The 57,671-nt window shown below is 43.3% G+C and carries 46 protein-coding genes and 2 pseudogenes; 39 read left to right on the top strand and 9 right to left on the bottom strand.

The genetic code is table 11. The features are described from left to right. The first annotated feature begins 16 nt into the window (after window positions 1-16). Together tpiA and D8797_RS05700 are read left to right on the top strand one after the other, a co-directional pair. Window positions 17-775, top strand: a complete 759-nt coding sequence (gene tpiA, locus D8797_RS05705) for a triose-phosphate isomerase (RefSeq protein WP_048763789.1) — start codon at window positions 17-19, stop codon at window positions 773-775. Between the two features lie 64 nt (window positions 776-839). Then, window positions 840-4,973, top strand: a complete 4,134-nt coding sequence (locus D8797_RS05700) for a GBS Bsp-like repeat-containing protein (protein ID WP_185780847.1) — start codon at window positions 840-842, stop codon at window positions 4,971-4,973. 31 nt (window positions 4,974-5,004) lie between these two features. On the opposite strand, the gene D8797_RS05695 is transcribed toward D8797_RS05700, so the two are convergent. The 4 genes from D8797_RS05695 to D8797_RS05680 are packed head-to-tail and all read right to left on the bottom strand — an operon-like array spanning window position 5,005 to window position 9,582. Beyond that, the gene (locus D8797_RS05695; protein WP_125379605.1) at window positions 5,005-6,240 is read right to left on the bottom strand and encodes an aminoacyltransferase; all 1,236 of its coding nucleotides are present in this window, start codon (window positions 6,238-6,240) and stop codon (window positions 5,005-5,007) included. A 14-nt stretch (window positions 6,241-6,254) separates the two neighbouring features. Further along, a complete protein-coding gene (locus D8797_RS05690; protein ID WP_185780846.1) occupies window positions 6,255-7,469 on the bottom strand; it encodes an aminoacyltransferase in 1,215 nt (404 codons plus the stop codon). Then, complete coding sequence (gene yidA / locus D8797_RS05685; protein WP_125379603.1) at window positions 7,469-8,278, bottom strand: sugar-phosphatase; 810 nt, start codon at window positions 8,276-8,278, stop codon at window positions 7,469-7,471. The genes D8797_RS05690 and yidA overlap by 1 nt, the downstream gene beginning before the upstream one ends. A gap of 2 nt (window positions 8,279-8,280) precedes the next feature. After that, window positions 8,281-9,582: an HD domain-containing protein gene (locus tag D8797_RS05680; RefSeq protein WP_125379677.1), complete on the bottom strand. Its 1,302-nt coding sequence runs from the start codon at window positions 9,580-9,582 to the stop codon at window positions 8,281-8,283. Between the two features lie 117 nt (window positions 9,583-9,699). Between D8797_RS05680 and D8797_RS05675 the strand changes: the two genes are divergently transcribed. From D8797_RS05675 to ftsX, 5 genes are all read left to right on the top strand, one after another. Beyond that, window positions 9,700-10,104, top strand: a complete 405-nt coding sequence (locus D8797_RS05675) for a YwiB family protein (protein WP_185780845.1) — start codon at window positions 9,700-9,702, stop codon at window positions 10,102-10,104. Between the two features lie 191 nt (window positions 10,105-10,295). Next, window positions 10,296-12,992, top strand: coding sequence for a cation-translocating P-type ATPase (locus D8797_RS05670; protein WP_125379601.1), 2,697 nt, complete (start codon window positions 10,296-10,298; stop codon window positions 12,990-12,992). 284 nt (window positions 12,993-13,276) lie between these two features. Next, a protein-coding gene (prfB, locus tag D8797_RS05665) for a peptide chain release factor 2 (RefSeq protein WP_111705360.1) occupies window positions 13,277-14,372 on the top strand; the annotation gives its coding sequence in 2 pieces (ribosomal slippage) (window positions 13,277-13,348 and window positions 13,350-14,372; 1,095 coding nt in all). Between the two features lie 54 nt (window positions 14,373-14,426). After that, a complete protein-coding gene (ftsE, locus tag D8797_RS05660; protein WP_125379600.1) occupies window positions 14,427-15,119 on the top strand; it encodes a cell division ATP-binding protein FtsE in 693 nt (230 codons plus the stop codon). Next, window positions 15,112-16,038, top strand: a complete 927-nt coding sequence (gene ftsX, locus D8797_RS05655) for a permease-like cell division protein FtsX (protein ID WP_005589699.1) — start codon at window positions 15,112-15,114, stop codon at window positions 16,036-16,038. The genes ftsE and ftsX overlap by 8 nt, the downstream gene beginning before the upstream one ends. 468 nt (window positions 16,039-16,506) lie before the next feature. Here ftsX and D8797_RS05645 read toward each other — a convergent pair whose 3' ends face one another. Continuing rightward, on the bottom strand, window positions 16,507-17,139 hold the full coding sequence (locus D8797_RS05645; RefSeq protein ID WP_125379598.1) for an MBL fold metallo-hydrolase: 633 nt from the start codon (window positions 17,137-17,139) through the stop codon (window positions 16,507-16,509). A 132-nt stretch (window positions 17,140-17,271) separates the two neighbouring features. On the opposite strand from D8797_RS05645, the gene D8797_RS05640 reads away from it, so the two are divergent. From D8797_RS05640 to D8797_RS05600, 9 genes are all read left to right on the top strand, one after another. After that, entirely contained in the window at window positions 17,272-19,716 is a 2,445-nt protein-coding gene (locus D8797_RS05640; protein ID WP_125379597.1) for a bifunctional DnaQ family exonuclease/ATP-dependent helicase, read from the top strand. Between the two features lie 114 nt (window positions 19,717-19,830). After that, on the top strand, window positions 19,831-20,805 hold the full coding sequence (locus D8797_RS05635) for a YeiH family protein (RefSeq protein ID WP_125379596.1): 975 nt from the start codon (window positions 19,831-19,833) through the stop codon (window positions 20,803-20,805). Window positions 20,806-20,817: 12 nt separating this feature from the next. Then, on the top strand, window positions 20,818-22,050 hold the full coding sequence (locus D8797_RS05630) for an FtsW/RodA/SpoVE family cell cycle protein (RefSeq protein WP_125379595.1): 1,233 nt from the start codon (window positions 20,818-20,820) through the stop codon (window positions 22,048-22,050). A 36-nt stretch (window positions 22,051-22,086) separates the two neighbouring features. Next, window positions 22,087-22,635, top strand: a complete 549-nt coding sequence (locus D8797_RS05625) for a DJ-1 family glyoxalase III (protein ID WP_125379594.1) — start codon at window positions 22,087-22,089, stop codon at window positions 22,633-22,635. A 122-nt stretch (window positions 22,636-22,757) separates the two neighbouring features. After that, complete coding sequence (locus D8797_RS05620) at window positions 22,758-23,336, top strand: HAD-IA family hydrolase (RefSeq protein WP_185780844.1); 579 nt, start codon at window positions 22,758-22,760, stop codon at window positions 23,334-23,336. A 1-nt stretch (window position 23,337) separates the two neighbouring features. Beyond that, complete coding sequence (gene gyrB, locus D8797_RS05615) at window positions 23,338-25,287, top strand: DNA topoisomerase (ATP-hydrolyzing) subunit B (protein WP_125379592.1); 1,950 nt, start codon at window positions 23,338-23,340, stop codon at window positions 25,285-25,287. Window positions 25,288-25,372: 85 nt separating this feature from the next. After that, window positions 25,373-27,097 carry a septation ring formation regulator EzrA gene (gene ezrA / locus D8797_RS05610; RefSeq protein ID WP_125379591.1) on the top strand — a complete coding sequence of 575 codons (1,725 nt, stop codon included), beginning with the start codon at window positions 25,373-25,375 and terminating at the stop codon, window positions 27,095-27,097. A 100-nt stretch (window positions 27,098-27,197) separates the two neighbouring features. Further along, window positions 27,198-27,845: a phosphoserine phosphatase SerB gene (gene serB / locus D8797_RS05605; protein ID WP_125379590.1), complete on the top strand. Its 648-nt coding sequence runs from the start codon at window positions 27,198-27,200 to the stop codon at window positions 27,843-27,845. Between the two features lie 8 nt (window positions 27,846-27,853). Beyond that, window positions 27,854-28,987 carry a glycerate kinase gene (locus tag D8797_RS05600; RefSeq protein WP_125379589.1) on the top strand — a complete coding sequence of 378 codons (1,134 nt, stop codon included), beginning with the start codon at window positions 27,854-27,856 and terminating at the stop codon, window positions 28,985-28,987. A gap of 130 nt (window positions 28,988-29,117) precedes the next feature. On the opposite strand, the gene D8797_RS05590 is transcribed toward D8797_RS05600, so the two are convergent. Together D8797_RS05590 and D8797_RS05585 are read right to left on the bottom strand one after the other, a co-directional pair. Further along, the gene (locus tag D8797_RS05590) at window positions 29,118-29,468 is read right to left on the bottom strand and encodes a nuclear transport factor 2-like protein (protein ID WP_125379588.1); all 351 of its coding nucleotides are present in this window, start codon (window positions 29,466-29,468) and stop codon (window positions 29,118-29,120) included. Then, window positions 29,465-29,923, bottom strand: a complete 459-nt coding sequence (locus D8797_RS05585; RefSeq protein ID WP_045496765.1) for a DUF1694 domain-containing protein — start codon at window positions 29,921-29,923, stop codon at window positions 29,465-29,467. Before D8797_RS05585 ends, D8797_RS05590 begins: the two co-directional genes overlap by 4 nt. Window positions 29,924-30,107: 184 nt before the next feature. On the opposite strand from D8797_RS05585, the gene eno reads away from it, so the two are divergent. Then, on the top strand, window positions 30,108-31,412 hold the full coding sequence (gene eno, locus D8797_RS05580; RefSeq protein ID WP_015604660.1) for a surface-displayed alpha-enolase: 1,305 nt from the start codon (window positions 30,108-30,110) through the stop codon (window positions 31,410-31,412). Between the two features lie 76 nt (window positions 31,413-31,488). Continuing rightward, window positions 31,489-32,073 (top strand): hypothetical protein, encoded by a 585-nt coding sequence (locus tag D8797_RS05575; protein ID WP_125379587.1) that lies wholly within the window; start codon window positions 31,489-31,491, stop codon window positions 32,071-32,073. Between the two features lie 58 nt (window positions 32,074-32,131). On the opposite strand, the gene D8797_RS05570 is transcribed toward D8797_RS05575, so the two are convergent. Beyond that, window positions 32,132-32,317 carry a hypothetical protein gene (locus tag D8797_RS05570; protein ID WP_005589722.1) on the bottom strand — a complete coding sequence of 62 codons (186 nt, stop codon included), beginning with the start codon at window positions 32,315-32,317 and terminating at the stop codon, window positions 32,132-32,134. 31 nt (window positions 32,318-32,348) lie between these two features. Further along, window positions 32,349-33,359 carry a lactonase family protein gene (locus D8797_RS05565; protein WP_125379586.1) on the bottom strand — a complete coding sequence of 337 codons (1,011 nt, stop codon included), beginning with the start codon at window positions 33,357-33,359 and terminating at the stop codon, window positions 32,349-32,351. Between the two features lie 236 nt (window positions 33,360-33,595). Between D8797_RS05565 and D8797_RS05555 the strand changes: the two genes are divergently transcribed. From D8797_RS05555 to D8797_RS10535, 21 genes and pseudogenes are all read left to right on the top strand, one after another. Continuing rightward, window positions 33,596-33,862, top strand: a complete 267-nt coding sequence (locus D8797_RS05555; RefSeq protein ID WP_005592220.1) for a hypothetical protein — start codon at window positions 33,596-33,598, stop codon at window positions 33,860-33,862. Window positions 33,863-33,890: 28 nt separating this feature from the next. Next, a complete protein-coding gene (locus D8797_RS05550) occupies window positions 33,891-35,156 on the top strand; it encodes an efflux RND transporter periplasmic adaptor subunit (protein WP_125379585.1) in 1,266 nt (421 codons plus the stop codon). Beyond that, a complete protein-coding gene (locus D8797_RS05545) occupies window positions 35,143-35,817 on the top strand; it encodes an ABC transporter ATP-binding protein (RefSeq protein WP_125379584.1) in 675 nt (224 codons plus the stop codon). Before D8797_RS05550 ends, D8797_RS05545 begins: the two co-directional genes overlap by 14 nt. A gap of 11 nt (window positions 35,818-35,828) precedes the next feature. After that, window positions 35,829-37,046 (top strand): ABC transporter permease, encoded by a 1,218-nt coding sequence (locus tag D8797_RS05540; protein WP_048764025.1) that lies wholly within the window; start codon window positions 35,829-35,831, stop codon window positions 37,044-37,046. Between the two features lie 21 nt (window positions 37,047-37,067). Then, entirely contained in the window at window positions 37,068-37,724 is a 657-nt protein-coding gene (locus D8797_RS05535) for a response regulator transcription factor (protein ID WP_045496783.1), read from the top strand. Beyond that, window positions 37,721-39,097 (top strand): sensor histidine kinase, encoded by a 1,377-nt coding sequence (locus tag D8797_RS05530; protein ID WP_125379583.1) that lies wholly within the window; start codon window positions 37,721-37,723, stop codon window positions 39,095-39,097. Before D8797_RS05535 ends, D8797_RS05530 begins: the two co-directional genes overlap by 4 nt. 350 nt (window positions 39,098-39,447) lie before the next feature. Continuing rightward, window positions 39,448-39,648, top strand: coding sequence for a F0F1 ATP synthase subunit C (locus D8797_RS05520; RefSeq protein ID WP_005589732.1), 201 nt, complete (start codon window positions 39,448-39,450; stop codon window positions 39,646-39,648). 33 nt (window positions 39,649-39,681) lie between these two features. Further along, window positions 39,682-40,395, top strand: a complete 714-nt coding sequence (gene atpB, locus D8797_RS05515) for a F0F1 ATP synthase subunit A (protein WP_005589734.1) — start codon at window positions 39,682-39,684, stop codon at window positions 40,393-40,395. Between the two features lie 22 nt (window positions 40,396-40,417). Next, entirely contained in the window at window positions 40,418-40,912 is a 495-nt protein-coding gene (gene atpF / locus D8797_RS05510) for a F0F1 ATP synthase subunit B (protein ID WP_005589735.1), read from the top strand. Beyond that, window positions 40,912-41,448: a F0F1 ATP synthase subunit delta gene (locus D8797_RS05505; protein ID WP_125379582.1), complete on the top strand. Its 537-nt coding sequence runs from the start codon at window positions 40,912-40,914 to the stop codon at window positions 41,446-41,448. The genes atpF and D8797_RS05505 overlap by 1 nt, the downstream gene beginning before the upstream one ends. 15 nt (window positions 41,449-41,463) lie before the next feature. Further along, window positions 41,464-42,969 carry a F0F1 ATP synthase subunit alpha gene (atpA, locus tag D8797_RS05500; protein WP_125379581.1) on the top strand — a complete coding sequence of 502 codons (1,506 nt, stop codon included), beginning with the start codon at window positions 41,464-41,466 and terminating at the stop codon, window positions 42,967-42,969. Window positions 42,970-42,984: 15 nt separating this feature from the next. Next, window positions 42,985-43,863, top strand: a complete 879-nt coding sequence (locus D8797_RS05495) for a F0F1 ATP synthase subunit gamma (RefSeq protein WP_125379580.1) — start codon at window positions 42,985-42,987, stop codon at window positions 43,861-43,863. Between the two features lie 37 nt (window positions 43,864-43,900). After that, window positions 43,901-45,307 (top strand): F0F1 ATP synthase subunit beta, encoded by a 1,407-nt coding sequence (atpD, locus tag D8797_RS05490; protein ID WP_005589740.1) that lies wholly within the window; start codon window positions 43,901-43,903, stop codon window positions 45,305-45,307. A gap of 7 nt (window positions 45,308-45,314) precedes the next feature. Continuing rightward, the gene (locus D8797_RS05485; protein ID WP_005589741.1) at window positions 45,315-45,737 is read left to right on the top strand and encodes a F0F1 ATP synthase subunit epsilon; all 423 of its coding nucleotides are present in this window, start codon (window positions 45,315-45,317) and stop codon (window positions 45,735-45,737) included. Between the two features lie 87 nt (window positions 45,738-45,824). Continuing rightward, entirely contained in the window at window positions 45,825-46,055 is a 231-nt protein-coding gene (locus D8797_RS05480) for a DUF1146 family protein (protein WP_125379579.1), read from the top strand. Between the two features lie 68 nt (window positions 46,056-46,123). Continuing rightward, window positions 46,124-47,404, top strand: coding sequence for a UDP-N-acetylglucosamine 1-carboxyvinyltransferase (gene murA / locus D8797_RS05475; protein WP_125379578.1), 1,281 nt, complete (start codon window positions 46,124-46,126; stop codon window positions 47,402-47,404). Further along, a complete protein-coding gene (locus tag D8797_RS05470; RefSeq protein WP_125379577.1) occupies window positions 47,397-47,585 on the top strand; it encodes a DNA-directed RNA polymerase subunit beta in 189 nt (62 codons plus the stop codon). Before murA ends, D8797_RS05470 begins: the two co-directional genes overlap by 8 nt. Window positions 47,586-47,657: 72 nt before the next feature. Next, a complete protein-coding gene (locus D8797_RS05465) occupies window positions 47,658-48,506 on the top strand; it encodes a DNA/RNA non-specific endonuclease (RefSeq protein ID WP_125379576.1) in 849 nt (282 codons plus the stop codon). 249 nt (window positions 48,507-48,755) lie between these two features. Beyond that, window positions 48,756-51,080, top strand: a pseudogene (locus D8797_RS10545) (sialidase domain-containing protein); the annotation flags it as partial. Window positions 51,081-51,251: 171 nt separating this feature from the next. Then, a pseudogene (locus D8797_RS10540) lies at window positions 51,252-56,564 on the top strand (SpGH101 family endo-alpha-N-acetylgalactosaminidase); the annotation flags it as partial. After that, window positions 56,565-57,671 (top strand): G5 domain-containing protein (locus D8797_RS10535; protein ID WP_376739410.1); only part of this gene is annotated, 1,107 nt, incomplete at its 3' end.

The following is a 57,671-nucleotide window of genomic DNA, read 5'->3' as shown; positions in this document are numbered from 1 at the left end:
AGAAGAGGTATGTGAAATGTCACGTAAACCATTTATCGCTGGTAACTGGAAAATGAACAAAAATCCAGAAGAAGCAAAAGCATTCGTTGAAGCCGTAGCATCAAAACTTCCTTCGTCAGACCTTGTTGAAGCAGGTATCGCAGCTCCTGCAGTTGATTTGACAACTGTTCTTGCTGCTGCAAAAGGTTCAAACCTTAAAGTTGCTGCTCAAAACTGCTACTTTGAAAATGCAGGTGCTTTCACTGGTGAAACAAGCCCACAAGTTTTGAAAGAAATCGGTACTGACTACGTTGTTATCGGTCACTCAGAACGCCGTGACTACTTCCATGAAACTGACGAAGACATCAACAAAAAAGCAAAAGCAATCTTTGCAAACGGTATGCTTCCAATCATCTGTTGTGGTGAGTCACTTGAAACTTACGAAGCTGGTAAAGCTGCTGAATTCGTAGGCGCTCAAGTATCTGCTGCTCTTGCTGGATTGACAGCTGAACAAGTTGCCGCAACTGTTATCGCTTATGAGCCAATCTGGGCTATCGGTACTGGTAAATCAGCTTCACAAGACGACGCACAAAAAATGTGTAAAGTTGTTCGTGACGTTGTAGCTGCTGACTTTGGTCAAGAAGTTGCTGACAAAGTTCGCGTTCAATATGGTGGTTCAGTTAAACCTGAAAACGTTGCTTCATACATGGCTTGCCCAGACGTTGATGGTGCCCTTGTTGGTGGTGCATCACTTGAAGCTGAAAGTTTCTTAGCTCTTCTTGATTTTGTGAAATAAGAATAACAATAAATGGCTTGTCGCCTTAAAGGTGGCAAGCTTTTTAAAAGTTTGGAGATAAAAGGTGAAATCAAAGGAACTTATCTATTTAGCCAGTACAGCTATATTGCTAGCAGCAACGGCTAACGTAGTACAGGCAGAAGAAAATACGCCGACAACCACAGACCCTGAAGTAGCTAAGGCAGAACTTCAAGTAGAAAAGGATCATCAACATCAGCAGGTAGCCTTACCAGAAGCGGTGTCTACTGACCGTCAAGTCAAACAAGAAAGCTCGGTCGCAAAAGCTGAAGCTAGTACAGTATACAAGGCACCAGAAAATCTGGCACCTGCTGCTAGTTTGGTCAAGGAGAATGTACCAGAAAATAAAGCGAGTGAACAAGCAAAATCAGCTGCTTCTGAAGCGATTCAGAATCCAGTAAAGGCTGAGCAGACTTCCCAAGCGATCAGCGCCAGTCCTGCATTTAAAAAAGGAAACACTTCTTTTTATAATGCGGCTTCTTCATCTGGACAAACAGCGCGTAGCAATTCACAAGCAGAAATCAAGGGCTCTACCTTTGTGGATGTGAGTAGTCATAACGGCCATATCAGTGTAGAAGACTATCGCCAATTAGCATCCAAAGGTGTCGGCGGTGTCGTTGTCAAACTGACAGAAGGAACCTACTATACAAATCCTTATGCTGAGTCTCAGGTTCGAAATGCGCAAGTAGCTGGTTTGCAAGTATCAACCTATGCCTTCTCGCATTATACAAATGATGCAGAAGCCAGAGCAGAGGCTCGTTACTATGCTGCTTTTGCTAATAAACTGTCCTTGCCTAAAAATACAGTCATGGTCAATGACATGGAAGACCCTAAAATGCAAACGGGGATCAACCAGCATACTCAGGCTTGGGCAGATGAAATGCGCAAGCAGGGATATGCAAATCTGATGTATTACACAAGTGCTAGCTGGGTTGACCAGAACAACCTACGCCACAAGGGTTCAATCAATACATCTCTCTTTGGTCTTGATAATTTTTGGATTGCTCAGTATCCAGCACCGAAGCTAAGTGCAAATGATGCTAAAAGTTTGAAGTACAATAGCAGAGCAGGAGCTTGGCAATTTACTTCTCAAGCGCAGCTGCTTTCTGGTAAGCATGTTTTCGATCAAAGTATTGACTACTCTGGTAGATTTACTGCTAGAGCTACTTTGGTTAAACAACCGCTGACAGGTAAGATTAGTATTCAAAATAATAATCCAAAAACTGGCACATTTGATGTTGTTGTTTCCGAAGTTTCCGCACCATATGGAGTTCAGGAAGTTAAACTTCCGACTTGGTCCAGTGAGCGTGGGCAAGATGATATTGTTTGGTACACTGCAACGAAGCAAGCTAACGGGACTTATAAGCTGACAGTGAATGCTGCCAACCATAAAGGCTCTACGGGCGAATACAATGTTCATTTGTATTACGTTCAAGGTGATGGCAAGTTGGTCGGCGTCGGTGGTACGACGACTAAGGTTTCAGTTGCGAAACCAGAAGGTAAGCTGACTATTGCCAACAACAATCCCAAGACCGGTATATTCGATGTGATCGTGTCCGAGGTTTCCAGCCCGCAAGGCGTTCGTGAAGTACTGCTTCCAACTTGGTCAAATGAGAATGGCCAAGATGACATCATCTGGCACAAGGCGCAGAAACAGTCAGACGGTACATATAAATTCACGGTTCGTGCTAGTGAGCATAAGAACTCTGTCGGCGACTACAGTGTCCACTTGTACTATATCCAAAATGACGGCAAGATGGTCGGCGTTGGTGGTACAACGACTAAGGTATCCGTTGCGAAACCAGAAGGCAAGCTGACTATTGCCAACAACAATCCCAAGACCGGCACATTTGATGTGATCGTGTCCGAGGTTTCTAGCCCGCAAGGTGTTCGTGAAGTCTTGCTTCCAACTTGGTCTAATGATCAAGGTCAGGATGATATTATCTGGCACAAGGCACAGAAACAGTCAGACGGTACATATAAATTCACCGTCCGTTCTAGCGAGCATAAGAACTCTGTCGGCGACTATAGCGTACACTTGTACTATGTCCAAAACGACGGCAAGATGGTCGGCGTTGGTGGTACAACAACCAAAGTCACTCGAGCTTCAGCTGCTAAACCAGAAGGCAAGCTGACTATTGCCAACAATAATCCCAAGATCGGTACATTCGATGTGATCGTGTCCGAGGTTTCTAGCCCCCAAGGCGTTCGTGAAGTCTTGCTTCCGACTTGGTCAAATGAGAATGGTCAGGATGATATTATTTGGCACAAGGCACAGAAACAGTCAGATGGTACATATAAATTTACGGTTCGTGCTAGTGAGCATAAGAACTCTGTTGGAGACTACAGTGTCCACTTGTACTATGTCCAAAATGACGGTAAGTTAGTCGGTGTCGGTGGCACAACGACTAAGGTTTCAGTTGCGAAGCCAGAAGGCAAGCTGACTATTGCCAACAACAATCCCAAGACGGGTACATTCGATGTGATCGTGTCCGAGGTTTCTAGCCCGCAAGGTGTTCGTGAAGTCTTGCTTCCAACTTGGTCAAATGAGAATGATCAGGATGATTTGATTTGGCACAAGGCTCAAAGACAGTCAGACGGTACATATAAATTCACCGTTCGTGCCAGCGAGCATAAGAATTCTGTCGGCGACTACAGTGTTCACTTGTACTATGTCCAAAACGATGGCAAGATGGTTGGCGTTAGTGGTACGACGACTAAGGTTTCAGTTGCGAAACCAGAAGGCAAGCTGACTATTGCCAACAACAATCCCAAGACGGGTACATTCGATGTGATCGTGTCCGAGGTTTCTAGCCCGCAAGGNGTTCGTGAAGTCTTNCTTCCAACTTGGTCAAATGAGAATGNTCAGGATGATTTGATTTGGCACAAGGCACAGAAACAGTCAGACGGTACATATAAATTCACGGTTCGTGCTAGTGAGCACAAGAATTCTGTCGGCGACTACAGTGTCCACTTGTACTATATTCAAAATGACGGCAAGTTGGTTGGTGTCGGTGGTACAACGACTAAGGTTAATCTTGCTTCAGCTGCGAAACCAGAAGGCAAGCTGACTATTGCCAACAACGATCCTAAGACCGGTACATTCGATGTGATCGTGTCCGAGGTTTCTAGCCCACAAGGCGTTCGTGAAGTCTTACTTCCAACTTGGTCAAATGAGAATGGTCAGGATGATTTGATTTGGCACAAGGCACAGAAACAGTCAGACGGTACATATAAATTCACGGTTCGTGCTAGTGAGCACAAGAANTCTGTCGGNGACTACAGTGTCCACTTGTACTATGTCCAAAACGACGGCAAGATGGTCGGTGTTGGTGGTACAACAACCAAAGTTTCCATTGCGACAGGGGAGAAACCACAGGGAAAAATCAGTATCCAAAATAAAAACAATGAAACTGGTGAATTTGATATCGTCGTTTCTGGTGTTGTAGCTCCAGAAGGTGTCAAAACTGTCTATTTGCCAACTTGGTCCAGTCAAAATGGACAAGATGATATTCAGTGGTATACGGCGGAACGCCAAGCTGATGGTACTTATCGCAAGCATGTTTATGCAAGAGACCATAAAAATAGCCAAGGCGAGTACAATGTTCACCTATATTACTTGAACAATCGCAATCAGCTGCAAGGAGCTGGTGGAGAGAAGACCACGATTTCTATTAAGCATCCTCAATCGCCTAGCAGTCAGCGTGATCGTGTTCTTGCAGCAGCAGCAGCGATGGTTGGCGTCAAGGGAGGCAGTGCTGAGCACCACCGTCTGGTCAATGACTATAATAGTGTTAGACCGCTACCAGTCGGTTATGCTGTGAAGAATTCAGATGACTGGTGCGATATTTTCACGACAGTTATTTTCCAAAGAGAAGGCTTGAGCGATCTTATTGGTCGTGAATGCGGTGTTGAGCGCCATATTCATATCTTTAAACGTCTAGGTATCTGGAATGAAGATGGTAATTCTACCCCTAAAGTAGGCGATATCATCACCTTTAACTGGGATCAAAATAGCCAGCAAAATGATGGCTGGGCTGATCATATCGGTATTGTCGAAAAAGTTGAAAATGGTATCATTCATACGATTGAAGGTAACAGTAACGATGAAGTTAAACGCAATACTTACCGTATTGGTCACGGAAATATCCGTGGTTTCGCGTCACCTCGGTATAGATAAACACAAAAAAACCAAGGGAAACCTTGGTTTTTTAACGTCTTAGAATTTTCTTTATGAACTGAAGCAGCTTAAATTTGAGTGGGTTAGGATAATAACGGAAAGTCCCCATTTTTCGGACGATGAAGCCGTTGAAGTTCTGTTTGAAGCGCAGAACACCGTCAGAACCGTCAAAAATTCCCATAATACCGAGGAAATTGTAAAATGGAATGCCTCTCTTGATGCTTTCGGTCATAACGTATTCCTGCAGCAGGGCAGGGGCGTAGAATTTGTTAAACTCAGGATAGGAGCCACTGAAAAGATAGGTCGCTTCCTGAGGGGTGTAGATAAAGAGACTGGCAGCCAGGACTTGGTCTTGGTCGCCGTACTTGTCGATTAGCTCTTGAGCCTCTACCTTGCGGGTTTCAAAGCTGTCAAACTGGCTGGAAAGCTCCCGCAGCTGATTTTGCTTCTTTTCAGATTGAGGATTTTTCTCCAAGTCAGCCTGCAATTTCTGAATTTTTTGGCCTAGTTTCTCTTGGTCCTTTTGTAAGTTCTGAAGATAGTCCTTAAAGTTGAGACTGGCTGTCATAAAGTCAGCCTGTTGACCAAAGCTATCATAAAAATCTTGATAGTAGTCTAGTGGCTTGTCATCATATTCCCGCCGGTCAGAAGTGGCAGCTGTGATGTCTTTGAAAACGCTGAGTTGGTCACGTTCCAGGCTTTTTAGCTTGATACCAAAGGTATTCGCCTTTTTGACGGTCGCCTTGCCATTTTTACTGAAGGATTTGAGTAGGTCTTTCTCCGTCAGACCAGCTAAATCTTTGACATAATGCCAATCAGGCTCCCCGCCTGGATAGCCCGTCTGTAAGCCGTCAAAGTCAAAGCCCAAGTCAGTCAGTTGCTGGATAAGCTCGACTTTTTCATCAGATATGGGTTGGCCATTGCTGTCAAAGGTCTGATAAGTCTCGTAGGGCTTGATGATGAGCTCAAGAGCGCCTTCTTTTTTAGCGTAAGCCTGCAAAGCTTGATAGAAGGGGGGCAGGTATTGAGCATCAGTAGAGACAGGACCGCAGTTGATTTCCATATGAAGGCCGCCAGTCATCGGCATACTATAGAGGACAGCAGACACCACGAGTTGTCCCTGCGGGTCGGTGTAGCCGACATACTGGATACTGAAGCCCCGCTTGCTCAGCAGCTCTGCCATTTCCACGGTCTGCATAAAAGAGCGTTGGGAGCTAGCTGAGGTATGATGTATGAATTCTTCTTGGCTGAGAAGTTTAAAGGTCATAGGCTTCCTTTCTTTTAATGCTTGCTACGCAGTTTCTTTCTGAGAGTGTAGGCCAGATTGGAGAGGTGGTAGAGGGGATTAGTTGGCAGGTTAAATTCACCAGCGAATTCTTCAATGGTCGGATTGAACTTGGATTTAAAGCTATAGAGACCACCCTTGAGGTCGTTTTCGATTCCGCCCATATTTTGCCAATCTGCTCCGCGCTCAAAAGCATGTTTGGCTGTTTCGTACCAAGTGATGATGGCTGGCTGGTAACGGCGGTACTCCTCGTCCATTCCGGCATAGATATTTTCAGAGGTCTTGCCATATTCTAAGACCAAGGTGCCAGACAGGGGAACGACAGCAGCACCTTGGCTGATTTTGTCCTGCAGAAAGTCAATCTCTTCTTGGAGACGTTTTTGTTCTTGCTGGTTATTCTCAATCTTGCCCGGCTTGGTTTTCTCGGTAAATTTCTCTGCTTCCTTGAGTGTCTTGGTCAGCTGAGCCTGCAAGTCTTCCAAGCGTGCCTTTAGATCAATGCTGGACAAGGTGATGTAGGAGTGCTCAGGATAAGTATCCAAGAGTTTTTGGTAATAGTCTTTGCCACGTAGGTGGATATTTTTTCTATTTTCCGTTTTCTTCATCAGGGCTGAAAAGTCATCCAGTAATTCTGCTCCGCCAAATTGGATTTGGATGCCTTTGTTACGGGCTGTACGAATAGCCTGGCGAGTACTTTTAGAAAGTAGCTCCTCGCTGAAATCTTCTTTATGGATATTGGCCTGCAAGCGAGGCTGGATGGTTTCGTCCAGAGACTCAGTCCGTCCGACCCAGACAGCGCCTGCTTCCTGTAACTGTTGAATCAGCTCAACCGTCTCGGCTTTGTCTTGCAATTCGCCACCCATCTTGCTTTCTGCCAGAAAGAGGCTAGGGTCAAACTTTACAAATAGTGCTTTTTTCTCCTTGGCAAATTTCTTGAGCGACGCCAAAACAAAGGTCAGCAGCTCCTTGTCACTATAGTCCATGATGGGACCGCGTGGGATATAAAGCATGGTCATCCCCAAGGGCAGTGGTTTAATCAGGACACTGGCTGCAGCAACCAAGTGGCCGTCTTTGTAGAAGCCCAAGCGTTCATTTCCCCAGTTGTCCTTGATTTGAGCCCAAGCAGAGCTCTGCAGGAGATTGGCCTGCGGATGAGCCGTGACAAAATCATCGTGTTCCTGAGCTGAAATTCCAATTTTGTAGCTAAACATTATTTTAAAACCCACTCTCTAATAGCGTGTGCTACGCCGGATTCTTCGTTCGACTTGGTGATGTATTTGGCGATTTTCTTGAGTTCTTCTCTGCCGTTTTCCATGACAACAGGAGATCCGACTGCTTCCAGCATGGCGCGGTCATTTTCTTCATCACCAATAGCCATGGTCTGCTCCTTGCTCAAGCCAAGTTTTTCAGCTAGATGGAGGATAGCAGACCCTTTATTGACAGTCTTTTTGACAATTTCCAGATAGAAAGGAGCTGATTTAACTAGTGTATATTTTTCGGTTAATTCCGGTGGAAGCTTGGCAATGGCTGCGTCCAAAATTTCTGGCTCATCGACATACATGCACTTGACGATTTCTTTATCAGCCATTTCTTCAGGCGTACGATAGAAGATAGGCATGTTGACCAGATTGGACTCGTAAACAGTGTACTTGCCAATGTTGCGATTGGCCGTATAAATGCCGTCCTTGGTGATGGCATGCATGTGGACGCCTAATTTTCGCCCGAGCAGTTCGATATCCAGATAATCGTCGTAAGTCAGTGTTTCTTTGATTAATTCTTCGCCAGTAACAGTATCCTGCACCAGTCCGCCATTGAAGGTCACGACATAGTTGCCTGGCTGATTAAGATCTAGCTCCTCGAGAAGCTTTTGAACACCAGCAATAGGACGGCCGGTTGCAATGACGATCTTGACACCAGCAGCCTTGGCATCCTGAACAGCGCTGAAGACTTCAGGGGTGATTTCTTTTTGGTTATTTACAAGGGTGCCGTCAATGTCAACGGCAACTAATTTGATAGACATATTTATTCTCCGTAGGTAAATTGGTCGTTTTTGATATAGTGCATAAAGGCCTGGTTTTTTTCGCTGAAAAGTCCGGTCTCTGCCAGCATTTCCTTAGGGAAGTAAAAGCGATTATCGCCTTGTCTGGTCCCAGCTAGCGAATGAACGATAGGAGACAAGGTGGACAGTTCTGCTAAGCTACCATCTTTTTGCAGGATTTCAATCTGGGTTCGAGGTTTTTCAACGTCAGGCCGGTAGAAATCATAAGGTAAATCAAAATTACGATGGATAGCAGTATAGTAATCAGGGTCAAAGCCAACCTGTCCAACTAGGTCTCGCATGATATCCAAATGTGTTTCGTTTTCCTGAGAGAAGACGATAGACTTAAAGACCTTGCGGTTGATAAAACGCTGAGCCAAGTCAGATAAAATCTTGTCGGGACTCGTCATCCAAACTTGGAAATAGGTATTCATAACACCATCATCCAAGGCCAGATAATCCTGCAGGGTCACTCTGTTTTCAAAGAATGGAATGAGATTGGGCGATGACAGCGCAAAATAATCCTTCTGAGCCGGATAGAGAAACTTGGCCCGCTTGAGCAGATTTTGCAGCAAAACTTCCATAGCCCTGCTGGCTGGGTGAAAATAAACCTGCATGTACATCTGGTAGCGGCTGACAACGTAATCTTCCACCGCATGCATGCCATTGCGCTTGAAGGCGATGCCGTTCTCTACAGGACAAATCACTCGTAAAATTCTGGTTAAGTCAAATTGTCCATAGGAAGCGCCAGTAAAGAAGGAATCTCGTAAGAGGTAGTCCATCCGATCCACATCAATCTGGCTGGAAATCAGCTGAACCACCTGCTTATTAGGGTAAGTATGATTGATGACGCTAGCTACCTTTTCAGGAAAATCTGGCGAAACCTGCACCAAGGCCTGATGAATCTCTGTCTCAGGACTGGTAATGATTTGCCGCGTAATGTCCTCATGGTCGGTATCAAAGAGGCGTTCAAAAGTATGTGAATAAGCGCCATGTCCCAAGTCATGCAAAAGAGCAGCCGTCATGGTCAGCAGACTTTCGTGACTGTCCCAGACCTTGCTGTATTTTTCATTGAAAATCTTGGTGATGCGTCGGGCAATCTCGTAAGCTCCCAGACAATGCGAAAAACGGCTGTGCTCCCCGCCGTGAAAAGTATAGCCAGAAGTGCCCAGCTGTTTGATGCGACGCAGCCGTTGAAATTCTTTGGTATTGATTAAATCATAAATGACCTGATGATCCACATGCACATAATTATGGACGGGATCTCGAAATACTTTTTCAATCATAGTCATATTATATCATAAATGCTCAGTGGGCGAAATTCAAAGCCTGAAGTAGAAGGGAAGAATTCTCAAGAAATTTTTGATAAAATAGAAGAAAGAAACAAGGAATGTGAGAAAATCATGAAAATTAGAATGAGAAATCAAATCAAATTAGATGAGCAAATGGAGTTGATTGACCAGGTCTACGATGTAGAGTGGACACAAAAAGGGGACTATCACTATTTAGTTTATCAGAGTGAGGAGCAAGAAAAGGTCGTTCTGAAATTTAATGAAGACAAGCTGACCATGACCCGCTTTTCTGAGCCGAAAACCATTCTTCATTTTATTAAGAATGCTCAGCATTTAGTTTCTATCCCGACTCCGCTGGGGGCTCAACAGTTTGTGACAGATACTCAGCACTATCACTTAGATGCAGAAAATCAGGCTTTGGAACTTCACTATGATTTGAAAAGAGCCGACGATGATCAGCTTTTTGCTTCCTATCAGATGAAAATCGAATGGACGGAAGAAAAGTTTGAAAAATAACAGCTCTGCCTTGAAAAATACAAAAATTTTGGTATAATAAATACACTCAAGGGAGTAGCTAACGGTTTTACCGTTACAAGGTCGTCAATACGAAAGAAATTTCCGGCCTTGTATGAAATAGCGAGACTTGTTAATAAACAGGTCTCTTTTTTGTTTATTTTGAAAGAGGCCCATCAAAAGGAGGAGACATTTTGTCAAAAGAACAAAAGCGCCAAGCTTTTTATACGCAAAGTCCTGAGGAAGTTTTGCAAGCAATGGAAGCTTCCGAACAAGGGTTGACCAGCAGCCAAGCCCAGCAACGTTTGGCGGACTACGGTCGCAATGAATTGGAAGAAGGAGAGAAAAAGACTCTCTTGATGAAATTCATCGAGCAGTTCAAGGATTTGATGATTATCATCTTGTTGGTAGCGGCGGTCTTGTCTGTCGTGACGTCAGGTGGTGAGGATATTGCGGATGCTGTGATTATCCTAGCCGTTGTCATCATCAATGCTATCTTTGGTGTTTATCAAGAAGGCAAAGCTGAAGAAGCCATTGCAGCTCTCAAATCTATGTCCAGCCCAGCTGCGCGTGTCCTACGTGATGGTCATGTCACAGAAGTGGATTCTAAGGACTTGGTACCTGGTGATATCGTCAGACTGGAAGCCGGTGATGTTGTCCCAGCAGATATGCGACTTTTGGAAGCTAATTCCCTGAAAATTGAAGAAGCCGCTCTGACAGGTGAGTCTGTGCCAGTTGAGAAAGATTTGACTGTCGACGTAGCTGCAGATGCTGGTATTGGCGACCGGGTCAATATGGCCTTCCAAAACTCCAATGTCACTTATGGACGAGGAGTGGGGGTTGTTGTCAATACAGGGATGTACACTGAAGTCGGTCATATCGCAGGTATGTTGCAAGATGCAGATGAGACTGATACGCCACTTAAGCAAAATCTCAATAACTTGTCTAAGGTTCTGACCTATGCGATCTTAGTGATTGCTGCGGTGACCTTTGTAGTCGGTGTTTTCATTCAAGGAAAAGATCCGCTTGGTGAATTGATGACATCTGTAGCCTTGGCAGTGGCAGCTATTCCAGAAGGTCTGCCTGCTATCGTTACTATCGTCTTGGCTTTGGGAACACAGGTTCTGGCTAAGCGTAATTCGATTGTCCGTAAATTGCCAGCAGTAGAAACGCTTGGCTCAACTGAAATTATCGCTTCAGATAAGACCGGTACCCTGACCATGAATAAGATGACGGTCGAAAAAGTTTTTTACGACGGAGTCCTGAATGAAGCTGGCCAAGATATTGAACTTGGACTGGAGCTGCCGCTCTTACGTTCTGTTGTCTTAGCCAATGATACCAAGATTGACCAAGAAGGCAAGCTGATCGGTGACCCAACGGAAACAGCCTTCATCCAGTATGCTTTGGACAAGGGTTATGATGTCAAAGGATTTTTAGAGAAATATCCTCGTGTAGCTGAGCTGCCATTTGACTCAGACCGTAAGCTCATGTCTACCGTTCACCCATTGCCAGACGGGAAATTCCTCGTGGCAGTCAAGGGAGCTCCTGATCAACTCTTGAAACGTTGTGTTGCGCGTGATAGGGCTGGAGATATTGCAGCGATTGATGATGCTACTTCACAGTTGATCAAGTCTAATAACTCAGAAATGGCTCACCAAGCTCTGCGTGTCTTGGCTGGTGCTTACAATATTATTAATGCAGTTCCGACTGACCTGACGTCTGAAAATCTAGAAAATGATTTAATCTTTACTGGTTTAATCGGTATGATTGACCCAGAACGTGCCGAAGCAACAGAAGCGGTTCGCGTAGCTAAGGAAGCTGGTATCCGTCCGATTATGATTACCGGTGATCATCAAGACACAGCAGAAGCCATTGCTAAGCGCCTAGGAATCATTGAGGCAGGAGATACGGAAGACCATGTTCTGACAGGTGCTGAGCTCAACGAACTTTCTGATGCGGAATTCGAAAAGGTTGTTGGTCAATACTCTGTCTATGCCCGGGTTTCTCCTGAGCATAAGGTTCGTATCGTGAAAGCATGGCAAAACCAAGGTAAGGTCGTTGCCATGACAGGTGACGGTGTTAATGACGCGCCAGCTTTGAAGACAGCTGATATCGGTATCGGTATGGGAATTACAGGTACAGAAGTTTCTAAAGGAGCTTCTGACATGATTCTGGCGGATGATAACTTTGCGACAATTATCGTTGCAGTCGAAGAAGGACGGAAGGTCTTCTCAAACATCCAAAAGACCATTCAATACCTTCTTTCTGCTAATACAGCTGAAGTGCTGACTATTTTCTTGGCAACCCTCTTTGGTTGGGATGTCTTGCAACCAGTTCATCTGCTTTGGATCAACTTGGTAACGGATACTTTCCCAGCTATTGCTCTGGGAGTTGAGCCTGCTGAGCCAGGTGTCATGACTCACAAGCCTCGTGGCCGTAAGTCTAGCTTCTTCTCTGGTGGTGTCATGAGTTCCATCATCTATCAAGGACTGCTGCAAGGTGCTCTAGTGTTGGCAGTTTATGGCTATGCTATTGCTAATCCTGTACATATTGGTGATGTAAAAGCGATCCATGCGGACGCTCTTACCATGGCTTTTGCGACCCTTGGACTTATTCAGCTCTTCCATGCTTACAATGTAAAATCTGTTTACCAGTCTATCTTTACAGTTGGTCCATTCAAGTCTAAGACCTTCAACTGGTCTATTCTGGTTTCTTTCATCCTCTTGATTTCAACCATTGTGATTGATCCACTTGAAAAGATTTTCCATGTGACCAAGTTAGATTTGACCCAATGGGCTGTTGTCCTGATCGGCAGTTTCTCTATGATTATCATTGTTGAAATTGTTAAGTTCATCCAACGTAAATTAGGTATGGACAAGAATGCTATTTAAGAGCAAAAAGTCATCTTCGGATGGCTTTTTTGCGTAAATATGGCTTTGGTGGCGGTTATGGATCTGACCAAAAAACAGCTCATTTTCGTGGATAAAGGCTGGGAAGTCTCGAAAAAATCCTAGCAACCCATGTCATTATATTACTTTTTTAACAATTCCGTAACAAGCAGCTCCCATTCTTGCCTATCCATTAAAAATTGTATAAAATGAAGGTGCTTCATTATCTGATTAGGCAAATGTCTGAAAATGTGTTATAATAAAACGATATATGAAAAGAGGTATTTATGGACATTTCAGAAATTCGTCAAAAGATTGACGCAAATCGTGAAAAATTAGCTTCTTTCAGGGGGTCTCTTTGACTTAGAAGGTCTGGAAGAAGAAATTGCCATCTTAGAAAATAAGATGACAGAACCTGACTTTTGGGACGACAACATTGCAGCCCAGAAGACATCTCAAGAGCTCAATGAACTCAAGCAAACCTATGAAAATTTCCATCAGATGACCGAGCTTTTTGATGAATCGGAAATCTTGCTTGATTTTCTGGCTGAGGACGACTCGGTTCAGGAAGAGCTGGAAGAAAAGTTGACCGAGCTTGAGAAGATGATGACTAGCTATGAGATGACTCTCTTGCTGTCAGAGCCTTATGATAATAACAACGCCATTCTTGAAATTCACCCAGGTTCTGGTGGAACAGAGGCTCAGGATTGGGGCGATATGCTGCTGCGAATGTACACGCGCTTCGGCAATGCCAAGGGCTTCAAAGTAGAAGTCTTGGACTATCAGGCTGGTGATGAGGCTGGGATTAAGTCAGTAACCCTTTCATTTGAAGGGCCGCATGCTTATGGTCTACTCAAGTCAGAGATGGGCGTTCATCGCTTGGTTCGGATTTCGCCATTTGATTCAGCGAAACGTCGTCATACTTCCTTTACCTCAGTAGAGGTTATGCCAGAGTTGGACGATACTATTGAAGTAGAAGTCCGTGATGATGACATTAAGATGGATACTTTCCGTTCAGGCGGAGCCGGCGGACAAAACGTCAATAAGGTATCAACTGGTGTGCGATTGACCCATATTCCGACAGGAATTGTCGTACAGTCTACCGTTGACCGGACCCAGTATGGCAACCGTGACCGGGCTATGAAAATGCTGCAGGCTAAGCTCTATCAGCTGGAGCAAGAGAAAAAAGCAGCAGAAGTCGACTCGCTCAAGGGAGATAAAAAAGAGATTTCTTGGGGCAGTCAGATTCGTTCTTATGTCTTCACTCCTTATACCATGGTCAAAGATCATCGAACCAGCTATGAAGTAGCTCAGGTAGATAAGGTTATGGACGGAGACTTAGACGGATTTATTGATGCCTATTTAAAATGGAGACTCAACTAAAAACAGAGTGAAATCGCTAGATAAAAACTCTGATGAAAGGAATTGTACTAATTCATGTCAATGATTGAAATGAAAGACGTTGTTAAAAAATATGACAACGGGACAACTGCTCTACGTGGTGTATCTATACGTATCGAACCAGGTGAATTTGCCTATATTGTAGGACCATCAGGAGCAGGTAAATCAACCTTTATTAGACTCCTCTATCGTGAAATTAAAATCGATAAAGGAAACCTTGCTGTAGCAGGTTTTAACTTGGGAAAAATCAAGAAACGGGATATTCCAATGCTACGCCGTAGAGTCGGTGTGGTTTTCCAAGACTATAAACTACTTCCTAAAAAGACCGTTTATGAGAATATTGCCTATGCTATGGAAGTTATCGGTGAGCATCGTAGAAATATTAAGAAACGCGTCATGGAAGTTTTGGATCTGGTTGGCCTTAAGCACAAGGTTCGTTCCTTCCCTAATGAGTTATCAGGGGGAGAACAGCAACGGATTGCGATTGCGCGTGCCATTGTTAACAATCCCCAGGTCTTGATTGCTGACGAGCCGACTGGTAACTTGGACCCAGATAATTCATGGGAAATTATGAATTTGCTGGAGCGCATTAACCTGCAAGGAACTACAGTCCTGATGGCGACTCACAATAGTCAGATTGTAAATACCCTACGTCACCGCGTCATTGCTATCGAAAATGGTCGTGTGGTGCGTGATGAGGCGGAAGGAGAATACGGATACGATGATTAGAAGGTTTTTCCGTCATTTGATTGAATCGCTTAAGAGCCTTAAGCGGAATGGTTGGATGACAGTCGCAGCTGTGAGTTCAGTTACGATTACTCTCAGTTTAGTTGCTATCTTTGCCTCTGTTATTTTAAATACCGCAAAGCTAGCGTCTGATATTTCAAACAACGTTCGTATTGTTGTCTATATGCGTAAAGACATTGCTGACAACAGCAAAACAATCGTTAAAGAAGGTCAGACCGTTAAAAATAATGATTACCATAAGATTTATGACGCCCTAACTTCTATGGATCATGTCTCAAAGGTTACTTACTCAAGTAAAGAAGAACAGTACGAAAAGCTGACAGAGACGATGGGAAGTGAATGGAAGGTCTTTGAGGGAGATTCAAACCCACTTTATGATGCTTACATTGTCGACACGACAGAGCATAAATACGTAGATTCCGTTGCGGCAGAAGCCAAGAAGCTGGAAGGCGTTTCGGAAGTGCAGGATGGTGGCGCTAATACGCAAAAACTCTTTGCCTTATCTGATTTTATCCGAGTATGGGGACTGGTAGGGGCAGGCTTGCTCATCTTTATTGCAGTCTTCCTGATTTCCAATACCATTCGGATTACTATTATTTCACGGAGTCGTGAGATTCAGATTATGCGCTTAGTGGGTGCAAAAAATAGCTATATCCGCGGTCCATTCCTATTTGAAGGCGCTTGGATCGGTTTGCTAGGTTCAGTTTTACCAGTAGTCTTAGTTTATTTTGGTTATAATATGGCCTATCAAACCATGAATAAAAATCTCGTTGCGCAAAATCTTTCCATGATTGAGCCACACTTATTTGTCCCTGCTATGATTGGGGCTGTATCAGTCCTAGGAATCTTTATCGGTTCACTTGGTTCATCCATTTCTATGAGACGCTTCTTGAAGATTTAATAAAAAAACAGCCTACAAGGGCTGTTCGGATTGAAAACAAACATCATTTGGTGTTTGTTTTTTTATTGTATTAAAAATATAAATTACTACTATCGCTTTGTTTTCGATAGGCCGAGGCTGATTATAATGAGGGTAAAAAAGAATGCAGACAAAAGGCCTTTTGTGGTACTGTTTAGAAAAGGCTTGTCAAAAACATAAAAATTATAAGCAGAAAAACCTAATCCAAGGAGAGTTATTATAGCTGAAATAGCCAGCAGAATTAACAAAATTTTTCTTTTATCCATCATGAAGACCATCCTTTGTTTTCTATGGACTAAGTATATCATAATAAGCAAAAAGCGAAAAGACATGGGAGTCATAGAGGCAATTTCCTAACTTTTCATTCTAATTTCATCTGCAGATGTAGAAATAGTCATTTACTAGATAAAAAAATGAGGCAGTCTTGATTTCTACCTCATTATTAGTTTATTAGAAAAATGGATTGAAATTCTTTTCGTGGCCAATCGTTGTGTCATTTCCATGACCGGGATAGACGCGATAGTCTTTGGGCAAGACAAATAATTCTTCGCGGATGCCAGCAAGGAGCTGGTCCATGCTACCAGTCGGTAGATCTGTACGGCCGATGGTTTCACGGAAGAGAGCATCGCCAGTCAGAACGACCTGATCTTCTGGAAAAATAATGGAAACTCCGCCGATAGAATGACCAGGTGTCTGCACAGCATAGAAATGAAAGTCGTCCAGCTGGTAGTCTTGGTGATAGGTGAAATAATGTTCGGCAGGTCTGAGAATGACGTCTTCCAAATCTGCATGGCGGTCAAGCCCAGATAGATTATCAGTAGGAGTATAGAGCCAGCTTGCTTCGCTCTCCGCTACATAGACGGGCGGATTGGCAAAGTTATCTCGGACCTTATCCAGACTCATGATATGATCGTAGTGCGTGTGAGTCAGCAAAATAGCAGTGATGGGTTTAGCGATTTCTTCTAGCTTGCGTTGGATTTTCCGCCAGTCGCTGCCGGGGTCAACTACGATGACATGACGGTCATTTTCAAGGATATAAGTATTTTCAAAAGCGATGAGATTGACAATTTTGTGAACTTTCATTGGGCTTCCTCTGTGTATGTTTTCTCAATAAAGAGTGTAACAAAAAAGCAGAAATTTTGCACAAAATTTATTTTGAGGCTCAGCTTATTTTCAGATGTATCAGGCTGGCATTTGTGATATAATCATAGCAGTATGACACAATCGAACTATAAATATGCTGTCATCGACTTGGAGGCTACAAGTGCGAACAGCAATGCAAAAATTATTCAAATCGGCATTGTCATCATTGAAAACGGGGTGATTTGCCAAACGTATGAAACAGATGTGAATCCGCATGAGGATCTGGATGAGCATATTAAACAGCTGACAGGATTGGATGATCAGCGCTTGCGTCAAGCTCCGGATTTCTCACAGGTTGCCCGTGAAGTTTACGAGCTGATTGAGGATGCGATTTTTGTCGCCCATAATGTCAAGTTTGATGCCAATCTTTTGGCGGAAGCTCTCTTTTGGGAAGGCTTTGACCTGCTGACTCCAAGAGTAGATACGGTGGAACTAGCTCAGGTTTTTTACCCGACCTTTGATAAATATGCCTTAGGCAATCTGTGCGAACTTCTGGAGATTCCTCTGGAAAATGCTCATACCGCTTTAGCAGATGCTCAGGCAACAGCTCAGCTATTTCTAAAAATCCAAAAAAAGATGGCAGGACTGCCAAAAGCTTTGCTGGAGAAGGTGCTGGAATTTTCCGATAGTCTCATCTATGAGTCACGGCTAGCGATCGAAGAGATTTTTCAGTCGATGCCAGATGATTCTGGTCAGGCTTTGCAGGAGACGCATGGCATCTTTTTGAAAAAGCCGAGAATTCTGCCGCCAGAAAAGAAACTTTCGCAGGATTTTCTGACCAACCTTTATCTGCTGGGGCTGGACGAGCGTCCTGAGCAGCTGAGATTTGCGCAGTATGTTAGTGAGGCGCTTAGTCAGAATGCGGCTAGCTTTTTGGAGGCCCAGACAGGGCTTGGCAAGACTTTTGGTTATTTATTGCCTATTTTGGCTCATGGTCAGGAGAGAGTCTTGGTGACCGTTCCGACGAAGATTTTACAGGATCAGCTGATGCAAAAGGAAGGCCGACTCTTAGAGGAAGTCTTTCATATCTCCTTTCATAATCTCAAAAGTCCCGAAAATTATCTGAAATTAGATTATTTTTATCAAAGTCTCTCGGTCTTGGATGATAATCGACTTGTTAATCGTTGCAAAATGCAGCTTTTGGTTTGGCTGACAGAAACGGAGACAGGTGATTTAAATGAAATCGGCCAGGCTTATCGTTTTGAGTCTTATTTTAGCCAGATACGCCATGATGGGAAATTAAGCAAGCATTCGCTCTTTTATGAAGAGGATTTTTGGCGACTGGGGCAGGTCAAGGCAGCTAGCAGTCGTGTCGTGATTACCAATCATGCTTATCTTTTGACGCGCCTAGAAGATGACCAGACTTTGCTGGACAATCGGATGCTGGTGGTGGACGAGGCTCAGAAAATGTTTTTTGCCTTGGAAAGTTTCTCGCAGGCCAGTATCAATTTGACCAAGCAATTGCAAACTATCATCCAGGCTCTGCAGACAGAAAAACAGATTTTACAAGAACGTCTCCTGCAAAGCATCCAATTTGAATTGGCGGATGCTGCTGAAAAGCAGCGGGGTAAGACCAGTGAATTGGATTCACAGAAGATAGCCAAGTTGCGTCAGGATGTGTCTGAGCTGGATGAAAGCTTGCTACCAGAGCTCAGGGAATTGTTTTCAACCAAGTACCAATACTACTGGCTAACGGAAGAACAATTTGCAGATCATCGTGTGACAAGGCTTCATGCTGGGCGCTCAGAACTCATGAGATTTAAGGATTTCCTGCCTGAGACAGTTAAGGTTATCTTAGTCTCCTCTACTTTAGAGATTAGTTCCAAGGTGAATTTGCCTCAATTACTAGGTTTTGAGGATTATCATTTTTATAAACTTCCTCAGCAAAAGAAGCCCCTGCAGAAACTTTTCTTAGATCTAGGTTTTCCAGATGTGGTGGAATTATCAATGCAGGAATATGCTGAGAGGATTGTCGCAAGTTTGGAGAGCTTAGCTCCACTGAATCTGCCGATGGTGGTTCTCTTTACCTCCAAGGATTTATTGCTGGCCACTTCAGACCAGCTGACCATGCCGCATTTGGCCCAGTATAAGAACGGCGAGCCAGCCAATATCAAGCGGCGCTTTGACAAGGGAGAGGCGCCTATCTTGCTAGGAGCGGGCAGTTTCTGGGAAGGAGCGGATTTTGCACAGCAAGAGCAAATCATTCAGCTCATCACGCGGATTCCTTTTGATAATCCCAAAGATTTCTTTGTTCAAAAAATCAATCATCATCTGAAGGCAGAAGGCAAAAATCCTTTTTACGATTATCAGTTGCCGTCAGCTATTTTACGATTGAAGCAGGCCATGGGGCGAACCCGTCGCAATGAACATCAGAAGTCGGCGGTTATTCTTCTGGACAATCGTATTTCAACCAAGCGCTACGGTCGGCAGATCCAGCAAAATCTGAATCAATTGGCATCTCTAGAAATGCTGTCGCAGCGGGATATTGTAAAGGAATTAAGAGAATTTTTCGGCTAAAACTGCTTTAAAACAGTCAATTTATCTGGCTGTTTTTCTAAATGATTGCAAATTTTCTCGGCTACTGATGCCAAAAATCTGCTATAATGAAAAGGATAGGAAGAAGGTTATGACGTGAAAAAGAATCTACCAGGAATTGCTCTATCATTTGCGATAGCGGCTGTTTCCATTTGTTTAGGAAATTGGTTTCCGCTGATTGGATCCAGTGTGTTTGCCATTGTATTAGGAATTTTGCTCAATAATTTATGGAAACTACCAGATGCCTTTCAGCCGGGCTTGACCTATGCAGGAAAGAAACTGCTTCAATATTCTATTATCTTTTTAGGTTTTTCTATGTCCATCGGCAAGGTTTCTGCGACGGGTTTATCTTCTTTGAAGATTAGTCTTTTAACCATTTTGATTGCTTTTTTAGCGGCTTATGCCGCTGGAAAGTTCTTCAATATGAGACGTGTTTTAACCATTTTGATTGGCTTTGGAACGGCAATCTGTGGTGGTTCAGCTATTGCAGCAGCTTCGCCCATTTTAGAAGCAGAAGAAGAGGAGATTGCACTTTCTATTTCAACCATCTTCTTTTTCAATATTTTAGCTGTTTTCATCTTTCCTTTTTTGGGTCATCTCATGCAGATGTCTGATGTCTATTTTGGGACTTGGGCAGGAACGGCCATCAATGATACTTCGTCAGTCGTCGCGGCAGGTTATACTTACAGTCAAGCGGCGGGCGATTTGGCAACCATTGTCAAACTAAGCCGAGCCTTGATGATTGTACCCGCCTGCCTCATCTTTGCAGGTTATCGCTATGTCCGAGATAAGCGGTCAGCTCAAAAAGTAGACTTGAAGAAAATTTTTCCCTGGTTTATTTTGTGGTTTGTCTTGGCTTCTGTGGTGAGCAGCTTGGGAATTTTTCCATCAAATCTAGTTCCTTACACAAAGCTGTTATCCCAATGGCTGATGGCTATGGCCTTAGCCGGGATTGGAGCCAAGGTTTCATTCAAACAGTTCAAGGAAGCTGGAGCGGGACCGTTATTAACCGGAGCTTTTGCTTGGTTCTGCGTCGCAGTTTCTAGCTTGATTATCCAATATTTTTTGTAAGAAAGGAAAATTATGCCTTCAAAGCAAAGAACATTTGAGTCTCGGATTGATTACAGCTTGCTTTTACCTGTCTTGCTCTTACTATCAATCGGAGTTACGGCTATTTATATAGCGGTTAGCCATGATTATCCAAATAATGTCTTGCAGATTGTTGGTCAGCAAGTAGTTTGGATTTTATTAGGCTTTCTGATTAGCTTTATCGTTATGTTTTTTAACACTAAGTTTCTTTGGAAGATGACGCCTTTTCTGTATCTTTTAGGCTTAGGACTTATGGTTCTTCCGCTTGTATTTTATAGTGAGAGCTTAGTGGCTTCTACAGGGGCGAAAAACTGGGTATCTATTCTCGGTGTTACTCTCTTTCAGCCATCTGAATTTATGAAAATTTCATATATTTTGATGCTGTCGAGAGTTGTAGTGAAGTTTCTGCAGCAAAATAAGAACTATGAGCGGACCATTGCTTTAGATCTCTTTTTGATTGTAAAATTAGCCTTATATACCTTGCCGGTTTTGTTACTTTTGGCCTTGCAGAGTGATTTGGGGACAGCTCTAGTATTTGCTGCAATTTACTGCGGCATTGTTCTCTTATCTGGTGTTTCGTGGAAGATTATCCTGCCAGTTTTCTTGACAGTATCCCTTCTTTTTACTGTCTTTATGTTGATCTTTATTTCAAATGGTGGCCGTGCTTTTCTCCATGATTTAGGGATGCCGACTTACCAGATCAATCGAATCTCAGCCTGGCTCCATCCTTTTGAATATGCTCAGACAGTAACCTATCAGCAGGCACAAGGACAGATTGCTATCGGAAGTGGTGGTTTGCTAGGTCAAGGATTTAATGTCTCAAATCTTCTAGTACCTGTCCGTGAGAGTGATATGATTTTCACCGTGATTGCGGAGGATTTTGGTTTTCTTGGTTCGAGTTTGGTGATTGTTATTTATCTGTTCTTGATTCATCGTATGCTTCAGATTACTATTAAGTCCAACAATCAGTTCTACACCTATATCTCGACCGGTCTCATTATGATGCTGCTCTTTCATATTTTTGAAAATATTGGTGCTGTGACAGGGATTTTGCCTTTGACAGGGATTCCACTCCCCTTCATTTCCCAAGGTGGCTCCTCCATCGTTAGCAATCTCATCGGAATCGGCCTCCTACTGTCTGTCTCTTATCAAAATAGCCTAGAAGAGGAGAAGCATGCCGTGACTCCGTCTGTTCGTAAAAAAATTGTACTTAGAAAAATAAAATAAGAAGTGGATACCTTGTATCCTAGAAAGGTGTTGTACATGAAAAAAGTAGCTCTCATGTTAGCCAATGGCTTTGAAGAAATTGAAGCCCTCACTGTTGTCGATGTCTTGCGTCGTGCAGGCTTTATCTGTGATATGATTGGTTTTGAGGAGGCTGTGACAGGCTCTCACCAGATTACTGTCAAAGCCGATCAAGTCTGGAATGGGAATCTATCTGCTTATGATATGGTCGTTCTTCCAGGCGGTATGCCAGGATCAACAAATCTGCGAGATGATGACCGCTTGATGGAAGTTCTACAGGAATTTCAAGCAGAAGATAAATTTGTCGCAGCGATTTGTGCGGCTCCGATTGCTCTTGATCGCGCAGGCCTGCTGAATGGCAAGAACTTCACTTGCTACGATGGAGAGGAAGCCAACATTGAGAACGGTAGCTATCAGAAGCAGACCGTTGTCGTAGATGGAAAGCTAATCACCAGCCGTGGTCCATCTACAGCCCTGCCTTTTGCCTATGAGTTGGTTCACCAGCTAGGCGGAGATGCGGACCAATTAGCAAGTTCCATGCTTTTTAAAGACGTTTTTGAGAACTAAAAGATTCACTCGATTTTCGAGTGAATTTTTTCTGTCTAAGTTGGATGAAAAATCAATGAAAATATGCTATTTCATCATAAATAAAAGCCCTTTTTTTCAAAAAATATGATATAATAAAGGGTATGAATTATCAAGATTACATCTGGGATTTGGGTGGGACTCTCTTGGATAATTATGAGACTTCAACCGCAGCTTTTGTCCATACCTTGCAGGATTTTGCTCTGACTAGGAGTCATGATGAAGTTTATAAGGCTCTCAAGGTCTCAACAGATTATGCGGTCCGCCAGTTTGCCCCTGGAAATAAGGAATTTTTAAAGTTTTATAAGGCGAATGAAGCCAAGGAATTAGAACATCCGATCTTGTTTGAGGGAGCTTCAGAATTATTAGCACAAATTATCCAGCAGGGTGGCAGAAATTTTTTGATTTCTCACCGAGATGATCAAGTATTAGAGATTTTGCAGAAGACGCAGATTGCTCTTTATTTTACAGAAGTAGTGACGGCTGCTAATGGTTTTAAACGTAAGCCAGATCCTGAGTCTATGCTGTATTTAAAAGATAAATACCAGATTGAGTCTGGATTGGTTATAGGAGATCGGCTGATTGATATCGAAGCTGGTCAGGCGGCAGGCTTTAGCTGCTATCTCTTTGATAATATGAAAAATCTTGAAGAATTTGTAGATATTGAACTAGAAAAGGAATAACATGACAGAAGAAAAGCAACAAGACATACTAGCGCAAGAATATGACGCCAGTCAGATTCAGGTCTTGGAGGGCTTAGAAGCCGTTCGGATGCGCCCTGGTATGTATATCGGTTCGACCTCCAAGGAAGGTTTGCACCACTTAGTATGGGAAATTGTTGACAATTCGATTGATGAGGCGCTGGCTGGCTTTGCCACTCACATTCAAGTTTTTATTGAAAAAGATAATTCGATTACAGTTGTTGACGATGGTCGAGGCATTCCGGTTGATATTCAGGAGAAAACAGGCCGTCCGGCTGTGGAAACCGTCTTTACTGTCCTTCACGCAGGAGGAAAATTCGGCGGTGGTGGCTACAAGGTCTCAGGAGGTCTGCACGGTGTAGGCTCTTCCGTTGTAAATGCCCTGTCCACTCAGCTGGATGTCCGCGTTTATAAAAACGGCCAGATTCATTACCAAGAATACCGTCGTGGTCATGTAGTCGCGGATCTAGAAGTCCTTGGCGAGACAGATCGTACAGGTACGACCGTTCACTTTACACCAGATCCAGAGATTTTCACTGAAACAGTAGAATTTGACTTTGAGAAGCTTAATAAACGGGTGCAGGAATTAGCTTTCCTCAATCGTGGTCTCAGAATTTCCATCACTGATAAGCGAGATGGAATGGAACAGGCCAAGGATTACCACTATGAGGGCGGGATTGCCAGCTATGTTCAATACATCAATGAAAATAAGGATGCAATCTTTGATACGCCGATTTACACTGATGGCGAAATGGACGATATTACGGTTGAAGTGGCCATGCAGTATACGACCGGCTACCATGAAACAGTCATGAGCTTTGCCAATAATATCCATACCCACGAGGGTGGAACGCATGAGCAAGGTTTTCGAACAGCCCTAACTCGGGTTATCAATGACTATGCCAAGAAAAATAAGCTTCTCAAAGAAAATGAGGACAATCTGACTGGGGAAGATGTGCGTGAGGGACTGACAGCAGTTATCTCTGTTAAGCATCCCAACCCACAGTTTGAAGGTCAGACCAAGACCAAGCTGGGTAATAGCGAAGTGGTCAAGATTACCAATCGCCTCTTCAGTGAAGCCTTCTCTGATTTCCTTTTGGAAAATCCTGCGGTGGCTCGAAAAATCGTTGAAAAGGGAATTTTGGCTTCTAAGGCTAGAATTGCTGCTAAGCGAGCTCGGGAAGTAACCCGCAAGAAGTCTGGCTTGGAAATTTCCAATCTGCCAGGAAAATTGGCCGACTGTTCGTCCAACAACCCACAGGAAACAGAACTCTTCATCGTGGAGGGAGACTCAGCGGGTGGTTCAGCTAAATCTGGGCGTAACCGTGAATTTCAGGCTATTTTGCCGATTCGCGGTAAGATTCTCAACGTTGAAAAAGCCAGCATGGATAAGATTCTGGCTAATGAAGAAATCCGCAGTCTCTTTACTGCTATGGGAACTGGTTTTGGGGCTGACTTTGATGTCAGCAAGGCTCGCTATCATAAATTAGTCATCATGACCGATGCGGACGTGGACGGAGCTCACATTCGGACTTTGCTCCTAACTTTGATTTACCGCTACATGAAGCCAGTTTTGGAAGCAGGCTATGTCTACATCGCCCAACCACCCATCTACGGTGTCAAGGTCGGCAGCGAGGTAAAAGAATACATCCAGCCAGGTGCTAATCAAGAAGAAGAACTGCAAGCTGCTCTCGAGCGCTATAGCGAAGGTCGCTCTAAGCCGACGATTCAGCGCTACAAAGGTTTGGGAGAAATGGATGACCATCAGTTGTGGGAAACGACCATGAACCCAGAACACCGTCTAATGGCGCGAGTTTCTGTCGATGACGCAGCGGAAGCTGATAAGATTTTTGATATGCTGATGGGAGATCGTGTAGAACCTCGTCGTGACTTTATCGAAAAAAATGCAGTATATAGCACACTTGATGTCTAAAAAGTTAGAAAAAACAACCATTACAAATGAATTTGTGATATAATCAATATGTTTGCTTTTTAGTAAAAGAATGAAGGAGTTTTATATGTCTAATGGACTGATTATTCTCATTATTGTAGTAGCAGCACTATTAATTTTAGGCTATTTTACTGCTATCTATATGAGAAAACGAAATGAAGCGAAGCTTCGAAGTTTGGAGGAGAAAAAAGAGGAACTTTACAATCTTCCCGTGAATGATGAAGTGGAAGAAGTTAAAAATTTACATTTGATTGGGCAAAGTCAAGTGACTTTCCGTGAATGGAATCAAAAATGGGTAGACCTCTCTTTAAATTCATTTGCTGATATTGAGAACAATCTCTTTGAGGCAGAGGGCTACAATAATTCTTTCCGTTTCCTCAAAGCCAAGCATGCGATCGAAAACATTGAAAGCCAAATTGATTTAATCAGTGAGGATATTCATGCGATTCGTCAAGCTTTAGAAGATCTGAAGAAACAAGAATCTAAAAATAGCGGACGAGTTTTACACGCCCTAGATCTATTTGAAAATTTGCAGCATACTGTAGCTAGCAATCCTGACGCTTATGGACGAGCTCTTGCAGAAATTCAGAAGCAAATGGAAAATATTGAGTCTGATTTCTCTCAATTTGTAACTCTCAATTCTTCAGGGGATCCTGTGGAAGCGGCAGAAATCTTAGACAAAACAGAAGATCGTATCTTAGCATTGACACAGATCGTTGAAAAAGTTCCAGCAATTGTAGAAGACTTGACTGAGAAATTACCAGATCAGTTAGAAGATTTGGAGTCTGGCTACCGTAAATTATTGGAAACCAATTATCATTTTATTGAGACTGACTTAGAGGCGCGTTTCCAACAACTTCGTGCTAGTTTGAAACGAAATGAAGAAAATCTTGCGGCTTTGGAGTTGGATAATGCCTTGTATGAGAATGAACAAATTCAAGAGGAAATCGATGCTCTGTATGCCATCTTTACTCGAGAGATTGAGGCTCATAAAGTCGTTGAGAAATTGGTGAACTACCTTCCTGACTATCTAGAACACACTAAAGAGAATAACCAACAGCTTCAAAGCGAAATGGAACGTTTATCACATTCCTTCTTGTTGCCAGAGCCTGAAATAAATCATATCAAGGATTTGAAATCTGAATTATCTGCTCAAGAAGCAGTCGTTCACTCTTCACTTGAAGATACAGCTGAAATGAAGAAACCTTTCTCATTGGTTAGAGAAGAGTTGGAAGCTATTCAAGACCGATTGAAAGAAATCGAAGATGAACAGATTGAACTTGGTGAGCAGCTAGAAAAGATCGAAAAAGACGATGTCAATGCCCGTCAAAAGGTTACGATTTACGCCAATAAATTGCATACGATTAAGCGATTTATGGAAAAACGTAATTTACCGGGTATTCCAGAGTCCTTCTTAACAATTTTCTTTGGAGCAAGCGACTATATTGAGGAGCTGGCAAGAGAGTTGGAGGCAACTCGTGTGAATATCGAATCTGTTAACCGCTGGTTAGAGATTCTGGCAAATACAATGAGTGAATTGGAAGAAGAGACATATCGAATCGTTCGAAATTCTACCTTAACAGAGCAGTTGCTACAATACTCTAACCGTTATCGTTCCTTCGATGATAATGTGCAGGCAGCTTTCAATGAATCCCTTCATGCCTTTGAAGTTGAATTTGATTATGCAAAATCTTTGGAAATTATTTCAAAAGCCTTGGATATTGTTGAGCCCGGAGTTTCAGCTCGTTTCATCAACTCATATGAAAAAACACGCGAAAATATTCGCTTCTAAGAAAGTTCCTTCGGGAACTTTTTTTCTTTGCAATCTAGCTTGTTTTGCTATTAAAAATCCTGTATAATACAACAAATCACAGAAAATATGAGGTGAGTAGATGAGTCAGGTCAATGGTTTATTGGTTATGGATGTAGATAGCACTCTTATTATGGAAGAGGGCATTGATTTGCTAGGCGAGGAAGCTGGAGTTGGGCAGCAAGTCGCTGCTATCACTGAGCGAGCCATGCGCGGAGAATTGGATTTCGAGGCTGCCTTACGGGAGAGGGTTTCACTTTTGGCGGGACTTCCGGAAACTATCTTTTCTCGGATAGCTAACAAGATTCATTTCACGCCTGGCGCCAAAAAATTAGTAGATGAGCTGCATGCGCGGGACTACAAGGTTGGCTTGGTTTCAGGTGGCTTTCATGAAACGGTGGATAGACTGGCTGAGCAGCTAGGAATTGACTATGTAAAGGCTAATCGCTTAGAAATCAAGAACGGCTTGCTTACAGGTCGTGTGTTGGGAGAGATTGTTAGCAAAGATACCAAAGTTCAGATGCTGAAAGAATGGGCTCAAGAAAACAATTTGGAATTAAATAAAACCATTGCCATGGGGGATGGCGCCAATGATTTGCCTATGATTCAAACAGCAGGCATTGGAATTGCTTTTAACGCCAAGCCAATTGTAAGAGAGCAAGCGCCCTATCAAATCAATGTTTATGATCTCTATCAAGTAATGGATATTTTAGATGGGAAAGAAAAATAGGAGGCACGATGCATATCTTGTTAGCACCAGATTCTTTTAAGGAAAGTTTGTCTGCTGTTCAAGTAGCAGAAGCCTTGAAAGAAGGCTTTTCCCAAGCCTTGCCAGAGGCGACTTTTGACTTGCTGCCTATTGGAGATGGCGGCGAGGGAACTGTAGCTGCCTTGATTTCTGCTATGAAGCTAAAAGAGTTTCGCCATTGGGTAACCGGACCTTTCGGCCAGCCAGTCGAAATGAAATATGCAAGACAAGAGCAGCTAGCGCTTTTTGAAATGGCAGATTTAGTGGGACTGGCTTTAATTCCTAAGGAAAAACGTAATCCCTTAAGTTTAGAAACCAGAGGTCTGGGGGAGCTGATCCTTCATTTGGTCGAACATGGAGTCAAAAAGATTTTAGTCGGTGTTGGAGGCTCGGCGACGAATGATGGAGGCATCGGTATGGCAGCCGGTCTGGGCTATGAATTTTTTGATGAAAACAATCATCGACTGCGACCTATCGGTTCCTCTCTAGGGAGAGTTGCCCGAATTTCTGCGGAACGTGTTCCAACTTTCCTGAATGATATAGAAATCGAAATTTTGACAGATGTGTCCAATCCTTTATGTGGGCAGCAGGGAGCGACTCAGGTATTTGGACGACAGAAAGGCTTGTCTGAATGGCTTCTTTCATCTGTCGATCAGGAAATGAGGAAGTTCTATGAACTGGCCAATCCGCAGATTTTCACCCAAGCTGGTGCTGGTGCCGGAGGAGGCATGGCAGCAGGGCTGGTCACATTTGCCAAGGGGAAAGTCGTGTCAGGAATTGATACCTGTCTGGATTTGTTGGATTTTGACCGCAGGGTTAAAGAAGCGGACTTGGTTGTTGTCGGTGAGGGGCGCATGGATAAGCAGTCTTTGGCGGGAAAGGCCCCAGTTGGAATCGCAAGGAGGACGCCAAAAGAGATTCCCGTTCTTGCGATCTGTGGCAGTTTGGCTGATGATTTGCCTCCATTTCCTAGGGAGAATATCCATGCAGCTTTTCCCATTATCTCGCAAGTGGTGGATTTGGACGTAACCTTAGCTCAAGCGAGGGAAAATCTGGTTCGTACAGCTCGCAATATTGGCAACCTATTAGCCATCAAAAAAAGAGAGTGGGACAGAAATCGGTAATTCGTTAGGATTCGATTTCGTCGTCCCACCTCCGCACAGTTGAGCAGGGCTGTAAAAGCTGATGAAATCAGCGTAGTAGAGCCCGCTCAACCACTGCGTCTTGCTCGACAATCCAAAGACAATTAAGAGGCTAGGACTTTTGTCCCAGCCTCTTTTTCAGTAAATATTCGATCTCTTTGACGATTAAGCCGTTTGTAAATTCAAATAGATCGCAGGAAAGGTCTCCGTGGTCATTGACCAAAACTGTTAGAATCCGACTTTGCTCGGAATTGGTGTGATAGTATTGGCAACTAAACTGTGTGGAACTATTCTGATAAGCCTCCTGTATCCTGTGGAGGTAGGCTTCTTTTCCCTGAATGATTTCTGAGGATTCTCCATGCAGCTCCCAGACGACATGCTCGTCTAAAAGAGTTTGATAAATGTCCCAATTACGCTGATTTTCCGCCTCGAAAAAGGTAAATAATTTCTCTAAATTTGTCATTTATGAAACATTTTTTTCCAAAGGGAGGTCTTCTTGAGGGGAGATGGTTTACTATCTGCTGGGTGGAGGACATCGGCAAATTGCTTGCTCAAGTCCTTTTCTTCCACAGTCACAGGACGATCGCTATGGATTACCAAGCCAAAAGGAGAGGATTGGCAAAAAGCGGAGACAATGGTGGCCTCACAGCCTAAGTCTTTGGCGGTTTTTAGGTAGAAAACCTGCTGGCTGGATATGACTTCAGGCGATATTTTGACTGTGACGGGCTGGTAGCTTTCAGTGATCTTCTCAACTATTTCTTTAAAATGCTGCTTTAGAAGAGTAGAATTGGCATCAGAAATAGAGCAGTAGCCAATCACCCGCTCTTCAAAAGTTTCCAGAAATTTGCGTTGTTCATCAGGATTGAGCTTAGCATTTCCCTGAGATTTTTCCATGATAATGTTATTTAGATCTGTCATGTTTCTAGTATATCATAAATAAAGGACTTCTGATTTTCAAACTGTTAAGAAAAAGATAGGATGTAACCGATTGCATTTCAAAAATTGTGATTTTTCAAGCAAAGCTGCTGTTTTTCCTTGAAAAAAAAGCGCTTTTGAGGTATCATAGACTAGTAAATAATTTTAAACAATAAGGAGAGTCAAAATGTCAATTATTACTGATGTTTATGCTCGCGAAGTCCTCGACTCACGCGGTAACCCAACACTTGAAGTAGAAGTTTATACTGAATCAGGTGCTTTCGGACGTGGTATGGTTCCTTCAGGAGCTTCTACTGGTGAACACGAAGCAGTTGAACTTCGTGATGGTGACAAATCTCGTTACGGCGGTCTTGGTACACAAAAAGCAGTTGACAACGTGAACAACGTTATCGCTGAAGCTATTATCGGTTACGATGTTCGTGACCAACAAGCTATCGACCGTGCAATGATCGCTTTGGACGGTACTCCAAACAAAGGTAAATTGGGTGCGAACGCAATCCTTGGTGTGTCTATCGCTGTAGCTCGTGCTGCTGCTGACTACCTTGAAATCCCACTTTACAGCTATCTTGGTGGATTCAACACTAAGGTTCTTCCAACTCCAATGATGAACATCATCAATGGTGGTTCTCACTCAGACGCTCCAATCGCTTTCCAAGAATTCATGATCGTACCTGCTGGTGCACCATCATTCAAAGAGGCTCTTCGTTGGGGTGCTGAAATCTTCCATGCTCTTAAGAAAATCCTTAAATCTCGTGGTTTGGAAACTGCTGTTGGTGACGAAGGTGGATTCGCTCCTCGTTTCGAAGGAACTGAAGATGGCGTAGAAACTATCATTGCTGCTATCGAAGCTGCTGGTTATGTTCCAGGTAAAGACGTATTTATCGGATTTGACTGTGCTTCATCAGAATTCTACGATAAAGAACGTAAAGTATATGACTACACTAAATTCGAAGGTGAAGGAGCTGCTGTACGTACTGCTGCAGAACAAATCGACTACCTTGAAGAGTTGGTAAACAAATATCCAATCATCACTATCGAAGATGGTATGGATGAAAACGACTGGGATGGTTGGAAAGCTCTTACTGAACGTCTTGGTGGTAAAGTTCAATTGGTTGGTGACGACTTCTTCGTAACAAACACTTCTTACCTTGAAAAAGGTATTGCAGAAGGCGCAGCTAACTCAATCCTTATCAAAGTTAACCAAATCGGTACTCTTACTGAAACATTCGACGCTATTGAAATGGCGAAAGAAGCTGGTTACACTGCCGTTGTATCACACCGTTCAGGTGAAACTGAAGATTCAACAATCGCTGACATCGCAGTTGCAACTAACGCAGGACAAATCAAGACTGGTTCACTTTCACGTACAGACCGTATCGCTAAATACAACCAATTGCTTCGTATCGAAGATCAACTTGGTGAAGTTGCTGAATACCGTGGATTGAAATCATTCTACAACTTGAAAAAATAATTCATTCTAATGAAATGAAGCAAATCCCTTGAGGTTAACTCAAGGGATTTTTAATAAAAAAGGGGAGACTTTTGGGATGTTTTATTTCATTTTGTATATCCTAAGCAGAGAGTGGCCAGCTCTTACTGTTTTATTTATAGGCCTCTTTTTGGCTTATAAACGCAAATCAAGCTCTCTGGCGCTTTTGGCAGTTCTTTTATTTCTTACAATCACCAGTATATTCTGGTATCCTCAGTTCAGCCCATGGTTTGCTTTTCCCTTTTTGTTTCTCGCTTTCTATTTATTGGCAAAAAGATATAGGTGGGTTCTTTATCCCGCTCTTGCTTTAGGCTTGTTGCTATTGGCAGTTTCTCCTATAATTGGCTATCTTTTTAGAGTTTATGTTCCAGTGACTCATTATGCCTATCTTGAGGAAAAAGGGCAGACAGTAGTGGTTCGGGAAGATTATTATGGAGCATTTTTTAGTGAAAGTGATATAGAAATCACGACCTATGTAAATGGTCAACTCCCTCTTGCCAATAAGATGGTTTATGAAAAGGTTGACTTACATGATTTTAATAAGGACAAAGATGTCGATAAAGATATTTTTCTTGCTCAACCCTTGACAAGGGAACGACTGGAAGAATTACATGATTTTATGAATTGGAAATGGACTAAATAAGGCTCGATCAAATAAAAAGCTGTTGGAATTTTATCCAACAGCTTTTTTAAATAAGATTTTAGAAAATAGACTTAACTTTGTTGATGACGTCGTTGAGCCCTTTTGAATTTGCTACTAAATCTTTTGCCTTATCTAAGTATTCGCCTAGCTCATCTTTGTGGTCTTCGACAAACTTCTTAGCTGCATCAAAATCTTTCTTTTCGATCAATTCTTTTACTTGGTTAAACAATTCTACTGGATTCATCTTGAATGCTCCTTTGATAATTTTCTTTTAATTATTGGAAGGTCACGCAGACAGCTTCTGGCACATAGAAATCATGAGAAATTTCTGTTAATCGGCCTGTTTCAGGATTGCGTTTGAAAACAGTTGCATTGTCCGAATCTTGGTGGACAGCGATGAGGTAGTTTTGGTCAGGTGTGATATTGAAATCGCGTGGATTTTTGCCCTTTGTTGGCGTGATTTCAACGAGCTGTAGACTTCCATCAGCTAGAATTTGATAAACAGCTATTGAGTCATGGCCGCGGTTAGAGCCATAGAGGAATTTTCCGTCGGCAGAGAGGCGGATGGCTGCAGTGCCGTTAAAATCTTCAAATCCTGCTGGGAGAGTTGGGATGGTTTGTAGATGTTCAAACTGACCAACGCCGTCATAAATCAATACTTCGATGGTAGAATTTAGTTCGCAGATAAGGTAAGCAATTTTATAGTGGTTATGAAAGACAATGTGGCGTGCCCCGGCTCCAGCAGCACATGTGTAGGTGGCCAATTTGTTCAGTTGTCCGTCTTCCGTCACATCGTAGGTAGTGACTTGATCTGTTCCGAGGTCACAAGTAATCAGATATTGATCGGGAGTCAAGTCAGCATAGTGGACATGGGCAGAGGCTTGATTGGCGTGAGGTCCTTGCCCGACATGAGTGTCTGAATCAGCCAGTTTTAGGCTGCCATCTTCTTGCTGCTTGTAGACCAGCACTTGTCCCTTGTGGTAGTTAGCCCCGTAGACAAGTCCTCTTTCATTATCTACAGCAACATAGCAAAGCGGCGCGCCTTCTTCAACCACATGATTGAGAAGTTGTCTCTTTTGGTCATAGGCCGCAATCCCCCCTTGTCCGTCTTTGGCACCAACGGTGTATAGATGACCAGCCTGGTCAAAGGCTAGATAAGTAGGGCTTGGTTCTTCGGCTACTAATTCTAAGTTTGAGAGTTGTCCCTTTTCAGTGTCAAAACCTGCCTTGTAAATTCCTTTGGAAACTCGTCGGGTGTATGTTCCAAAATAAACTGTTTGAGTCATGTTTCCACCTCATTTTTTAAAATCAATCTATTATACCATAAAACGACTTAAGAAGCTGTTTGGATAGGAAAAGTCCTGTATCTAGAGGAAAATCTCAAATTTTATCAAAAAATAGATAAAAAACAGATGGTGGGTAGGAAGGGGATAGACCACTTTGATAGAATGGAATTGTTCAAAAAAACAAATACGATCAGGAAAGCTCAAAATTCCTGTTTTCTAAACAAAGGAGAAATCAAATGAACGTAAAAAAATTCGCTATGCTTGTAACTCTTATCGGAATGTCTGTCTTTTTCCTAGCTGCATGTGGTTCTAAGAATGCTGACAATAAAGAAATTAGTGATGGGAAAAAAGTAGATTTTAAGAAAGATGCTGTTGATCAAAAAACGAAAACAGTAGACGGCAAGGAAGTGACAGAGTATACCATGCCGGACGGAAATGTGATTCAAATCCCAGCGGATGGAGAAGAATTACCAACAGATGAATCTGAATCAACTGATAAATAAAAGTTAGAACTTGTAGGTTGGAGGCAATATGTTTCAAATAAAAAAAATGAATCGTAAAACCATTCTATTGGGGAGCACGGTCATTCTTGCTTGTGCAGGGCTGGGAGGCTATGTACTTCTTCATCAGGTTAATCAACAACAAGCCATGAAAATGGTCGATAATAAGATTGATTCACTGACGGTCCAAGATGCTGTTAATAACAGTAAAAAAACAAGCCTAGTTTTATCTGGAGAAGTAGTTGCTAACAATAGTAGTAAGGTCAAGATTGACCCATCAAAAGGTGAAGTTAAAGAAGTATTCGTCAAAAATGGCGATACTGTTACACAAGGTCAGCCTCTCTTTTCCTATGTGACATCTCAGGAATTGACAGCTCAGTCTGCTCAGTATGATGCTCAAGCTAAGGCCAATAGCATTACGGCTGCACAAACTAGCGCATCTATCAAATGGGAAACGTATAATCGGAAGCTAGCTAATCTCAATACTCTTAAGAATAAATACAATTCTAGTAAGGATGAGTCTTTGTTAGATCAGATAAAATCTGCTGAAGACGAGCTGGCTCAAGCGCTAAGTGACGCTAAGACTGCTGACAATGAAGTAACGAATGCTCAGATTGAGGCCGAAAAGGCTCAGGTGACAGCTCAGACGGAATCAGACCGCATGAAATATGATACTGTGACAGCTGATACAGCGGGAACTATTACCTCTATGAACGAAGACTTACCAACTCAATCCAAGGCTAAAAAGGAAGAAGAAACCTTTATCGAAATCATGGATAAGTCTAAAACTTTGATCAAAGGTAGCGTTAGTGAATTTGACCGTGAGAAGCTGAGCGTGGGCCAGAGAGTAGATGTCGTGGACCGCAAGGATCCTAAGAAACGCTGGAGTGGTACCGTGACGCAAGTCGGCACCTTGACAACTGCAAATACTGGAAATAGCAATGGTGGAAATAAACAACAGGAAAATCCCAACCAAGGCAAGTATCCTTATACTGTCGAGCTGGACCAAGGCGGTGAAATGCCACTTGTAGGCTCCCATTCTTATGTCAATGTCGTGGAAAATGCTCCTGAGGCCGGTAAGGTAGTCGTCAACAAGGCCTATACTTTCAGTAAAAATGGCAAGACCTATGTCTGGAAGGTAGAGGGTAAAAAGGTGAAAATGAAGGAAGTCAAGACCAAGAAAGTCTCTGACCGTTTGGTAGAGATTACAGAAGGCTTGACTATGAAGGATACCATTTCGACGCCTAGAGAAGGCATGAAAGACGGGATGGAGGTAGGACAGAATGTTAAAGCTTAAGAACATCCACAAATCTTATCAACAGGGCAGTCAGGAATTTCCGATTTTGAAAGGAATTGATTTGCATGTGAAAGAGGGGGATTTTCTAGCGATTATGGGGCCGTCTGGATCAGGTAAGTCCACTTTGATGAACATTATCGGCTGTTTGGACAAGGCTAGCGCAGGTTCTTATCATATCGAAGGGACTGACGTCTCTGACCTGTCTGACAACCAACTATCTGATTTGCGTAATCAGAAGATTGGCTTTGTTTTCCAGAATTTCAACCTCATGCCTAAGCTGACAGCCTGTCAAAATGTTGAATTGCCTCTGACTTACATGAAAGTTCCTAAAAAAGAGAGACGCGAGCGCGCCTTGGAAATGCTGCGATTGGTCGGTCTGGAAGAGAGAAGTGACTTCAAGCCTATGGAGCTGTCCGGCGGTCAAAAGCAACGGGTAGCTATTGCGCGTGCTCTGGTGACCAATCCCAGCTTTATCTTGGGAGACGAGCCGACTGGGGCACTGGATACCAAGACCAGTGTTCAGATCATGGAGCTGTTCAAGCAATTTAATGAAGAAGGCAAAACCATTGTCATCATTACCCACGAGCCGGAAGTGGCTCAGCTTTGCAAGCAAACGGTTGTCTTGCGGGACGGTAATATAGAGACTCGGGCATTAGGATAGAAGGGGGCTATATGGAAGATATTTTTGTAGCTCTAAACTCCATCCTGTCCCACAAAATGCGCTCTATGCTGACCATGCTGGGGATTATCATCGGGATTGGCGCTATTATTGCTATCTTTTCCATCATTGAAGGAAATACGGAAAATACCAAGCGTCAGCTGATCGGTGGTAGCAATAATACCATCAAAGTCGTCTACGACAAGAAAAGCGCCATCGATCCCTCTATTCCAGAGAAATCTCAAGCGCAGAAGCCTTCCTACATTCCCTTCATGGGAGAGGATGTCTTGTCCAAAATCAAGGAAATTCCTGGAGTTAAAAATGCTTTGATGACCTATGGGGCGGATGAAAAGATTTACTATCTCAGCCAAAAGTCATCTAGCAAGGTTCAGGCAGTTTCCCAGTCGGTAGCTGACATCAAGCAGCAACGACTGTTGGAAGGGGAGGGCTTTGACTCTGAAGCCTTCAAAAATCAAGAACAAGTAACCTACCTAGAAAAGTCTCTTTATGATACTCTTTTTCCTAAGGGAGACGGTATCGGTAAGTATGTAGAAGTCAAGGGCAATCCTTTTAAAGTTATCGGCGTCTTTGAGTCTACTGAGCAGAGTGGCTTAACCTCTGGTTCGGAAAAGGTGGCCTATATTCCTTTGCAACAATGGCATCGGATTTTTGATACCATCAATGTCAGCCCAGAAGTCACCGTTCAGACCCACAAAGCCGATGATTTGAAGAAGGTGGCCAAGAAAGTTAGTGATTACCTCAATCAGCAGATGCCTCAGTCAGACTATATGTTTGGTGTGCTAAATCTGCAAGAATTTGAACGTCAATTGGATAACCTTAACCAGTCTAACTTTGTCTTGCTAGCGGGTATTGCCAGCATCTCCCTCTTAGTTGGAGGTATCGGTGTTATGAATATCATGCTGGTCTCAGTGACAGAGCGGACGCGTGAAATCGGGATTAAAAAGGCTCTGGGAGCTCGGAGAAAGATCATTCTCAAGCAGTTCCTGATCGAAGCGGTTATCCTGACTTTGATGGGAGGAATTATTGGCGTAGTAGCAGGTATCGCCTCTGGCTTCGCTATTACCCAGTCTTTGGCCTATCCATATATTTTATCTCTGTTTTCTGTCTTTGTAAGTTTGCTCTTTTGTTGTATAATAGGAGTAGTATTTGGGCTCTTGCCGGCTGTGAAAGCATCCAAGCTGGATCCAATTGAAGCCCTGCGATTTGAATAAATAAAGGAGAATCAAGCATATATGCACAAGATTTTAGTAGTGGAAGACGATACTACGATCAATCAAGTCATTTGTGAATTTTTAAAAGAAAGTAACTATGCAGTTACACCAGTCTTTGATGGAGGCGAGGCTTTGCTTCAATTTGAAGCAGAGTCTTTTGACTTAGTTATTTTGGACATGATGTTGCCAACCATGAGTGGACTGGATGTCCTCAAGGAAATTCGCAAGACTTCTCAGATTCCAGTCATGATCCTGACGGCGCTAGATGATGAGTACACTCAGTTGGTCAGCTTTAACCACCTCATCAGTGACTATGTGACCAAGCCTTTCTCACCACTAATCTTAGTTAAACGGATTGAGAATATTCTGCGACGAAATACGGTTGCGTCAGAGATTACTGTTGGTGATTTGACTGTTTCTATCGATGATTGTACCGTTTACTGGCAAGAAGAAAAGATGCCTCTGACCAAGAAAGAGTATGAGATCTTGCAGGCTCTAGCCAAGAGAAAGGATCATTTAGTAACCCGTGATCAGCTCATGAATACCATCTGGGGCTACAGTGAGCTAGATAGCCGGGTGCTAGATAATCACATCAAGAACATTCGTAAGAAAATCCCAGGTATCCCTCTGAAAACCATCACAGGTATGGGCTATCAGCTTGGAGGAGAAGACACGTGAAGATTGTCAAAAAGAACTTCCTCTTGACGACTTTCATCATCTTTGTCGTTGTGACGATTGTTCTATCCACTCTCTATTTTGCCATGCCGGTTTATTACCAGCAGGTCAAGGGAGGAGAAGCCCAGCGTGAGTTTGCTCAGGTAGCCAAGCAGGTCAAGGGAAAGTCTAGCCAAGAAATCAGTGAGCTCTTGAGTAATTATAGCAAAAAAAGCAATCAGATCTGGTTCACCTTGCTGGCGAAAGACAATACGATTCTTTACCCAGCACTTGAAACGAATGGAGAAAGCTCTCTCCAGCTGACAATTGTTCCGACCATCGCCAATAGTAACTATGAAAGCAAGACTCTGTCAGAAAGCTTTCAAACGTCGGACGGCAAAGAAGTAGTCCTGCGAGGGGAATATTCCCTACAACCCGTTTCGGATGCCAGTCGGATTTTGCTCAATCTCTATCCTTTTGTATTATTCTTGTCGCTGAGTCTGGGTGGGCTTGCTGCCTATCTCTATAGTCGGACCTCCAGTCAGCGAATTAAGGATATTTCCTCTAGCACTCGGCAAATGACAAGTCTGCTTCCAGACGTTTCCTGTCAGGTGAAAGGGCATGATGAAATTGCCGATCTGGCTCAGGATATCAATCACTTATATGCTAACCTTTTAGCTAGCATGGAAGCTCTGCGATTAGAAAATGAGAAAGTCGCAGAAAGCGAGCGCGAAAAGGCAGAATTTCTCCGAATGACCTCCCACGAACTCAAGACCCCCATCACTAGCATGATGGGAATGATTGACGGGATGATTTATGGAGTGGGTGATTTTAAAGATCGGGACAAATACCTACAGAAGTGCCGCGAAATATTGGAAGAGCAATCAGGCTTAGTTCAGTCTATCCTAGCCATTTCAAAACTAGAAATGACCATGGAGACAGAGCGAGAAATCTTCTCTCTCAAAGAGCTGCTTGAAGCAAATATCAGTACCTACAAGGTTCTGGCTGACCTCAAGCACTATCAATTTAATATCCAACTTTCAGAAACAAAAGTCCGAGGTAATAAAACTTATTTACTAAAGGCTATTAAAAATCTGATTGACAATGCCTTCCATTATACAGTAGAAGGCGGAGAAATCCTAGTTCGTTTAGAAAATGGGATATTAATTGTAGAAAATGAAGCTGAGCGAGTGCTGGATGACTCACAGATCCAGCAGATTTTCCAGCCATTTTATCGACCAGACTACAGTCGCAATCGCAAGGATGGCGGTACGGGACTGGGGCTCTTCATCGTGCAGCAGATTTTAGAAAAGCACCATCTCACTTATCGCTTTGAAGCAGTTGAGAATAGGTGGATGCGCTTCACGATTTTTTTACCTCAAATGGAACAGATATGAGGCTGGGACAAAAGTCCTAGCCTCTTAATTGTCTTTGGATTGTCGAGCAAGACGCAGTGGTTGAGTGGGCTCTATTACGCTTATTTCATCAGCTTTTACAGCCCTACTCAACTGTGCGGAGGTGGGACGACGAAATCGAATTCTAACGAATTACCGATTTCTGTCCCAATCTCATTTTTGCTTGGATTTTTATAGGATAAATGTTTGAAAAGCACCTTTATTCAAGTTTTATTTTAAATTTAAAAGAAAAGTGCGAAAAACGCTTACAATATCACAAAATAATTGACTATTAACTTTATTAGGAGTAAACTAATGGGGTACATTTAAAAAATATAAAAGGAGAATTCATCATGAATTTAACATTTTTAGGACTTTGTATTGCCTGTTTTGGCGTCTCATTAGCTGAAGGTTTGATTATGAGCAATCTGTTTAAAGCAGCTTCACGTCAGCCAGAAATGGTCGATCAATTAAGAAGCTTGCTCATCATGGGTGTCGCTTTTGTTGAAGGTACTTTCTTCGTTACTTTGGTTATGTCCTTCATTATCAAATAGTTTTTTCTATTTTAGAAAAGGGGGTGTCAAACCTTGGAAGAAAGTCTTAATCCGACTATTCAGCTAGGCCCAATATCCTTTGATTTGACCCTGCTTGCTATGTCACTTGTGACCGTTTTGATGGTCTTTGGCTTTATCTACTGGGGCAGTAGAAAAATGTCCATCCGACCTCAAGGAAAGCAAAACCTATTAGAATATGTCTATGATTTTGTCATTGGTTTTACAAAAGATAATATCGGAGAACGGTATATCAAGGATTACTCTTTGTTTATGTTCTCTCTATTTCTCTTTATTGCAGTTGCCAATAATATCGGTTTGATGGCTAAAGTTCAGACCACCAATGGCTATAATCTCTGGACTTCTCCGACGGCAAATTTGGGCTATGACCTAGCCTTATCCTTTATCATTACATTGATTAGTCATGTTGAAGGAATCCGTCGTCGTGGTTTTAAAGATTACTTAAAAGCTTTTGCAACACCTGGATTTATGACTCCAATGAATATCTTGGAAGAATTTACCAATTTTGCTTCTCTGGCTCTGCGGATTTTCGGAAATATCTTTGCAGGGGAAGTTTTGGCTGGCTTGTTGCTTACCTTGTCACAACAAGCATTTTATTGGTATCCAGCTGCTTTCCTAGGTAGTATGTTATGGACAGCCTTCTCGATATTTATTTCATGTATCCAGGCTTATGTCTTTACCATGCTGTCTTCGATGTATATCGGTAAGAAAATAAACGGTGAAGAATAGTAAGTAGAAAGGAAGAAAAGGAATGCACGTAACTATCGGTGCCATTATTGGTGACTTTATTCTCATCGCTGGTTCCTTCCTTTTATTAATTTTTTTAGTAAAGAAGTTTGCCTGGGGCAATATTACCAGTATCTTAGAAGAACGTTCTAAAAAGATTACGGATGATATTGACGGGGCTGAGTCAGCCCGCAAAAAGGCTGAGGAACTTGCGCAAAAACGTGAGAATGAATTAGCAGGAAGTCGTCAGGAAGCAACGACGATTATCGAACATGCTAAGGAAACAGCTGAAAAAAATAAGGCTGGAATTTTAGCGGATGCAGCTGAAGAAGCTGGACGTTTGAAAGCAAAAGCCAATCAGGAAATTGCTCAAAGCAAGGCAGAAGCCTTGAATAGTATTAAAGACGATGTGGCTGACCTAACAGTAAGTCTTGCAAGTAAGATCTTGAGCCAGCAGCTTGATACAAAAGCACACAGTGAGCTCATTGATCGTTATATTGATAAATTAGGAGATGCTTAATGGACAAAAAGCACTATGCGGTAATTGAAAAATATACCTTGCCTTTTGTTCAATTAGTATTTGAAAAAGGTCAGCAACAAGATGTTTTTGAAAAACTAAGCCAAATTAGGGCCGTGTTTGAGGAAACAAATCTTGCTGACTTTTTATCACATATTGGCGTTGATGAGGGAGAAAAGGAGAAGGCTCTTCGACTTTTTCAAAACTCAGATTCACAGCTGATTGATAACTTTATCGAAGTCGTTATTCTCAATCATCGAGCAGATTTATTCTACGATATGTTGATAGAAATTCAGCATCAGATTGAGAAACAAAGCAATGAATTTGAAGTGACGGTTAAATCTGTTCAAGCATTGACAGACAGTCAAAAAGAAAGATTGAAACCAATGATTGAGCAAAAAATGGGCCTCAAGGTTCGCTCGCTCAAGCAGGAATTAGATGCTAGCCTGATTGGTGGCTTCGTCATTTCAGCCAATAATAAGACAATTGATGCAAGTATAAAACGTCAATTACAACTCGTAAAAGAAAATTTGAAATAGAAAGTGGTGTGAATTTTGGCGATTAACGCACAAGAAATCAGCGCTTTAATTAAGCAACAAATTGAAAATTTCCAGCCAAATTTTGACGTCACAGAAACTGGGGTCGTCACTTATATTGGTGATGGAATCGCTCGTGCCCACGGCCTTGATAATGCCATGAGTGGCGAGCTCTTGATTTTTGAAAATGGTTCTTATGGTATGGCCCAAAACTTGGAGTCAACCGATGTCGGAATCATTATCTTGGGTGATTTTACAGATATTCGTGAGGGCGATACGATTCGTCGCACGGGTAAAATCATGGAAGTTCCTGTTGGAGATGCTTTGATTGGTCGTGTCGTAGATCCGCTCGGTCGTCCTGTTGACGGCTTGGGTGAGCTTGCTACAACTAAAACACGCCCTGTAGAAGCACCAGCTCCAGGAGTTATGCAACGGAAGTCTGTATCAGAACCATTGCAAACAGGTTTGAAAGCTATTGATGCCCTTGTACCGATTGGTCGTGGTCAGCGGGAATTGATTATCGGTGACCGTCAGACTGGTAAAACCAGTATTGCCATCGATGCGATCCTCAACCAAAAAGGGCAAGATATGATCTGTATCTATGTTGCCATTGGTCAAAAGGAATCTACTGTCCGGACACAGGTGGAAACTCTTCGCCAGTACGGAGCCTTGGATTATACTATCGTGGTAACAGCGTCAGCTTCTCAACCTTCTCCTTTGCTTTTCTTGGCACCTTATGCCGGTGTAGCAATGGCAGAAGAGTTCATGTACAATGGTAAGCACGTTCTCATCGTTTATGATGATTTGTCTAAACAAGCGGTAGCTTACCGTGAACTTTCTCTCTTGCTTCGCCGTCCGCCAGGTCGTGAAGCCTTCCCAGGGGATGTTTTCTATCTTCACAGCCGCTTGCTTGAACGTTCGGCTAAGGTTTCTGATGAGCTAGGTGGTGGTTCAATCACTGCATTGCCATTCATCGAGACGCAGGCAGGAGACATCTCTGCCTATATCGCAACCAACGTAATTTCAATCACAGATGGACAAATCTTCCTTGGAGATGGTCTCTTTAACGCAGGTATTCGCCCAGCTATTGATGCCGGTTCTTCCGTATCTCGGGTAGGTGGATCTGCACAAATCAAGGCCATGAAGAAGGTTGCAGGAACTCTGCGTATCGACCTTGCTTCTTATCGTGAACTAGAAGCCTTTACTAAGTTCGGTAGCGACTTGGATGCAGCAACACAGGCTAAACTTAACCGTGGACGCCGTACAGTAGAAGTATTGAAACAGCCAGTTCATGAGCCACTGCCAGTAGAAAAACAAGTTGTGATCCTCTATGCGCTGACTCACGGCTTCCTTGATGCAGTACCAGTAGATGATATTCTTCAGTTTGAAGCAGAGCTTTTCGCTTACTTTGATGCTCATCATGAAGATATTTATGAAACAATTCGTCAGACAAAAGATTTGCCGAGTGAAGAAGTGCTGGACGCCGCTATTACTGAATTTATCAATCAGTCTAACTTCAAATAAGAATAGAGGTGTCAGATGGCAGTTTCATTAAATGATATCAAAAATAAAATTGCATCCACAAAAAACACCAGTCAAATCACAAACGCGATGCAGATGGTTTCTGCATCTAAGTTGGGAAAATCCGAAGAAGCAGCAAAGAACTTTCAAGTCTATGCTTCTAAGGTTCGGAAACTCTTGACAGACCTTTTACATGGTCATGAGGAAGAAAATGTTAGCCATCATCCACTGCTAAAGAGCAGACCGGTTCAGAAAACGGCTTATATTGTTATTACGTCTGATCGTGGTTTGGTCGGTGGCTACAACGCAACCATTCTCAAATCCATGATGGAATTGATTTCGGAATACCATGAAAAAGATGACTATGTCATTATTTCGATCGGTGGAATGGGAGCGGATTTCTTCCGCGCACGAGGCATTCAGCCGATTTATGAATTGCGTGGTTTAGCCAATCATCCGAGTTTTGATGAAGTTCGGAAAATCATTTCCAAGACCATTGAAATGTATCAGAATGAGCTTTTTGATGAACTTTATGTGTGTTATAACCACCATGTCAACAGTTTGACCAGTCAGATGCGGGTAGAGCAGATGTTGCCAATCGTCGACTTGGATCCTAGTGAAGCGGATGAGAGCTATATCCTCAATCTAGAACTAGAATCCAGTCGAAATGCGATTTTAGATCAGCTCTTGCCTCAGTTTGCTGAAAGTATGATTTACGGGGCCATTATTGACGCAAAAACTGCTGAAAATGCTGCTGGTATGACAGCCATGCAAACAGCAACGGATAACGCTAAAAAAGTTATCAATGATTTGACCATTCAGTATAACCGTGCTAGACAAGCAGCTATCACGCAGGAAATTACTGAGATTGTGGCGGGTGCAAGTGCACTGGAATAGTGTCACAGAAAATAAATAGTATAAAGAGGAGAAAAGAATGAGCTCAGGCAAAATTACTCAGGTTATCGGACCGGTTGTAGACGTAGCGTTTGCAGCTGGCGACAAGCTACCTGAGATCAATAATGCACTTGTAGTCTATAAAAATGACGAAAAAAAATCAAAAATCGTCCTTGAAGTAGCTCTTGAGCTTGGTGATGGAGTGGTTCGGACCATCGCTATGGAATCAACGGATGGGTTGACTCGTGGCATGGAAGTGCTAGATACTGGCCGTCCAATTTCTGTGCCAGTCGGCAAAGAAACACTTGGTCGCGTCTTTAACGTTTTGGGAGATACCATTGACTTGGATGCTCCTTTTGCGGATGATGCAGAGCGCCAGCCAATCCATAAGAAAGCTCCAACCTTTGATGAGTTGTCTACTTCATCAGAGATCTTAGAAACAGGTATCAAGGTTATCGACCTGTTAGCACCTTATCTGAAAGGTGGTAAAGTCGGACTCTTCGGTGGTGCCGGAGTTGGTAAGACCGTCCTGATTCAAGAATTGATCCACAACATTGCCCAAGAGCATGGTGGTATTTCCGTATTTACCGGTGTTGGGGAACGTACCCGTGAAGGGAATGACCTTTACTGGGAAATGAAGGAATCCGGAGTTATCGAGAAAACAGCCATGGTCTTCGGTCAGATGAATGAGCCACCAGGTGCTCGGATGCGGGTTGCTTTGACTGGTTTGACGATTGCAGAATACTTCCGTGATGTGGAAGGTCAAGATGTCTTGCTCTTCATCGACAACATCTTCCGTTTCACGCAGGCAGGTTCTGAAGTTTCTGCCCTTTTGGGACGGATGCCGTCAGCCGTTGGTTACCAACCAACACTTGCGACTGAAATGGGACAACTCCAAGAGCGTATCACATCGACTAAGAAAGGTTCTGTAACCTCTATCCAGGCCATCTACGTGCCAGCCGATGACTATACTGACCCAGCACCAGCGACAGCTTTTGCCCACTTGGACTCTACAACCAACTTGGAACGTAAATTGGTTCAATTGGGGATTTATCCAGCCGTGGATCCACTTGCTTCAAGCTCTCGAGCTCTTTCTCCTGAGATTGTTGGTGAAGAGCACTATGCAGTGGCTGCCGAAGTGAAACGCGTATTGCAACGTTATCATGAATTGCAGGATATCATTGCTATCCTAGGTATGGATGAGTTGTCAGATGAAGAAAAGACTTTGGTTGCGCGTGCGCGTCGGATTCAATTCTTCCTATCTCAAAACTTCAACGTTGCGGAGCAATTTACTGGCCAGCCGGGATCTTATGTGCCTGTAGCTGAGACGGTTCGTGGCTTTAAAGAAATCCTCGAAGGCAAGTACGATAAGTTACCAGAAGATGCTTTCCGTGGTGTCGGTTCGATTGAGGATGTTATTGCTAAAGCAGAAAAAATGGGATTCTAAGAGGTGAATGATGGCTCAAATGACAGTACAAATCGTTACACCGGATGGTCTGATCTATGACCACCGTGCTGCATTTGTTTCCGTAAAAACGATTGACGGAGAAATGGGGATTTTGCCTCGCCATATCAATACAATTGCTGTTTTGGAAGTGGATCAAGTCAAGGTACGCAGAATTGATGATGACAAGCATATTGACTGGATTGCGGTCAACGGTGGCATCATAGAAATTGCTGATAATGTGATTACCATTATCGCAGACTCAGCTGAGCGTGAGCGTGATATTGATATCAGCCGTGCCGAGCGAGCTAAGCTACGTGCTGAGAAAGAGATCGAAGAAGCCCAAGACAAGCATTTGATTGACCAAGAGCGACGTGCTAAAATCGCCCTCCAGCGTGCCATCAACCGTATTAACGTTGGAACAAGAATGTAATGAAAAAAGAATGGAATTTCCATTCTTTTTTGCTGCCTCATACTCCTTTCCGCTAGAAATAGCTCTTCTTATGGTATAATAAAATCTATGATAGAATTAATGTTTCGATTATGCAGTCATCTGCTCTTTATCTTTATGTCTTTTCATCTTTTGGCGACAGTGGTCAGTTGGGAAAAATTTTTAAAAGTAAATGCTGATAATGCCATCAAAATTCGTTTTTTGATTTTATTGCTAAGTATAGCCTTGGGCTACATGACTAGCCTATTTTTTATTGGTATTTATGACATGAGTCGGGCAATTTTTAATGGAACTTTATAAGGTCATAATCTTGATTTTATGGTATGATAGTAAGGATGAATTTATAAGGTTTGGAGTAACTAGTTAGTATGGAAAAAATTATTATTCAGGGTGGAAATAACCGTCTGGTTGGCAGAGTTAAGATTGAAGGAGCTAAAAATGCGGTGCTTCCGCTGTTAGCAGCAACTGTTTTAGCCAGTGAGGGAAAAACAACTCTTAAAAATGTGCCAGTCCTTTCGGATGTTTTTACCATGAACAATGTTGTTCGTGGCTTGAATACGCAGGTAGACTTTGATCAAGATGAAAATACTGTAGTTGTAGATGCGACTAAACCATTGACCGAAGAGGCTCCTTATAAGTATGTCAGCAAAATGCGGGCTTCGATTGTTGTATTGGGTCCCATTCTTGCTCGTAATGGGCATGCTAAAGTGTCCATGCCGGGCGGTTGTACGATTGGTAGCCGGCCTATCGACCTTCATTTGAAGGGCTTGGAGGCAATGGGTGCTCAGATTACGCAGACTGCTGGATACATCGAAGCCAAGGCAGACCGTTTGATGGGGGCGCATATTTACATGGACTTCCCAAGTGTTGGTGCGACACAGAATATTATGATGGCGGCAACTTTAGCTCAAGGTACAACTGTTATTGAAAATGCTGCTCGAGAACCTGAAATTGTCGACTTGGCCTTACTGTTAAATAAAATGGGCGCTAAAGTCAGAGGGGCAGGAACGGAGAATATAACAATCATCGGTGTTGAAAAACTTCATGGAGCTGAGCACAATGTCGTGCAAGACCGTATCGAAGCTGGTACATTTATGGTTGCTGCTGCCATGACGGGTGGTGATTTGCTGATTGAGGATGCAATTTGGGAGCACAATCGTCCCCTTCTGTCAAAGATGCAAGAAATGGGTGTAGAAGTGACGGAAGAAGAGGAAGGAATTCGCGTCCGCTCAGATGTTTCAAAGTTAAAAGCTGTGTCTGTCAAAACCTTGCCTTATCCAGGTTTCCCAACCGATATGCAGGCTCAGTTTACTGCCTTGATGGCGATAGCTCAAGGAGAGTCTGTCATGTTTGAGACGGTCTTTGAAAACCGCTTCCAGCACTTAGAAGAGATGCGACGGATGGGCCTTCACTCCGATATTATGCGGGATACCGCTCGGATTTGGGGTGGTAGCAGCCTGCAAGGAGCAGAAGTGATGTCGACAGATCTTCGGGCTAGTGCGACTTTGATTTTGATGGGCTTGATTGCTGAAGGGGAGACAAAAGTTAGCAAGTTAGTTCATTTGGATCGTGGCTACTATAAATTTCACGAAAAATTGGCGGCTCTTGGTGCCAACGTCAAACGCGTAAAGGAAGAAGATGATGAGTGAAAATTGGAAATATTTGGCTAGACAACTAGGCATCATTGCCTTGGTGCTGGTAGTCGCTTTTATCATTTTTTGTCTTGGTCTGGTCATCGGATATGGCGTGATTGGAAATGCAGAAAATCCTTGGTCTATCTTATCGCTAGATACTTGGTATGAACTTGTTTCTAAGTTCACTGGACATTGATCTGCCGAGAGTGTTCACTAATTTACCGACTGTGCAGAATTTTGCGCAGTCCTTTTAAATGGAAAAGGAAAGATGCCAAAAAGAAAGAAATTACAGAAAAAGAGCACTAAATCTACTCAGACTATAGCTGGGCTTCTGGTTGCTCTGACTTTATCACTGGGAGCCTACTTTTTTGGAAATGGCACTCAGTCACCAGCAGTAAATACATCGTCAGCCATTAGTCAAAATAGGGATACCAGTACACCTGATCAAACACTGGCTGAGAGTGTTCTCACAGACTCAGTGCGTTCTCAACTTGGTGGAAAAATCGAGTGGAATGGGGCTGGCGCCTTCATCATCAATGGGAATCAAACGAACTTAGATGCCAAAGTGTCGAGTGCCCCTTATGCGGATAATAAAACGAAGATGGTTCAGGGGCAGACGGTTCCAACAGTTGCCAATGCCTTGCTTGCCAAATCGACCCGCCAGTATAAATCACGGGAAGAAACAGGGAATGCGTCTACTTCTTGGGTTCCGGCCGGTTGGCACCAAGTCAAACATCTATCAGGTGAATACAACCATGCAGTGGATCGCGGGCATCTCTTGGCTTACTCTCTTATCGGTGGCTTAAAGGGCTTTGACGCCTCTACTAGCAATCCAGCCAATATCGCAGTCCAAACAGCCTGGGCCAATCAGGCCAATAAAGACAACTCGACGGGGCAGAATTACTATGAAACTCAGATTCGCCGTGCTTTGGACCAGAATAAGCGAGTCCGCTATCGTGTCACTTTGATCTATGCTTCGGCAAATGATTTGGTGTCCTCTGGCTCGCATTTAGAAGCCAAGTCCAGCGATGGAAGTTTGGAATTCAATGTTTTTGTCCCAAATGTCCAGTCAGGAATTGTCCTTGATTATCGCACTGGCAAAGTGAGCATTAGATAAATATGATTTAAATAATATGATCCATTTGAAGTGAGCAGCTAGTATTGATTGTAGATTTCAAATGGATTTTTCTATCTTTCTTCTAAGAATAATCTACATTTCTACTGTAAAATAATTTGACACTTCTTAAAATATTTGATATAGTAAAAAAGAGTATATTAACATAAAATAAGAAAGGGATAGAAGGGGTTTATAACAGCCTAAAAATTTTAAGGCCTATTGTAAACGCTTACTATTGGTGGTTGTCAAATGGATAGAGATTTATTTGATAAAAGATGTAAGTTTGGGATTCGCAAGCTAACTTTAGGTGTTTGCTCTGTTATAATCGGAGCAATCTTGTTTGGGGTCAATCAAGTATCGGCTGACAGTCTAGCAGAGACAACAACTAGCCCAGCAGGAGTAGTTGCAGTATCTCAACCAAGTGTGGCACCTCCTGCTACTGAAGTTACGGGAGAGACAACATCTTCTGAGGTAAATGGGAAAGTAGAAAAAGAGGATAAGCCTGCAGCAGCAACTGCTACTGCACCAGTATCTACAGAAAATGCAGCTACACCCGTATCTACATCAACAGATACAGGTACCACTTTAGAAAAACCTTCTGATGCAACTGCTGAGACAGAAGAAACGGTTGAAAGAGACTATTATTCCCGTTCTTTAAAGAATGTCAAGCCTGTCTTGGAAAAAGAAGATATTACGATTAACAAAACAGATCACGCCAAAGAGGATCTATCCAGCGAGCTAGATAAAGTAAAAAAATTAAAGAATGCAACGGTTCATTTGGAGTTTAAGCCAGATACAAACTCACCAAAGTTTTATAGTGTATTCTCTGCTTCTAGCTCCTCGCATGTCAACGAATACTTTACTCTTGCGGTCAATAATGGAACAGCAGTTGTCGAAGGTCGTGATCGCAATGGGCAGCAATTCTATGAAAATTATAACACTGCCCCTCTGAAAGTCAATGCTGGTCAGTGGAACTCCATCACCTATACAGTAGAAAGACTAAAACCAGATTCGCCAGAGGGTCGCGTGCGCCTCTATGTCAATGGGGTTCTATCAAGAACCAGCTATCAGTCAGGGAAATTCCTGAGTGACATGCCGGATTTGACCAACATGCAGCTGGGTGCTACAGTGCGTGGTAAGCAAAACCATTGGCCAGGAACATTTGCCGTTCGAAATCTAACTATTTATGACCGCGCTCTTTCGCCAGAGGAAGTAGCTCAGCGTAGCCAGATTTTCAAGCGGAAAGAACTTGAAGGACAGCTAGCTCCTGGTGCCTCTCTGAGTGAAAAGACAGATGTATTTGAGAGTGGAGCTGGCGGTCAGGCTAATAGTCAAGGAATTAAAAGCTATCGAATCCCGGCCTTGTTAAAGACTCAGAAAGGCACCTTGATTGCAGCTGCGGATCAGCGCCGCTTGCATGCGTCAGACTGGGGGGATATCGGCACAGTTATTCGCCGTAGTACAGATGGCGGCCAGACTTGGGGGCCAGAAAAGACGATTGTCAATTTGCGCAATAATCCCAAAGCAACGGATCCGAATCAGGGCTCTCCTGTAACGATTGATGTGGCTATGGTTCAGGATAAAGACGGAACCATTCATGCCATCTATGATATGTTTACAGAAGGGCGGGCTGTTTTTGACCTGCCTGCTAAAAACGAAGAAGCCTATACAACGGTTGATGGTAAGGTTTATCAGATTCTTTATCACGAAAATGGTCAAAAATATACAATTCGTGAAAATGGAACAGTCTATGATGCAAACGGTGTAGCGACAACCTATCGTGTAGTGGTCAATCCACAGGAAAAAGACTATCGAGATAAAGGTGACCTTTATGACGGAGACCGCCTGATTGATAATATTTATTTCACGACTAAGAAAGATTCGCCTTTCCGTGTCGCTCGGACTAGCTATCTATGGACATCAGTGAGTAAGGATGATGGACTGACTTGGTCTGCTCCGCGTGATATCACTCCTATGGTCAAGGAAAACTGGATGAAGTTCTACGGGGTCGGCCCTGGTACAGGCATTCGTCTTCATACAGGCCCGCACAAGGGACGTTTAGTTATTCCGACTTATTCGACTAACGAATCTTCCCATTTACATGGTTCTCAGTCTTCTCGGGTTATCTATTCAGATGATAATGGACAAACTTGGCATTCTGGGGCAGCAGTTAATGATGGTCGCAGAGTGAATAATACAGAGATTCAATCCAGCACCATGAATCATCCTTCGGCTCAAAACACTGAAGCAACCATCGTGCAGTTAGCAAACGGCCAGCTGAAATTGTTCATGCGTGGATTGACGCGAGACCTGCAGGTTGCAACTAGTGAAGATGGAGGTGCTACTTGGCTTCCTGAAGTGAAACGCTACAAAGATGTGCCTGATGTCTATGTACAAATGTCAGCGATTAGCACAGTCAAAGATGGACAAGAATATGTGATTTTGGCGAATGCAAGCGGGCCTGGCAGAAATAATGGTCATGTTCGAGTTGCCAGAGTGGATCAGGCTGGCAATCTGACTTGGATTGCTCATCGGGAAATCAATAAAGGAAAATTTGCCTACAACTCTCTGCAACAAATCAATGATCAAGAGTTTGGCTTGCTCTATGAAGGAGCGGAAGGGAATAAAAATGACTATACTCTCTCCTTCAAGAAGTTTAACTGGGATTTCTTACTGAAAAACAGTGTTTATCCTACAGAGGCTAAGGTAGTCAGCGCGAAACACACAGAAGAAGGACTCGTTGCCCTGCGTTTTGATCACGAAGTGATTGTCAATGAAGCGCCAGTATTTGAGCTAGAAAACGGCAAGGAAGCTACCTTTGTTACTCAGGCAGACAGTAAGACACTCCTGTTTTACGCAGATGATGATTCGGCTGGTCAGAAGATTACTAAGATAAAATCAGGCAACATCGAAAGTATTCATAATTTGGCTGTTTCTGTAATCGGAACGAGACTTCCAGCCGCAGGTTCGGCTCCAGAAGCAGTCACACCTTATATTGCACCAACACCAACAGTTCCAGATCCTGATTTAGTTGCAAGATTTGCAGCTAAGAAGACAGCTGAGTGGACTCCTGTCGGAACAACAGAGCAGCATGGAACAGTCACTACGGTTGAGAAGAACGGTGTACGCTATAACCAACTCTCCTCAAAATCTACTCATGATAACAACCAGAACCCAGCTCTCTTCCAGAAAGAAGGCTTGCAGGTAGATCAAGAAGGAAATGCTAGCGTCAACTTAACTTTTGTAGAAAATTCTGAAACAAACCACGGCCGCTTTGGTGTCTTTATGAAATATAAAGATACATCAAACAATGTCTTTGTCGGTTATGACAAAGAAGGCTGGTTCTGGGAATATAAAACGCCAGGCAATGGCAATAGTGCTTGGTATCGTCAGACTCGTGTACCAGCACCGAAAAAAGGTTCAAGCAATAACTTGGTGGTAACTCTGAAAGCAGATGGTCAGCTCAATGCGACCAATAATGGCGAGCAACTCTTTAATACAGTGACCTTACCAGCTGCAGTCAAGGAAAATCTCAAGAATGAGCGCAAGATTTTGGTCAAGGCCGGTACTTATCAGGGCACTGAACTGACTTCTGTTTTGATAAAGACAGATAACCAAGAAGGCATGACCCCAACTCAGCCGACAGGAGAAAAGGAAACAGGTCCTGTTGTAGATGACTCTAAAGTCACTTATGATAAGATTCACTCAGCAACGATGGAAGTTCTGATTGATAAGGCGTTCCCGCGTGTCAAGAGCTACACAGTCAACAAGCACACACTGACAGGTCAAGTCAAACAGCTGGATCAAGTCACTATTAACTCTCATGCTATCAAGCCGAAAGTGACTTACCGCAAGGTTGATGAGCAGACAGCTGAGTATGATTTGATCTTGCAGGATCCAGAGCATTTGATTGATGCAGAAATGACCGTTCGCTTGAAAGTAGTGGACAACCAGTTGCACTTTGATGTGACAAGAATCGTCAACCACAATCAAGTCGAGGCTGGTAAGCCAGTCGATGATGTTAGAAAATTGATTTCTTCTATCAACTTTGCAGATAATGCTTTAGTATCTGTATCTAGCGAGCAGGCAGGTGCTAAGTTTGATGGGGCGACCATGTCCAACAATACCCATGTCAGCGGAGATGACCATATCAATGTGACCAATCCGATGTCGGATTTGCGCAAGGGCTACATGTACGGATTTGTCTCAACAGACAAGCTGGCGGCTGGTGTATGGAGTAACTCTCAAAACAGCTTTGGCGGTGGATCAAACGATTTTACACGCTTGACTGCTTACAAGCAAACAGTGGGTAACGCTAACTATGTCGCAATCAAGAGCTCACCATGGCAATGGCAAAAAGAATATAAAGGAATTGTTTACCCAGATTATACTTTGGAATTGCCAAGTGCTAAGGTGGTCGTGACCGAAGATGCCAACAAGGATAATCAAGTAGACTGGCAGGATGCTGCTGTAGCTTATCGTCAAATCATGAACAACCCGCAAGGCTGGGAAAAGGTTAAAGACATTACCGCTTATCGGATTGCCATGAACTTTGGCTCTCAAGCACAAAATCCATTCCTGATGACTCTGGATGGTATTAAGAAAATCAATCTTCATACCGATGGACTTGGCCAAGGTGTCCTCTTGAAGGGATATGGAAATGAAGGGCATGACTCAGGTCACTTGAACTATGCAGATATTGGTAAACGAATCGGTGGAGTTGAAGATTTCAAAACTCTGATCGCCAAGGCTAAGGAATATGGTGCTCACATCGGTATCCACGTCAACGCATCAGAAACCTATCCAGAATCCAAATATTTCAAAGAGGAAATCCTACGCAAGAATCCTGACGGTAGCTATAGCTATGGCTGGAACTGGCTGGACCAAGGTATCAATATTGATGCTGCCTATGACCTCGCTCATGGTCGACTCAAACGCTGGCAAGATTTGAAAGAAAAACTTGGCGAAGGATTAGACTTTATCTATGTTGATGTCTGGGGTAATGGTCAGTCAGGTGATAATGGTGCTTGGGCAACTCACGTCTTGGCAAAAGAAATCAACCAACAAGGCTGGCGCTTTGCGATTGAGTGGGGCCATGGTGGTGAGTACGACTCTACCTTCCAGCACTGGGCAGCTGACTTGACCTATGGTGGCTATACCAACAAGGGGATTAACAGTAGCATTGTCCGCTTTATCCGCAACCACCAAAAAGATTCTTGGATTGGTGACTATCCGTCCTATGGCGGCGCAGCCAACTATCCGCTGCTTGGTGGTTACAGCATGAAGGATTTTGAGGGCTGGCAAGGACGGAGTGACTACAATGGCTACGTGACCAACCTCTTTGCTCATGATGTCATGACCAAGTATTTCCAACACTTCACTGTCACAACATGGAAGAATGGTAATCCGGTTACCATGAATGATAATGGCGGTAGCTACAAGTGGACACCAGAAATGGAAATCGGTCTGACAGACAGGGACAACAATCAAGTTACTATTCGCCGTAAATCAAACGATGTGGCAAATCCAGGCTACCGTGAAAGAACAGTTACACTTAATGGTCGCGTGATTCAAGACGGCTCAGCTTATCTGGTGCCATGGAATTGGGATGCCAACGGTAATAAGCTGGAAAAAGCTCAAGAAAAGATGTATTATTACAATACAAAAGCAGGCCAGACAACTTGGACCCTGCCGAGTGATTGGAATGATAAGGTTTACCTCTATAAGCTGACCGACCAAGGTAAGGTTGAAGAGCAAGAGCTGACAGTGACGAATAATCAGCTGACGCTGGATCTTTTGGCAAATCAGCCATACGTTCTCTATCGTACAAGACAGGTCAACAAGGAAATGTCTTGGAGCGAAGGAATGCATATCTATGACCAAGGCTTCAACAGTGGCAAGCTGGATCATTGGACAATTACAGGCGACAAGTCTAAGGCTGAGATTGTCAAGTCACAGGGTGCCAATGATATGCTCCGTATTCAAAACAATACAAGTACTGTGACTCTGACTCAGAAATTAACGGGTCTCAAGCCAAATACTAAGTATGCTGCTTATGTCGGAGTGGATAATAGAAGTGATGCTAAGGCAAGTATCACAGTCCAATCAGGTGGTAAGACAATCACCAACTATACTAATAAATCTATTGCTCAAAACTATGTTAAGGCATATGCTCACAATACAAATCGTAGCAATGCGACAGTGGACAACACCAGCTATTTCCAAAATATGTATGTTTACTTCACGACAGGTGATGACGTGTCCAATGTGACTCTGACCCTGAGCCGTGAAGCAGGTGAAAAAGCAACTTACTTTGATGAAATTCGAGTCTTTGAGAATAATTCTACAATGTATGCCGGCGGTCATGATAACCAAAAAGGTGTCTTCAAACAGAACTTTGAAAATGTCGGTCAAGGGATCTTCCCATTTGTTATCGGTGGTATCGAAGGTGTTGAGGACAATCGGACTCACTTATCAGAAAAGAACGCACCATATACACAACGTGGCTGGAATGGTAAGAAGATTGATGATGTTATCGAGGGCGACTGGTCACTCAAGACCAATGGTTTAGTTAGCCGTCAACGCATGGTTTACCAAACTATTCCGCAAAACTTCCGCTTTGAAGCAGGTAAGACTTATCGAGTAACCTTTGACTACGAAGCGGGCTCTGATGGCACTTACGCCTTTGTCAGCGGCAATGGTGAAGTAACTTGGAAGCAAGCAGGTAACCAATGGACTAGTGATTTGGGCAATGCACAAGTGCATGAGCTACCAAACACTTGGAAAGGCTCTCAAAAAGCCAAAAGAGCGACCTTCCTCGTTACGGGAGCGCCAGATGGCAATACTTGGATTGGTATCTATTCTACTGCTAGAGGTGGGAATACAAATGGTGATGCAGGCGGAGATGCAAACTTCCGTGGCTACAATGACTTTGTAATGGATCGTCTACAAATTGAAGAAGTCGAGCTGACAGGTAAGATGCTGATTGACGAAGCAGTGAACAACTACCTGCCACTAGTTGCCAGAACGAATTACACTACTGAGTCTATGAATGCGTTGAAAGATGCGGTTTATAATTTGACTCAGCAGGATGATGACATCTCAGTTGATGTTGCTAGACAGGCAATCGCTGCAGTGGATCACCTCAAGGCTGCCTTGGTAGAGAAGAAGACTTCCCTCAAAGCAGCAGACTTTGAATCTCTGGAAGCACCTGCACAGCCAGGAGAAGAGTTAGCTAAAGCCTTTGATGGTAACCGCTCTAGCCTGTGGCATACACCGTGGTCTGGTGGTGGTGCTAATAAACCGGCTACTATGGTCTTGAGAGAACCAACTGATTTGACAGGTTTGACTTATGTACCACGTTCTTCAGGATCAAATGGTAATCTCAAAAATGTAACTCTGGTGGTAACGGATGAAGCAGGTCAAGAACACCGTTTCTCAGCCAATAATTGGCCAAATAATGCAGCAACTAAAACTATTGACTTTGGTCGGGTTATCAAGGCTAAGAAGATTGTCTTGACAGGTACTCAGACTTATGGCGATAGCGAAAATGAATACCAATCAGCGGCGGAACTAGTCTTTAATCTACCAACAACAAGCGAGGCTGCTCTGGACACAAGTGCTTATGATAAGGCTCTTGCGCGTGCTAAGATGTTGACAAGTCAGGCTAATCGTGAAGCAGTAGAAGAGTTCTTGCAGGTGGCTGCTTACGTGACAAATAACCACTTGTTAACTCCGACTCGCTTGGCAGAATTTACAACTTATCTCAATAGTTTAGAAGATACACCAGCTACACCGCCAGTTCACAAGACGACTCCAGACGAAGGAGTTAAGATTCCAGTTGTCGAACAGCCACGCTTGGATGTGGTAACTGAAGCTCTACCGTTCAACACCGTTGAGCGCGAAAATCCACAATTGCCTAAGGGCACACGAAAAGTTGTCCAAGAAGGCAAGAACGGCGAAAAGACTACGCTTGTGGAAGTGACGATTGAGAATGGCCAAGAAACTGGTCGTGTGACTCGCGATAGCTTTGTTTCCAAAGCCCCAGTCGACAAGATTGTGGAAATTGGCAAGCCAGTTGAGCAAATCACTCCAGCTGAAGGCGTTAAGAATCTGGTTGTCGAGCAACCACGACTTGATATCGTGACAGAAGTTCTACCGTTTAATACCGTCGAACGTGAAAACCCACAATTGCCGAAGGGCACCCGAAAAGTTGTCCAAGAAGGCAAGAACGGCGAAAAGACTACGCTTGTGGAAGTGACGATTGAGAATGGCCAAGAAACTGGTCGTGTGACTCGCGATAGCTTCGTTTCCAAAGACGCAGTTGATAAGATTGTGGAAGTTGGCAAGCCAGCTGAGCAAGTGACACCAGATCAAGGTCTTAAGAATCTGGTTGTCGAGCAGCCACGCCTAGATATTGTGACAGAGACTCTGCCGTTTAATACTGTTGAACATGAAAGTGCTCAATTACCTAAAGGTACCCGAAAAGTTGTCCAAGAAGGCAAAGCTGGCGAAAAGACCGTGCTTGTTGAAGTGACCATCGAAAATGGTCAGGAAAGCGGTCGAGTAACTCGTGACAGCTTTGTTTCCAAATCCCCAGTCGACAAGATTGTGGAAGTTGGCAAACCAGTTGAGCAAGTTACACCAGCAGAAGGCGTTAAGAATCTGGTTGTCGAGCAGCCACGCTTGGATGTGGTGACTGAAGAGGTTGGCTTTAATACCGTCGAACGTGAAAATGCTCAATTGCCTAAGGGCACCCGAAAAGTTGTCCAAGAAGGCAAAGCTGGCGAAAAGACCGTGCTTGTTGAAGTGACGATTGAGAATGGCAAGGAAAGCGGTCGTGTGACTCGCGATAGCTTCGTTTCCAAAGATCCAGTAGATCAAATCGTGGAAGTTGGAAGCAAGGAAGAAAAACCAAACAAACCAACTACACCAGAGAAGCCTGTAGAGCCATCTAAACCATCTAAGCCAGAAAATAACTTGCGTATCTTGACGGACGAAGCTACCAAGGTTCAAGTGATTGGCATGAAGTCTACGCTTGATCAAGTTGTGGCCTTGAAGGTTAAGAAAGTAGCAGCTCAAAGCCTAGAAGGTAAGCTCTACGATGCTTATGACATTAGACTAGAAGACCAATTTGGCCAATCTGTACAACCTAAGGGTAAGGTT

This window comes from Streptococcus cristatus, assembly GCF_003944225.1.
In the GTDB taxonomy this organism is placed as follows: Bacteria; Bacillota; Bacilli; order Lactobacillales; family Streptococcaceae; genus Streptococcus; species Streptococcus cristatus_K.
Note: the sequence above shows the minus strand (reverse complement) of the source record. Positions and strands in the feature narration are given on the sequence as shown.

What these genes read in the sequence shown, in the direction of transcription:
- tpiA (WP_048763789.1), top strand. Translation starts at nt 17, where the DNA reads ATGTCACGTAAACCATTTATCGCTGGTAACTGGAAAATGAACAAAAAT.
- D8797_RS05695 (WP_125379605.1), bottom strand. Translation starts at nt 6,240, where the DNA reads ATGACCTTTAAACTTCTCAGCCAAGAAGAATTCATACATCATACCTCA.
- D8797_RS05690 (WP_185780846.1), bottom strand. Translation starts at nt 7,469, where the DNA reads ATGTTTAGCTACAAAATTGGAATTTCAGCTCAGGAACACGATGATTTT.
- yidA (WP_125379603.1), bottom strand. Translation starts at nt 8,278, where the DNA reads ATGTCTATCAAATTAGTTGCCGTTGACATTGACGGCACCCTTGTAAAT.
- D8797_RS05680 (WP_125379677.1), bottom strand. Translation starts at nt 9,582, where the DNA reads ATGATTGAAAAAGTATTTCGAGATCCCGTCCATAATTATGTGCATGTG.
- D8797_RS05675 (WP_185780845.1), top strand. Translation starts at nt 9,700, where the DNA reads ATGAAAATTAGAATGAGAAATCAAATCAAATTAGATGAGCAAATGGAG.
- ftsE (WP_125379600.1), top strand. Translation starts at nt 14,427, where the DNA reads ATGTCAATGATTGAAATGAAAGACGTTGTTAAAAAATATGACAACGGG.
- ftsX (WP_005589699.1), top strand. Translation starts at nt 15,112, where the DNA reads ATGATTAGAAGGTTTTTCCGTCATTTGATTGAATCGCTTAAGAGCCTT.
- D8797_RS05645 (WP_125379598.1), bottom strand. Translation starts at nt 17,139, where the DNA reads ATGAAAGTTCACAAAATTGTCAATCTCATCGCTTTTGAAAATACTTAT.
- D8797_RS05640 (WP_125379597.1), top strand. Translation starts at nt 17,272, where the DNA reads ATGACACAATCGAACTATAAATATGCTGTCATCGACTTGGAGGCTACA.
- D8797_RS05630 (WP_125379595.1), top strand. Translation starts at nt 20,818, where the DNA reads ATGCCTTCAAAGCAAAGAACATTTGAGTCTCGGATTGATTACAGCTTG.
- D8797_RS05625 (WP_125379594.1), top strand. Translation starts at nt 22,087, where the DNA reads ATGAAAAAAGTAGCTCTCATGTTAGCCAATGGCTTTGAAGAAATTGAA.
- D8797_RS05620 (WP_185780844.1), top strand. Translation starts at nt 22,758, where the DNA reads ATGAATTATCAAGATTACATCTGGGATTTGGGTGGGACTCTCTTGGAT.
- gyrB (WP_125379592.1), top strand. Translation starts at nt 23,338, where the DNA reads ATGACAGAAGAAAAGCAACAAGACATACTAGCGCAAGAATATGACGCC.
- ezrA (WP_125379591.1), top strand. Translation starts at nt 25,373, where the DNA reads ATGTCTAATGGACTGATTATTCTCATTATTGTAGTAGCAGCACTATTA.
- serB (WP_125379590.1), top strand. Translation starts at nt 27,198, where the DNA reads ATGAGTCAGGTCAATGGTTTATTGGTTATGGATGTAGATAGCACTCTT.
- D8797_RS05600 (WP_125379589.1), top strand. Translation starts at nt 27,854, where the DNA reads ATGCATATCTTGTTAGCACCAGATTCTTTTAAGGAAAGTTTGTCTGCT.
- D8797_RS05590 (WP_125379588.1), bottom strand. Translation starts at nt 29,468, where the DNA reads ATGACAAATTTAGAGAAATTATTTACCTTTTTCGAGGCGGAAAATCAG.
- D8797_RS05585 (WP_045496765.1), bottom strand. Translation starts at nt 29,923, where the DNA reads ATGACAGATCTAAATAACATTATCATGGAAAAATCTCAGGGAAATGCT.
- eno (WP_015604660.1), top strand. Translation starts at nt 30,108, where the DNA reads ATGTCAATTATTACTGATGTTTATGCTCGCGAAGTCCTCGACTCACGC.
- D8797_RS05575 (WP_125379587.1), top strand. Translation starts at nt 31,489, where the DNA reads ATGTTTTATTTCATTTTGTATATCCTAAGCAGAGAGTGGCCAGCTCTT.
- D8797_RS05570 (WP_005589722.1), bottom strand. Translation starts at nt 32,317, where the DNA reads ATGAATCCAGTAGAATTGTTTAACCAAGTAAAAGAATTGATCGAAAAG.
- D8797_RS05565 (WP_125379586.1), bottom strand. Translation starts at nt 33,359, where the DNA reads ATGACTCAAACAGTTTATTTTGGAACATACACCCGACGAGTTTCCAAA.
- D8797_RS05555 (WP_005592220.1), top strand. Translation starts at nt 33,596, where the DNA reads ATGAACGTAAAAAAATTCGCTATGCTTGTAACTCTTATCGGAATGTCT.
- D8797_RS05550 (WP_125379585.1), top strand. Translation starts at nt 33,891, where the DNA reads ATGTTTCAAATAAAAAAAATGAATCGTAAAACCATTCTATTGGGGAGC.
- D8797_RS05545 (WP_125379584.1), top strand. Translation starts at nt 35,143, where the DNA reads ATGTTAAAGCTTAAGAACATCCACAAATCTTATCAACAGGGCAGTCAG.
- D8797_RS05540 (WP_048764025.1), top strand. Translation starts at nt 35,829, where the DNA reads ATGGAAGATATTTTTGTAGCTCTAAACTCCATCCTGTCCCACAAAATG.
- D8797_RS05535 (WP_045496783.1), top strand. Translation starts at nt 37,068, where the DNA reads ATGCACAAGATTTTAGTAGTGGAAGACGATACTACGATCAATCAAGTC.
- D8797_RS05520 (WP_005589732.1), top strand. Translation starts at nt 39,448, where the DNA reads ATGAATTTAACATTTTTAGGACTTTGTATTGCCTGTTTTGGCGTCTCA.
- atpF (WP_005589735.1), top strand. Translation starts at nt 40,418, where the DNA reads ATGCACGTAACTATCGGTGCCATTATTGGTGACTTTATTCTCATCGCT.
- D8797_RS05505 (WP_125379582.1), top strand. Translation starts at nt 40,912, where the DNA reads ATGGACAAAAAGCACTATGCGGTAATTGAAAAATATACCTTGCCTTTT.
- D8797_RS05495 (WP_125379580.1), top strand. Translation starts at nt 42,985, where the DNA reads ATGGCAGTTTCATTAAATGATATCAAAAATAAAATTGCATCCACAAAA.
- atpD (WP_005589740.1), top strand. Translation starts at nt 43,901, where the DNA reads ATGAGCTCAGGCAAAATTACTCAGGTTATCGGACCGGTTGTAGACGTA.
- D8797_RS05485 (WP_005589741.1), top strand. Translation starts at nt 45,315, where the DNA reads ATGATGGCTCAAATGACAGTACAAATCGTTACACCGGATGGTCTGATC.
- D8797_RS05480 (WP_125379579.1), top strand. Translation starts at nt 45,825, where the DNA reads ATGATAGAATTAATGTTTCGATTATGCAGTCATCTGCTCTTTATCTTT.
- murA (WP_125379578.1), top strand. Translation starts at nt 46,124, where the DNA reads ATGGAAAAAATTATTATTCAGGGTGGAAATAACCGTCTGGTTGGCAGA.
- D8797_RS05470 (WP_125379577.1), top strand. Translation starts at nt 47,397, where the DNA reads ATGAGTGAAAATTGGAAATATTTGGCTAGACAACTAGGCATCATTGCC.
- D8797_RS05465 (WP_125379576.1), top strand. Translation starts at nt 47,658, where the DNA reads ATGCCAAAAAGAAAGAAATTACAGAAAAAGAGCACTAAATCTACTCAG.